This window comes from Ferroacidibacillus organovorans, from assembly GCF_001642725.1.
GTDB lineage: Bacteria > Bacillota > Bacilli > Alicyclobacillales > SLC66 > Ferroacidibacillus > Ferroacidibacillus organovorans.
The window spans coordinates 1-41,736 of the sequence record NZ_LSUQ01000022.1 but is presented as its reverse complement, the minus strand read 5'-3'; the positions used below and the strand labels follow the sequence as shown (position 1 = coordinate 41,736).

At 51.0% G+C, this 41,736-nt stretch carries 37 protein-coding genes and 4 pseudogenes; 15 read left to right on the top strand and 26 right to left on the bottom strand.

Annotated features, from left to right (window positions below):
• Positions 1-286 precede the first annotated feature (286 nt).
• Complete coding sequence (locus AYW79_RS08665) at positions 287-808, bottom strand: DUF5317 family protein (protein ID WP_067564573.1); 522 nt, start codon at positions 806-808, stop codon at positions 287-289.
• A 765-nt stretch (positions 809-1,573) separates the two neighbouring features.
• On the opposite strand from AYW79_RS08665, the gene tkt reads away from it, so the two are divergent.
• A complete protein-coding gene (gene tkt, locus AYW79_RS08660) occupies positions 1,574-3,592 on the top strand; it encodes a transketolase (RefSeq protein WP_067564571.1) in 2,019 nt (672 codons plus the stop codon).
• Positions 3,589-4,680: a transaldolase gene (tal, locus tag AYW79_RS08655; RefSeq protein WP_067564569.1), complete on the top strand. Its 1,092-nt coding sequence runs from the start codon at positions 3,589-3,591 to the stop codon at positions 4,678-4,680. Before tkt ends, tal begins: the two co-directional genes overlap by 4 nt.
• Positions 4,681-4,775: 95 nt before the next feature.
• On the opposite strand, the gene AYW79_RS08650 is transcribed toward tal, so the two are convergent.
• Complete coding sequence (locus AYW79_RS08650) at positions 4,776-6,179, bottom strand: purine-cytosine permease family protein (protein WP_067564567.1); 1,404 nt, start codon at positions 6,177-6,179, stop codon at positions 4,776-4,778.
• A gap of 273 nt (positions 6,180-6,452) precedes the next feature.
• On the opposite strand from AYW79_RS08650, the gene AYW79_RS08645 reads away from it, so the two are divergent.
• Both AYW79_RS08645 and AYW79_RS15230 read left to right on the top strand, forming a co-directional pair.
• Positions 6,453-7,283 carry an FTR1 family iron permease gene (locus AYW79_RS08645; RefSeq protein ID WP_067564565.1) on the top strand — a complete coding sequence of 277 codons (831 nt, stop codon included), beginning with the start codon at positions 6,453-6,455 and terminating at the stop codon, positions 7,281-7,283.
• A gap of 26 nt (positions 7,284-7,309) precedes the next feature.
• Entirely contained in the window at positions 7,310-7,540 is a 231-nt protein-coding gene (locus tag AYW79_RS15230; RefSeq protein ID WP_335339620.1) for a DUF1540 domain-containing protein, read from the top strand.
• A gap of 59 nt (positions 7,541-7,599) precedes the next feature.
• On the opposite strand, the gene pstA is transcribed toward AYW79_RS15230, so the two are convergent.
• From pstA to AYW79_RS08615, 6 genes are all read right to left on the bottom strand, one after another.
• Entirely contained in the window at positions 7,600-8,451 is an 852-nt protein-coding gene (pstA, locus tag AYW79_RS08640) for a phosphate ABC transporter permease PstA (RefSeq protein WP_231877787.1), read from the bottom strand.
• 42 nt (positions 8,452-8,493) lie between these two features.
• A complete protein-coding gene (gene pstC, locus AYW79_RS08635) occupies positions 8,494-9,483 on the bottom strand; it encodes a phosphate ABC transporter permease subunit PstC (RefSeq protein ID WP_067564563.1) in 990 nt (329 codons plus the stop codon).
• A gap of 11 nt (positions 9,484-9,494) precedes the next feature.
• The gene (pstS, locus tag AYW79_RS08630) at positions 9,495-10,619 is read right to left on the bottom strand and encodes a phosphate ABC transporter substrate-binding protein PstS (RefSeq protein ID WP_067564560.1); all 1,125 of its coding nucleotides are present in this window, start codon (positions 10,617-10,619) and stop codon (positions 9,495-9,497) included.
• A 171-nt stretch (positions 10,620-10,790) separates the two neighbouring features.
• Positions 10,791-11,588, bottom strand: coding sequence for a phosphate ABC transporter ATP-binding protein (locus tag AYW79_RS08625; protein WP_067564580.1), 798 nt, complete (start codon positions 11,586-11,588; stop codon positions 10,791-10,793).
• Positions 11,589-11,726: 138 nt separating this feature from the next.
• On the bottom strand, positions 11,727-12,449 hold the full coding sequence (locus AYW79_RS08620; RefSeq protein ID WP_067564558.1) for a response regulator transcription factor: 723 nt from the start codon (positions 12,447-12,449) through the stop codon (positions 11,727-11,729).
• 214 nt (positions 12,450-12,663) lie between these two features.
• Positions 12,664-13,383 (bottom strand): SpoVR family protein, encoded by a 720-nt coding sequence (locus AYW79_RS08615; RefSeq protein WP_067564556.1) that lies wholly within the window; start codon positions 13,381-13,383, stop codon positions 12,664-12,666.
• 154 nt (positions 13,384-13,537) lie between these two features.
• Between AYW79_RS08615 and AYW79_RS08610 the strand changes: the two genes are divergently transcribed.
• Positions 13,538-14,587 carry a LacI family DNA-binding transcriptional regulator gene (locus AYW79_RS08610; protein ID WP_067564553.1) on the top strand — a complete coding sequence of 350 codons (1,050 nt, stop codon included), beginning with the start codon at positions 13,538-13,540 and terminating at the stop codon, positions 14,585-14,587.
• On the opposite strand, the gene AYW79_RS08605 is transcribed toward AYW79_RS08610, so the two are convergent.
• The 7 genes from AYW79_RS08605 to AYW79_RS08575 form a co-directional block, all read right to left on the bottom strand.
• On the bottom strand, positions 14,541-16,022 hold the full coding sequence (locus tag AYW79_RS08605) for a gluconokinase (protein ID WP_067952868.1): 1,482 nt from the start codon (positions 16,020-16,022) through the stop codon (positions 14,541-14,543). The genes AYW79_RS08610 and AYW79_RS08605 overlap by 47 nt on opposite strands.
• 87 nt (positions 16,023-16,109) lie before the next feature.
• Positions 16,110-17,399: an MFS transporter gene (locus AYW79_RS08600; RefSeq protein ID WP_067564550.1), complete on the bottom strand. Its 1,290-nt coding sequence runs from the start codon at positions 17,397-17,399 to the stop codon at positions 16,110-16,112.
• 153 nt (positions 17,400-17,552) lie between these two features.
• On the bottom strand, positions 17,553-18,647 hold the full coding sequence (locus AYW79_RS08595) for a polyprenyl synthetase family protein (RefSeq protein ID WP_067564548.1): 1,095 nt from the start codon (positions 18,645-18,647) through the stop codon (positions 17,553-17,555).
• A gap of 21 nt (positions 18,648-18,668) precedes the next feature.
• Positions 18,669-20,987, bottom strand: coding sequence for a diguanylate cyclase (locus AYW79_RS08590; protein ID WP_067564545.1), 2,319 nt, complete (start codon positions 20,985-20,987; stop codon positions 18,669-18,671).
• Positions 20,974-22,479, bottom strand: a complete 1,506-nt coding sequence (locus AYW79_RS08585) for a prenyltransferase/squalene oxidase repeat-containing protein (RefSeq protein WP_067564543.1) — start codon at positions 22,477-22,479, stop codon at positions 20,974-20,976. Before AYW79_RS08585 ends, AYW79_RS08590 begins: the two co-directional genes overlap by 14 nt.
• Positions 22,472-23,383: a terpene synthase family protein gene (locus AYW79_RS08580; RefSeq protein WP_067564541.1), complete on the bottom strand. Its 912-nt coding sequence runs from the start codon at positions 23,381-23,383 to the stop codon at positions 22,472-22,474. The genes AYW79_RS08585 and AYW79_RS08580 overlap by 8 nt, the downstream gene beginning before the upstream one ends.
• A gap of 44 nt (positions 23,384-23,427) precedes the next feature.
• Complete coding sequence (locus AYW79_RS08575; protein WP_067564539.1) at positions 23,428-24,948, bottom strand: recombinase family protein; 1,521 nt, start codon at positions 24,946-24,948, stop codon at positions 23,428-23,430.
• Between the two features lie 239 nt (positions 24,949-25,187).
• On the opposite strand from AYW79_RS08575, the gene AYW79_RS08570 reads away from it, so the two are divergent.
• Both AYW79_RS08570 and AYW79_RS08565 read left to right on the top strand, forming a co-directional pair.
• A complete protein-coding gene (locus tag AYW79_RS08570; RefSeq protein ID WP_067564537.1) occupies positions 25,188-25,418 on the top strand; it encodes a hypothetical protein in 231 nt (76 codons plus the stop codon).
• A gap of 71 nt (positions 25,419-25,489) precedes the next feature.
• Positions 25,490-25,981, top strand: a complete 492-nt coding sequence (locus tag AYW79_RS08565) for a DinB family protein (protein ID WP_067952865.1) — start codon at positions 25,490-25,492, stop codon at positions 25,979-25,981.
• Positions 25,982-26,112: 131 nt separating this feature from the next.
• Here the strand turns inward: AYW79_RS08565 and AYW79_RS08560 are convergent.
• Positions 26,113-26,784: pseudogene (locus tag AYW79_RS08560) on the bottom strand (SpoVR family protein); the annotation flags it as partial.
• 102 nt (positions 26,785-26,886) lie between these two features.
• Between AYW79_RS08560 and AYW79_RS08555 the strand changes: the two are divergent.
• The 6 genes from AYW79_RS08555 to AYW79_RS08535 all read left to right on the top strand — a co-directional run bounded on the left by AYW79_RS08555 (position 26,887) and on the right by AYW79_RS08535 (position 31,648).
• Positions 26,887-27,996: a carbohydrate kinase gene (locus AYW79_RS08555; protein WP_067564532.1), complete on the top strand. Its 1,110-nt coding sequence runs from the start codon at positions 26,887-26,889 to the stop codon at positions 27,994-27,996.
• A gap of 24 nt (positions 27,997-28,020) precedes the next feature.
• Entirely contained in the window at positions 28,021-28,950 is a 930-nt protein-coding gene (locus AYW79_RS08550) for a pseudouridine-5'-phosphate glycosidase (RefSeq protein WP_067564529.1), read from the top strand.
• Between the two features lie 65 nt (positions 28,951-29,015).
• Positions 29,016-29,444 (top strand): GNAT family N-acetyltransferase, encoded by a 429-nt coding sequence (locus AYW79_RS08545; RefSeq protein ID WP_067952863.1) that lies wholly within the window; start codon positions 29,016-29,018, stop codon positions 29,442-29,444.
• A gap of 193 nt (positions 29,445-29,637) precedes the next feature.
• Positions 29,638-29,937 (top strand): hypothetical protein, encoded by a 300-nt coding sequence (locus AYW79_RS15545; protein ID WP_156493894.1) that lies wholly within the window; start codon positions 29,638-29,640, stop codon positions 29,935-29,937.
• Between the two features lie 72 nt (positions 29,938-30,009).
• A complete protein-coding gene (locus AYW79_RS08540) occupies positions 30,010-30,492 on the top strand; it encodes a phosphotransferase family protein (protein WP_231877789.1) in 483 nt (160 codons plus the stop codon).
• A gap of 205 nt (positions 30,493-30,697) precedes the next feature.
• Complete coding sequence (locus AYW79_RS08535) at positions 30,698-31,648, top strand: ornithine cyclodeaminase family protein (protein ID WP_067564525.1); 951 nt, start codon at positions 30,698-30,700, stop codon at positions 31,646-31,648.
• 286 nt (positions 31,649-31,934) lie between these two features.
• Here the strand turns inward: AYW79_RS08535 and AYW79_RS15540 are convergent, their stop codons facing one another.
• Complete coding sequence (locus AYW79_RS15540) at positions 31,935-32,075, bottom strand: hypothetical protein (RefSeq protein WP_156481799.1); 141 nt, start codon at positions 32,073-32,075, stop codon at positions 31,935-31,937.
• A gap of 128 nt (positions 32,076-32,203) precedes the next feature.
• Between AYW79_RS15540 and AYW79_RS08530 the strand changes: the two genes are divergently transcribed.
• The gene (locus tag AYW79_RS08530) at positions 32,204-33,718 is read left to right on the top strand and encodes a recombinase family protein (RefSeq protein ID WP_143216243.1); all 1,515 of its coding nucleotides are present in this window, start codon (positions 32,204-32,206) and stop codon (positions 33,716-33,718) included.
• A gap of 17 nt (positions 33,719-33,735) precedes the next feature.
• On the opposite strand, the pseudogene AYW79_RS08525 reads toward AYW79_RS08530, so the two are convergent.
• The 4 genes and pseudogenes from AYW79_RS08525 to AYW79_RS08515 all read right to left on the bottom strand — a co-directional run.
• Positions 33,736-33,924, bottom strand: a pseudogene (locus tag AYW79_RS08525) (SpoVR family protein); the annotation flags it as partial.
• Positions 33,921-34,079 (bottom strand): annotated as a pseudogene (locus tag AYW79_RS16080) (sporulation protein YhbH); the annotation flags it as partial. The pseudogenes AYW79_RS16080 and AYW79_RS08525, both read right to left, overlap by 4 nt.
• Positions 34,040-34,240 (bottom strand): hypothetical protein, encoded by a 201-nt coding sequence (locus tag AYW79_RS15535; RefSeq protein WP_067564518.1) that lies wholly within the window; start codon positions 34,238-34,240, stop codon positions 34,040-34,042. The gene AYW79_RS15535 and the pseudogene AYW79_RS16080, both read right to left, overlap by 40 nt.
• A gap of 126 nt (positions 34,241-34,366) precedes the next feature.
• Complete coding sequence (locus AYW79_RS08515) at positions 34,367-36,286, bottom strand: APC family permease (protein WP_067564516.1); 1,920 nt, start codon at positions 36,284-36,286, stop codon at positions 34,367-34,369.
• Positions 36,287-36,395: 109 nt separating this feature from the next.
• Between AYW79_RS08515 and AYW79_RS08510 the strand changes: the two genes are divergently transcribed.
• Positions 36,396-37,961, top strand: a complete 1,566-nt coding sequence (locus AYW79_RS08510) for a recombinase family protein (protein ID WP_067564514.1) — start codon at positions 36,396-36,398, stop codon at positions 37,959-37,961.
• A gap of 10 nt (positions 37,962-37,971) precedes the next feature.
• Here the strand turns inward: AYW79_RS08510 and AYW79_RS08505 are convergent.
• The 5 genes and pseudogenes from AYW79_RS08505 to AYW79_RS08485 all read right to left on the bottom strand — a co-directional run.
• Positions 37,972-38,376: pseudogene (locus AYW79_RS08505) on the bottom strand (DUF444 family protein); the annotation flags it as partial.
• A complete protein-coding gene (locus AYW79_RS08500) occupies positions 38,345-39,868 on the bottom strand; it encodes a recombinase family protein (protein ID WP_179123160.1) in 1,524 nt (507 codons plus the stop codon). The gene AYW79_RS08500 and the pseudogene AYW79_RS08505, both read right to left, overlap by 32 nt.
• Positions 39,869-39,919: 51 nt before the next feature.
• Positions 39,920-40,123: a hypothetical protein gene (locus AYW79_RS08495; protein ID WP_067564508.1), complete on the bottom strand. Its 204-nt coding sequence runs from the start codon at positions 40,121-40,123 to the stop codon at positions 39,920-39,922.
• A gap of 88 nt (positions 40,124-40,211) precedes the next feature.
• Complete coding sequence (locus AYW79_RS08490) at positions 40,212-41,117, bottom strand: acetamidase/formamidase family protein (protein ID WP_067564506.1); 906 nt, start codon at positions 41,115-41,117, stop codon at positions 40,212-40,214.
• Between the two features lie 33 nt (positions 41,118-41,150).
• Positions 41,151-41,736, bottom strand: a 586-nt coding sequence (locus AYW79_RS08485) for a sirohydrochlorin chelatase (protein ID WP_067564503.1), incomplete at its 5' end; no start/stop codon positions are given.

Below are 41,736 nucleotides of genomic sequence, written 5' to 3'. Positions count from 1 at the left end.
CGGTAGGTCTGTCGCCAACCCCCGTTCGGGACTTGCACCCTATAGATTCCGCCCATGCCGGGCGTACATAATAAAGATACTTATTAGCCCACCAATCGTAAGGACTGTACCATTATTATTTAGAGTCGGACTAATCCGTAAAAGAATTGTTATGGCAAAAAAAACAGCAGTCCAATACATTTCATTTATATCAGTTGTATTTTTCAAACCTTCATAAATAAAATATGATGATGCGATTACATTTATTCCCAATATAATAGCACGAAAATTAAATTTCATTTAATTTTCACAACCTCTTATTCTCTTGAAATAGCGGTTTACCCATGACTCTTTGCAATAGCATACCGATTGACAATGCAATCATAAAGTCACCAACGCTGTAGATTGCTTTGTAAGGAAAGCTCATGTAGAAAATATCTGCAAGAAAAGGAAAAACAGTCTTTGCAGTTAAGAACTGATGCCATTGAGAGTGGTTGTTCAATAAACCAACTGTCAATCTATCCATACCAGAGACATGAACCCCTGGCATTGCACCTCTATTCAGCCATATTTCAAGAGAATTCATCGCTACTCCAATCAACGCAAACCGGAGCTCCACGATCTTGTAATTCAAATAGAGGAACAACAGAGCCACAGCATATGAAAGATCGACCAGTACAACCTTCAACACGGGAAGAACAAAAGATATAAGCTGCAATCCAATTGCGACAAGTAACAACCGTTTCCACACGAAATTCGGGAGGATCAATTCTCTACCACCCCGAAGAAATGCAATAATCACTGCGAGTCCTACGACAATCAGTTGCAATGGCGCACCCCTTAAAACAAAACACCCCGCGTTCATGTGAGGTGTTTTGAACTTACATCAAACTAATACTACTTCCGCTGAGGCCACCAAAACGAGGGCGACAACTGTTGCTGCCGCGATCAATTTCTTTTTCATGGTGGAAAACTCTCCTTCCTTCTGGGGCAAAACCTGAAAATGTACTGCACCCCACAAAGAAGGATGGATGCGCTATAAGCTCCGCGACCGCCCAAGCGCCCATGTTACAGACGGTGCATCAACGAACCTCAGCGTCACTGCAATGATAGATTACTATACTCATTGAAGAAATACCATATATTTCAGATCACAATTCGACAAATATGATGGAAAACTTACGGAAATTTATATGAATCGACACCGAAAACACACCACGATCGCCAATCCCCCCTACCCTCTCACTTTAATCCCCCATTCATTCCACGGCCCCAGCTTCCAAAGCGGGCTACAGAGGTGCACGCATCGCGAACCATCCACCACCTCTCGCGCAGCAGGATTCTCCCCGCCTCGCGATACCGCGCCATTTGGTGCATAATAGAAGATGTTCAAAAATGGGATCAGAACGCTTCGACGCATTGTGACGTAAGCGTCAAACCTGCTCTGTCATGTACCCAAGCGCATACGCTTCGCGTGCATGTTTGACTGGCTTTCTGCACTGCTTGAATCTTAACCTGACTCCTTTTCGAACACTCTTGAATCGAAAAAACGCTTCGCCATCCTAGTCCCTTTCACGAAAGGCGGTCACCCTTTATGTCAGCATCGAACATTGATGCGCTTTCCATAAACACCATACGAACCCTCTCCATCGACAGCGTGGAAAAAGCAAACAGCGGGCATCCCGGACTCCCCATGGGCTCCGCACCGATGGCCTACGTACTCTGGTCGCAGTTTCTCAAGCATAATCCCGCAGACGCGGCGTGGCCCAATCGCGATCGCTTTGTGCTCTCCGCGGGTCACGGTTCCATGCTCCTCTATAGCTTGCTCCATCTGTTTGGCTACGGACTCACACGCGAGGATCTGATGCAGTTCCGGCAATGGGGCAGCAAGACGCCTGGCCACCCGGAATTCGGTCACACACGCGGCGTTGAAACGACGACCGGGCCGCTTGGTCAAGGCATCACAAACGCCGTCGGATTTGCGATGGCTGAGCGCTTTCTCGCAGCGCGCTACAATCGCCCCGACCACGAGATCATCGATCACATGACCTACACGCTTGTCGGCGACGGTGACCTCATGGAAGGCATCTCTTACGAAGCCATGTCGTTCGCCGGGCACCAGAAACTCGGAAAACTGGTCGTTTTATACGATTCAAATGACATTTCCCTCGACGGCCCAACCGACATGGCGTTCACCGAAAACATAAAACTCCGCGCCGAAGCCGCCGGCTGGCACTACCTTCGCGTCGAAAACGGCGATGACGATCTCGACGCTATCGCGCGCGCCATCGCGGCCGCCAAAAGCGACCCCCGCCCCTCCCTACTCGAAATTCGCACAACGATCGGGTACGGCAGTCCCGGACGCCAGGGCACATCCAAGGCGCACGGCTCCCCGCTCGGCGCCGAAGAGACCGCCCTCGCCAAAACGTTCTATCAGTGGAACGAATCCGAGACACACTTTGTTCCGTCCGAAGTGACCGCGCATTTCCAGTCCATCGCAACGCGCGGCGCAGAGGCGCAAGCTGCGTGGGAAGCGCGCATGTCCGCCTACGAGAAGGTACATCCCGAACTCGCCGCCGAGCTTAGGCTCGCCTTGTCAGGCGAACTCCCCGCCAACTGGGACGCCGATCTGCCCACGTACACAGTGGACAAAAGCGGCTTTGCGACACGCCAAATTTCCGGCGCCGCACTCAACGCTATCGCAAAGCGCGTTCCCACGCTGTTTGGCGGTTCAGCAGATCTCGCCGGATCGAACGAGACGACAATGAAGACTGAGTCGGTCTACAGCGCCGCGAACCCTGCCGGACGAAACGTCTGGTTTGGCGTGCGCGAGCATGCGATGGGCGCGATGCTAAACGGCCTCGCACTGCACGGCGGAGTCCATCCCTACGGCGGCACCTTCCTCGTGTTCTCCGACTATTTGCGTCCGTCCATCCGACTCGCCGCATTGATGAAGCTGCCCGTCATCTACGTCTTTACGCACGACAGCATCGGCGTTGGCGAGGACGGTCCGACGCACCAGCCCATCGAGCAGATCGCAGCGCTCAGGCTCATTCCAAACCTCTTGCTCATCCGTCCCGCAGACGCCAACGAAACGGTCGCCGCTTGGCACTACGCCATGGCGCACCGCGACCGTCCGGTCGCGCTCGCGCTCACACGGCAAAAGCTCCCAGTCTATACAGACTCTGATCAACTCGCGCGCCAAGGCGTCGCGCGCGGCGCCTACACCTTGTCAAAAGAATCGGCTGCGCTAAACATTCTCCTCATCGCGAGCGGCTCAGAGGTCATCCTCGCAATGGATGCACAAAAAGCGCTTGAGGCAGAAGGCATCGGAGCGCGCGTCGTGAGCATTCCTTGCCCACAGCTCTTCCTTGAACAGACAGCCGCATACCAAGAAGAGGTGCTCCCATCCTCCATCCGCGCGCGCGTGGTTATCGAGATGGCTCACCCTGCCGGACTCGCTTCCTTTGCGAAGGACCACGGCGTCTCGATCGGCATTGACCACTTTGGCGCATCCGCTCCTGCCGCCGTACTCATGGAGAAGTTCGGCTTTACGGTGAGCCACGTCATTGCGGCTGCCAAAACATCCCTGCGGGAGGTGACCCACGCGTGACCACGTTACACGAATTGCACAAACACGGGCAGAGCGCCTGGCTTGATTACATTCGTTCCGACTTATTCAGCACAGGCGAGATGAGCGCGCTTCTCGAGCGCGGCGTTCGCGGGATGACTTCGAATCCCACCATTTTTGAACAGGCGATCGGTCACAGCGACCTCTACCGCGCCAAGATTAACGCCTTGGCAGCGCGCAAAAAGAGCGCGGAGGAAATTTACGACGCGCTCGTCTTTGATGACATCAACGCAGCGGCACAAAGCCTTCTTCCACTCTATGAAGCGACAGATGGCGAAGACGGCTATGTCAGCCTGGAAGTGCCTCCCGCATTCTGTGACAATCACGAGCAAACGGAGGCGGAAGCACATCGCCTCGTGAAACTGCTGAACCTGCCAAATCTCATGATCAAAGTTCCGGCTACGCCTGAGGGGCTCATCGCGTTTGAGAATTTGACGGCGGATGGTATCTCTGTCAACGTGACGTTGATGTTTACGCTCCGCGATTATGAGGACGTTGCACACGCGTACCTGCGCGGACTTTCGCGCAGGCTAAAAAGCGGTCAGACGCTACGCACCGTTTCATCTGTCGCCAGCGTGTTTGTCAGCCGCATCGACGCCGCCGTCGAGAGTCGCGTCGGCGATGCTCTCCCCGCCCTGCTCAAAGGGAGCGTCGCAATCGCGAACGCACAGCAGATCTATCAGTCATTCCAAGCCATCTTTGAGGGAGCACCGTTCGCAGAATTGCGCAACCATGGCGCACGCGCGCAGCGACCGCTCTTTGCGTCGACCGGCACGAAGAATAAAGCCTTCCGGGATGTCCTCTACGTCGAGACGCTGATTGGCCCACACACGGTGAATACGATGCCTCCGGCCACCCTGCACGCATTCCTTGAGCACGGTGTCGTCAAGCGAACCATAGACGCAGACAAAGCGCACACGCAGGAGATCCTCGACGCGTGCAAAACCGCTTCCATCGATCTGGATGAAATCGGCCGCGAGCTAAAGAAAAAGGGACTCGACGCGTTCGCCCAATCGTTTGACTCCCTTATGGAAACGATCGAAAAGGCGCGCGCCGCATCCCTCGCCTGACACAGGTGAACATCACTGCCAGTGACTCCGCCAAGCGGCAACAAAGCCCAGATCGCAGTGCGATCTGGGCTTTGTTGTATGGAAAGGAAATATACCTACGCGACCGATGCACCCGCTTTTGCGGTAGAGCGTCCAATCGTCGAAAAGAGTCCATAGAGGATCGCGGCTACCACAAAGCTGACGTAATACGATATATCACCAATGTGCGGATATTTCGCGGCGATAAAACCAACGTACATCGCCTGGTTGAAAAACGGGACAGAAGCGAGAAAACCAAGAATGAAAGACCAGAGTCCCGCGCCGAGCGCACGCTGTTTTGAGTAGAAAGAATCCACATTGTCGTCGCTACGCCGGTACAGCAGATAATCCATGAGGATCACCGCGACCCACGGGCTAACCCAGTACGAGAGCACATAGAGGAAGTTGCTGTAATTCGTGTAATATCCACTGCGACCGCCAATATAGGAGAGGATGCCGCCGAGAATACCAATAAAAAGTGTGACGATCCAGCGCTTTGGCGCGATCGCTTTCAGCCACTGTGTATCGATGGCGAGCAGCGACAGAGAACCCGAGTAGATGTTGAGTACGTTTGCCGTAATGGTTCCCAGGATGATGGCAAGCATCGTGATCACGACAAGCGCGTGAGGCATGAGCCCCGAGACCAAATCGGTTGGGACGGCGATGCTCTTCACGGAGGCAAGCGCCGCGCCGAGAAGTTCGAGCCAGATGCAAGGGATGGTGTTCCCGAGGAACGCCGCCCAAAACGCGCTCGACCCTTTGGTACCTTTTGGAAGATAGCGACTGTAATCCGAGGAGTACGTCATCCAGCCCATGATATAAGAGAGCGATGCGCCGATCGACAAGATAAACGAGCCGACCGTGCCACTGAACAATGGCGCTTTGACATTTTCTGCGATGTTAAGATTGATATGTCCGAAAGCATAGAACGTAACGATTAAGAAAACTGCGGCAAGAATGAGGGCGGATACTTTTTCAATCCAGTGAATCATGTTATGGCCATAGATGCTGACCGCCGCCTGCAGCACGATCATGATCAGGAGATTCGGTAGAAAGCCAATCGGAAGTAGCCACTGTAACGCGTAAACGCCTAGTACGGTATTCACCGCGTACCAGCCAACACCTGCGGCAAAGTTGATGATGGATGGAAGAAAATTCCCATAAAAACCAAACGCTCCGCGTGACTGAACCAACTGTGGAACACCCCACCGGTACCCAAACGTCGTTAAGAGTCCGACGACAACCGCTCCCAGAATGGTGCCGATCGCGATGGCCCAAAACGCTTGGGAGAGACTCATGCCGAATAATCCGACCGACAGAACCCCTACCGTGAGTGTCGCAAACTCCAGATTCGCGCTGAACCAAAGGGTAAACAGACTGCGCGGCTTTCCGTGACGCTCACTCTGCGAAATCGGTTCAATGCCATGCGGTTCGACATGGAGAACCTCGTCACCGTAATACTCTGACGTCATGTTCGACATAACAGCCTCCCCTTCGTGTGATTCCTCACCTCTCATCTTACGTAACTCTACGAGAGAGTCAAGCAAAAATACGAACAGAATCTTTAATTCAAGATTTAATGTTCGTCTTTTCATCTTTCACGAAATTGTTACAAGCAAAAGTTTGTTAGTCTATACTAACACCCGGCATTAGGTTATAGTGATAAAGAAGGGCGTAAAAAATACACGCAATGTACGGACGCAATCGGATCGAGGACGTGATCCACAGCCAAGACAAACCTAGGGGGCCGTCACGTGCTAGGATCATTCTTAATCTTTTTTCGCGAAGCATTCGAGGCTTCCATGATTTGTTCGATCATGTTCGCCTACCTGCGTCAAATCAATCGCCGCGATCGCTTTCGCGACGTGCTGATTGGGGTATTCGCGGCGGTCATCCTTTCCGCTGGCGTTGGCGTCGCCATTTTCCTCACGATCCACGATTACGCGGGGACGGCGCTGCAGACGAAAATCGAGAGCTTCACCTACCTCATCGCGGCATTGATTCTCACCTACATGACATTCTGGATGAAAAAACAAAGTCGTTTTCTCAAGCGAGACATCGAGCAAAAGATGTCTGCCGCCTTCCAACATGGCATGATGTGGTCACTCTCACTCATTGCGTTTATCACCGTGGGGCGTGAGGGCATTGAAACGGTCGTGTTTATGATTGCCATCGCATTTCAAACAAAACCCATTCTGCTCGTCATTGGGGCGACACTCGGCTTGATCGCAGGATTGTCGCTCAGCTATGTCATCTATGTTGCAGGACGCAAGATTAATATGCGTCACTTTTTCACTACCATGGGAACCCTCCTTATGCTGTTTGGCGCAGGACTTCTTTCAAACGCGATTGAAGATTGGCAGCAACTGGGCTGGATCTCGCTAGGCATTCGCCCGCTTTGGAACACGTCTTCCTTGATCAACGAAAACTCGACCTTTGGCGATATCCTGCATTCCTTTTTCGGTTATGCCGCCAGCCCGACCGCGCTTCAGGTTGTCACCTATCTCGTCTATTTAGCGGTGATGGTATACGCCTATCTGCGAAAAAAACCGACCAAGCCAAAACTCCAGATCACCTCATCCTGAACGGCGTGATTGGTAAATGTCGCAAAATGACGCATGAAGTTCCGGGACATGGCAACGCTACCAGTCAGGGGGTGGTTGCAGTGCCAAGCGCTGTCCGATGTATGGTCGAAGAGTGTGTTTACAATGAGAAACTTCATTGTAGTGCAGCGTCGATTCTCGTCAAAAAAATTGGCAATGAGATCGTGGGCACAGAGCGCGGAACGTGTTGCGACACCTTCTCGTATCAGTCCCCGGATCACAAGCCGGACCATTCCTGACAAAAACACATCCCCGAGAGAAATCCCTCGGGGATGTGTTCACTCTATCGCGCCAGATCCTACCCTTTTACTCTCGGTTGAAGAAATCGCGCAAGGAGATGAAGAATGACGACGAGAATAATCAGCAAAAGTGCCGCTGTATACGCCAATCGATGAGCCGACGAGTACGGTTCATTCAAATACGTCCACACGACGTACGTCAGATATCCGATTGGGTTCTTGGTCAAATGGAGGGTTGGGTTAAAATTCGACCAACCTGCCGTGTAAATGAGTGGGGCCGTCTCCCCGAGTCCGATGGAGATCGCCAAGAGGAGCCCCGTCACGATGCCAGGTGTGGCGGGACGCATCACCACGGTTCGCAGCGCCGAAAAGGGCGTGAGACCTAGCGCCAATGCTCCTTCGTAATAACTCTTTGGGACTTGTCGAATGCTCGCCTCTGTCGTCCGCACGATATAGGGGAGGGTCAGAATGGACAGACTAATGGAACCGGCCAGGACGGAGAATCCCCATCCAAACGCCTGCACCATCATCGTGTATCCAAAGTAGCCAATGACAATCGATGGGATGCCTGCAAGTACTTCTGCAACGAAGCGCAAGGTCCGCGCGATTCGATCAGGTGCAAACACCGCGAGATAAATGCCTCCCATGATGCCCACGGGCCCTGCGAACAGTGTGCTAAAAAAAATGAGATCAAGTGTTCCCAGAATGGCGTTTTGGAGACCGCCTGCAATTCCTGTCGTCTGCGTCGTAAAAAGGGAGAGAGAAATTCCACCAGCGCCTTGTCGCACGACCGTGATCAAGATGTCTAGCACGACAATCACGACGAGAAGCAGCGCGCCGAGGGACAGCATCCACGTCATGTTGGACGCGATTTTGCGAGAGTAACCGCGCATCGTCGTCGATCCGTGCATAGGCGTTCCTCCGTTTTGCCTTAAATTCAATGACACCGCGCGTCACATCTCCACATGCACATTTTGACGTCCCATGGATACGAGCAGTCGTGCAATCAGATTGGTAATGACAGTAATGACGAGAAGCGTAAGCGCAATGAAAGCAAGGGCGTGAACAGACATTCCCGTGAAATCTGTCAGTGCGCTATCGAGCAATGCCGCAATCGTTGACGCCATCGTCGAGATAGGGCTGTATAAATTGTAGGGGAGATAGTTTGCCGCGTCCCCACTCACCATGAGCACAGCCATCGTCTCGCCAAGCGCTCTGCCAAGGCCGAGCACAATCGCGCCAAAAATCCCTCGCTTTACCCACGGATACGCCACAAAGCGAACGGATTCAAAACTGGTGAGTCCGAGTGCGTGCGCGCCTTCGAGCGAGAGCGTCGGAACCTGCATCAGCAAATCCCTCGTTGTCGCAGTAATGATCGGAATGATCATCACCGCAAGAACGAGTCCACTTGTCAGCAGTCCAAAACCTGTGCCAACAGGTCCTGCCAAAAAGGGAACCGCATGCCCTAAGCGCGTCAAGAGTGGACCCAATTTAAATTCGATGAAGGGCGAGAGGGATTCTACGCCCCACAAACCGTAAACCACACTCGGAATCCCCGCCAGGAGTTCGACCATGGGCGAAAGGACACGCTGAATCGGCTTTGGCACCTTGTAGACCAAAGCGAAAGCGGTCATCAGCGCAAACGGCACGCCGATGAGCAGTGCGATGAGGGAGGAACCAAGCGTCCCCATGATAAACGGCAGAATGCCAAAGCTGGCGCCTGGAGCTGCTTGAACGCCGTTATGAACAATCGGATTGTTCGCATACATATTGCCCATGTTCCACGTGACGCCAGTGAAAAAAGAGGAACCTTGATAGCGGATGGCAGGTATTGCATCGCGAACCAATACGATGAGAATGAATAAAAGAATAAGGAAAGGACTACTGGCCATTACGCCAGTAGTCACCCGGAAGATAAGGGATAAAAATCGCTCCCGTTTCACTCGATGACCCCTTACCCGTGAATTTTAGCGATCTGTTTGCGGCTCAGAGGCGCAATCGAAGCTGGCAACGGCAAGAAGTGGACTTTGTCCATGAATACAGCCTTGTTACCGCCCTGCGGACTGATTGCCCACAGCAAGAGGTTCTTCACAGCGGTCGCCGTCGCCGGATTCGCCTGTTTCTCATTAATGATTGCATACTCATAGTTGATGATTGGATAGGAGTTTGCGCCTGGTGCGTAGATCAGCGAAGTTCTCTCGTCCGCCGGTGTCTTGCCGATCATCATATTTGCGGCCGCAGCGATCGTGCCCGGATTCGGAAGCAGGTAGCGACCTGCGCGGTTCTGCAGCGCCGCTTCGCCCAATCCCTCACTAAGCCCGTTGTTAAGCCAGCTGATTCCCACATACGCGATGCTACCTGGCGTCTTGCTCGCAAGTGCCACGACACCGTTATTGCCGTTTGCGCCGAGCGCACCTTTGATCGCCGGCCAGCTTACACTCGTGCCGTACTGAACGGAATTCGACCATGCAGCGTTTGTGTCCGTCATGAATTGTGTGAAGAGGAACGTGTCGCCGCTACCGTCTGTACGGTGAATCGGCACGATCATCCAGTGTGGAAGCTTTACACCCTTGTTGAGCGATTGAATCTGCGGCGCGTTCCAGTAGCGGATCTTGCCGAGATAGATTTGCGCGATGACGTTGCCAGTCAGGTGAAGGTGAACGCCTTTTTTGACGCCCGGAATGTTATACATAATCTGCTGCGCAGAGATGGCCATCGGAATGTTGAGCATCCCTGGGTGCTGTGATAGAAGTCGATTGCTCATATACGCGTCGGATGCGCCGATCTGCACGGTGCCATCGGAAGCTTGCGAGATCCCCACACCGCTTCCCGTTCCCGCCGTTGTCAGATCAACTTTAGAATTAACATGTTTATAAACAGGTACCCAGAGTTGAAAAAGTGGCCAAAGCAGTGTCGAACCGGTCTCTTGGAGATGTACCACAGGTCCACTCGCATGTTTTACGCTGTGCTTTACCACATTCGTTTTTGCAAATGCCTGCCCTACGCCACCCATCATCATGGCTCCAACGGTTAACGCACTCGCAATCGCGTATGCCTTGTGTTTCCAATTCTTTTTCAATTTGACAACCCCCGAAACGTGGATTCATAGTTTGCGTTCACGCAACTCTATGGTTTCATCCTACCTCGATCACGTAAAGCTACCATGTGATCCACGTAAAGGAATCGTTAACAAACGTTAGCGATTTGTGTAATTCACGCCAGCATCTGCAAGAATAGGCTCACACGCCGCTTATCCGATATGCTCTTCAACATACACTTTCGTCCGCTCATCTTTTGGCGCCGAAAAGAGTTCTGCCGTATCGCCCCACTCGACCAATTCACCAGACTCCATAAAAGCGGTGTGATGTGCCACGCGTTTCGCCTGTGCCAGGTTATGCGTCACAAGCACCAGTGTCATCCGTTCGGCGAGGCGTACAAACAGCGATTCAAGCAGGCGCGTCGATTTAGGGTCGAGTGCCGACGCAGGTTCATCGAGCAAGAGGATCTTTGGTTCAACGGCAAGCGCTCGCGCCAAGCAAAGACGCTGCTGTTGCCCACCTGACAAACTGGAAGGCGATTGATGGAGGCGATCCTTAATCTCATGCAACAGTCCCACTTCGCCGAGCATTTCTTCTGCGATCTCGTTGCGCCGTCTCTTTGAAATGCCAAACAGCTTGAGGGCGAGCGTCACATTGTCGAGAATCGACATGGGAAACGGATTAGGGCGCTGAAAGAGCATGCCGACAGACCTGCGAAACGTCTCAACATCTTTAAGGCTGCGCACATCCTGTCCAAGGATCTGCACGGTCCCTTCATGTCTGAATCCAGGCGTGGCATAACTCATTCTGTTGAGTGTCCGCAGCAGTGTTGTTTTTCCACAACCCGAAGGGCCAATCAATGCCGTAATCTGATTGGACGGGATTTTTAGCGTAACTTCATTTAGAACGCGCTTATTTCCATAAAATGCGGTGAGTCGATCCACATGGATGATCGATTCATGAGCATCGCGCACAACCTCCAGCGTTTGCGATCTTGCGGCTGTAGCCATCGTGCCCACGGAATACGTACGCACATCGCTCATGAGTGAAACATCGTTTCCCACGCAAGTTCCTCCTTAATGGGTTAAGTACTAAAACTATAACAATTGATTGTAAAGATGGCGTAAAGATTCTCCATAGAATTGCACCTATACCATACTTTTTTCATCTGAAGGGGTAATTTTGGCGAGACGGTACCCGCGATGATGCACCGTTTCAATCTCGTGCGACCGCGTAGTCACCGTGTCAAACTTTTGCCGAAGCAAAGAGATCTGCATCGCCAGCAAGTGGTGATGCACAATTTTCCCCCACGCTGCGTGCATCAACGCTTCGCGCAACACCACAGATCCCGGTTTTTGAAAAAGCGCTTTCAGCACTTGGACTTGCACAGGTGTGAGACCTATCTCGTAGCGATCGATGAAACATTCCCGCTCTTCGACGCGCAGTCTCATATTACCCAGTCGCAATTCACCACTCTGCACCGCAAAAGGCGGATTCACGCGATTGCGACACTGGCTCAAAGCTTGTATCCGCAATACCAACTCGCGGACATGCACAGGTTTCGTCACACAATCATCTGCACCGAGTTCGAGCGAAAGAATGCGTTCCATTGCGTCATCCATCTCGTTTAACATCAAAATCGGCACGTGAAGACGCGCCGTACGCACGCGTTTTAAAAGTTCGATGCCGTTCATGCTCGGCAAATTGCTATCGATCACGAGCACGTCAAAGCGCGTCCGATCAACCATCATACGCCCGAATGCGTCTTCGCCGTCGCTTGAAAATTCGGTTGAAAACCCTGCCTCATGAAGCGCAAAATTCAATTTAGTGTAGAATCTTTCATCTCGGTCTGCAAATAGAATTCGATTCATCGAAAGCTTCCTCCACAAAACACCCATGATTTAACATCATCATAGAGCGGCTGTGTTAATCCTTTACAGCGGTCTCTTGAAGACTTTGTAAAGATCAGCTTGAATCCATAAAAAAGGCGCCTTATCGACAAGGCGCCAAACCGTTTTGCAAAATGCAATCGACGAATTCCCGCTCACTCTTTTTTGAGGTGGTCAGGTCAAATTCAGGGCCACTTCAGAGAAACTTTCTTGTCGTTTTTCGTCCGTCATACGAAAAGACGACCGCTCTTCCTTCCAGGACGCTCTCTACGTGAACCGTTCGCCCCCACAGCTTATAGACGGATGGCAGCGTTTTTTCGGTGTACTTCACGTCCAACTCATTCCCTTCGTACGCGTGTACCAAATACAGTTCTCCCGTGAGTTGATAGTCACCGTCTACCACATGAAGAAGCGGATATCCGCCGTTTGTCCTCGATTTCCAAATCTTGTCGCGAACCTTTTCCCAGTCTGTCTCAACAATTCGCCACTCATTTCCGACCTTTTGATAGAGATAGAGATCGAGTTCCCTGACCAGTTCCTCCGTCAGATAGTTTCGAATAAAGGAGGTGTCTGATTCCATCTCCCTAACTTCAAACATTTTTTCGCGTCCTTGACCAGCGCGAGCGCCGAATCGTTTTTTCATCTCCTCTGTCGGATGATCATAGCGCTTCTCGATGTCTTCCCAAATCTTCAGTCCAATCAAGTAAGGATTCACCGATGTTTTTGAGGGAAGAACTACTCCCGAGTGTGTACGCGCAAAATCGAGTGACTCACCGTCTGTCAGTTCGAGTTCCCTCATGATCCTTAAGTGCCAATACGTCGCCCAGCCTTCGTTTCGTAAAGATGCTTTTTTGCGATCGATCCGATTTTCTTCTGATTCAAATTCACTTCGTGGTAAAATCAGATAGCGCAACACGAGAATAGGCACGTCTATCTCGAAATAACGGCGCAGCGATTTATTTTTCCCGTAGACGGTGGCGCGGGAGCGCCATGTTACCGTCTATCTTCGTCATATTTGATGAACATACTTTGATGAACATACATCGAATGGATTTTGGGGAGCGTACAAAATGACAGCGAAACGAATCACGATTCAGGACGTTGCCCGCGAAGCAAACGTATCTGTCACGACCATTTCCCGTTTTCTAAACGCGCGCTATGAGGCGATGAGCCAAGAGACAAAAAAGCGAATTGAGCAAGTGATTGAAGAACTGGATTATCACCCGAATGCACTCGCACAAGGATTAAAGGGAAATCGCAGTCGAATGATTGCAGTGATCGTCGTAAAGTTGAGCTATCCTTTTTGTGTGTCCCTCATTCGCTCCCTCTCCAATGCGCTTACCCCTGAGGGGTATAACGTCATCGTCTGTGAAACAGAGGGAGATCCAAAACGTGAAGCACATGTACTAAAAACGCTGCTCGGTCAACAAATCGATGCGATTGTGATTCAAACCAACGGGGACAATCTCACAGAACTGGAGACGATCTCAAAATCAGTGCCTGTCATTCTCGTTGATCGCAAATTCAAGCTCCCGCACGCCACAAATGTACTGACGGACAATTATGAGGCATCCATGAAAATGACGAACCATTTATACGCAGAAGGATATCAGAACGTATTTTATGTGACAGAAACCCCAAATGCCATTTCGACGCGCAGCGAGCGCCTGCAGGGTTATCTCGACAGTTCATCTCGCTATCATCGCACTCCTCACGTGGAGATCGTGAAACGCGGGGATGACGTCTCCATGCAATCGGTCGTTGAGCGTATAAAGGAAAACATTTCGAAAAGACCGATCGCACTCTATACAGCCAATGCGTTGATTTTCCATGAAATCTATCCTCACGTACAGCAAATCGATTGGCCGTCTCCAGAGAAACTGGGATTGGCCACATTCGATGAGCCCGATTGGATCAAACTGATCTCCCCTTCGCTCACGTGCGTTCGACAGCCGGTGCCTGAGATGGGAGCGTGGGTCGCAAACCTCCTCCTTCAGCAATTCAAGGATGGCTATGAACAACCCGATGAGGCGCATCTCAAGATCCTTCCGTCCGAGTTGATCAAAAGCGAATCTACGCGCTTGGATAGAGGAGACGGCACAGTCTCTGATACTCTTTAAATCGGAGACGCTGCACTTCTTCCATTTCTTCTTCGGGGTCCATCTTCTCAGACCGTTCACACCGCTTTAGTGACTGTGCGAATTCAGCCGTATCGGCTGCAAGAAGAATGGCGCCAATCGTTGATGCATCCTCAAGCGTTTGCCGCACAACAGGAACTCCGAATACATTCGCGCACAATTGACATATCCACAGTTCATCAAACAGTTTCCCCGAGAGATACACCTGCTCTGGGTTCCCCGTGCTCGCAGACAAGTTGTCAATCAACCACTTGGCGTTATAAATCATCCCCTCAATTGCCGCTCTCACCAAGTGAATCTTTTGATGTTTAAGATGAAGCCCAATAAACGACGCCTTTGCCTCCTCATCCCAGAGCGGCGCCCGCTCTCCCGCCGCATAAGGCAAGCAGTAGAGGCTTTGAAGCTCTACGTTTCCCGCGTCACGAATGAGGACGGCCAGCGTTTCATCTACATTTTCCGCGCGATCATCGCCGTATAACATGTTCATCAGCCATTCTAGGATCACACCTCCGCTATTGCTCGGAGCCCCGATGACAAAACGTTGATCATCTAATCGATAGCAGAATGGACGAAGGCTAGGATTGGTGACTTTTCTCTTTGCCCCTGAACGCACAGCCATACTTGTCCCGACCGTGAATACCATTTTTGACGAATCGGTCACACCAAGCGCCAAATTCGCAAGAACTCCATCTGTGCTGCCAATCGAAAACAGAGTGTCCGCAGTCAACCCTGCCAACTGCAGCCTCGTCTCACGACAACCAGCCTGTCGATACGACGTAGGAACGATGCGAGAGAGTTGTGCCGGGTTGACACCAATGCGAGTGAGCGCATGCTCGTGCCAACTGCGTTTCTCCACATCGTAGAGTCCGGTCGCCCCCGCCATCGATTCATCGATCATCCACTCGTCGAACCACGCATGCCAGATCCACTCTTTTACAGAAGCGATTCGATTGCCCATTTTCAATAATTGCGGTTGCGTTTCTCGTAGCCATACTAACTTTACAAATGGAGACATCGCGTGAATGGGCGTACCCGTCTCTTCATAAATTTTTTTCCCATTCAGCGACTCCCACAGCAATTCCGCCTGTTTTTTGGCGCGCGAATCCATCCAGGTCATCGCCTGTGTCAGCGGTTCCCCCTCTTCAGATACAATCATCAGACTGTGCATCGCAGCGCTGAATCCAACCCGATGCACCAAAAGACCATCCTTTCTCGCAGCGTGAAGCGCCAATTCGAACACCGAATTCAGCGCGTCACGGATCTCAAACGGATCTTGCACTGCGCGTCCATTCGGACCAATGTTCGTCGAGATTTTCCGCGCTGCTCGAAACCGCGTCACACCCGTTTGGTCCACCGTGAGTGTCTTGACCGAAGTTGTCCCTAAATCCAACCCGATAACACAAAATTTATCATCCATATCGCGTTTACACCTCAGGTTATTTCGCACAAATACGCCGGGACACCCCGGCGTATTTGTATTCCCATTTTTTCATTCAGCATTTTCTTAGACGTTTGCTTTGTAAGGTGACTGGATCGGCTCCAAATCACCGAGTAAAAAGAGGTAACAGAGGATTCCAATCAGCAGTACGATCCCCGCGATTAAAAATCCCAGTCCAAATGAGCCTGTACCGCCTGCAATATACCCTGTGATAATCGGCGCCAAAATCCCCATCAAGTTGTTAAAAAAGTTCATGATGCTTCCCACTAAACCAACCGTTCCTTTTGGCGCGATGAGCGCAGGAATGCTCCAGCCAATCGGCGCTGAAAACGCGAGACCACTCAGTGCAATGGTGATGAAGACGATTGCGATCTGCGGATTTTTCGTAAAACCTGCCCCAGCGACCGCGAGTCCCAAAACCATTCCGACAATAAGCAACGTTTTTCGCACGCGAGTGGGATTTTTTCCGCGCTTTATCAAAAAGTCAACCAACCACCCACCAATAACAATATCAGCAATGGTCGCAAAGATCCAAGGGACAATCGTGTACATGCCTGATTTTAGAACGGTCATATGCATCTCCGTTTCAAGGTACCCGGGCAACCATGTAAGCAACAAATAAAATGTATATCCATATGCCGCAAACCCGAGAGTCAATCCCCACACCTTACGACGTCCTAGAAGATATCCTAAATTTTTTCCAACGCCCCCCGGTGCTTCTCCGCTCTCTTGAGCCCCGCCTTCTACAATATAAGCACGTTCTGCATCGGTTAGCGTTTTGGACTCCGACGGGTCACGGTACCAAATCCAGTATGCAACCGCATACATAAGACTCAAAATAGCTGTCATGTAAAAGCCGCCGCGCCATCCCCATTGTGTGACAGACAGTGCCACCAGCGGCACCCCAATCACATTTGAAAGTTTGGCTGCCGCATCAAACGCCGAAGTCGCGAGACCTCTCTCACGAAGTGGGAACCAGTATCCCGTCGCTTTCGCCGCTCCTGGAAATGCAGGCGCCTCTGCCACACCCAATAAGACGCGGGATAAAATGATTAGACCCATTCCACCGACTGCCGCGGTCATAAATGTGGCGAGCGACCAGATGATTGTCCCTACCCGTACCAACCATTTGACACCAATCTTATCGAGTAAAGCGCCTACGGGAATTTGAAGGATAGCATACGACCACGCGAATGATGAGAGTACCCATCCAAACTGGGCACTGGACAAATGATACTCTTGCATCAGCGGTTTTGTAGCCACGGACAAATTGGTTCGGTCAAAATAGTTAATGACAATTCCAACACCGATGAGAAAAGCAATACCCCACCGAACATTTCCAATTCTTTGTTTCATGACGACCCTCCATTCATCATTTTGTTCAAATCAAGCATAACGATTTAGTATATCGTTATGCTAAATCGTTATGCTTATTCTAGCACGGTCAATTTAAAAATGACAACACTTATAAAAAATCTATGCGATACAAATCGATCCATGCCGACATCTTTATTTTACAAGCTCGTCATCAAGTTTAATGTAACCTTGTAATGTAGAAAGCTGTTTGTCGATAACGTAATTAACCCAAATGCGAATACGCGTCTTGATCGCTTCATTCCCTGCTATGTCATCAAGTGCTTGCATTGCAATTTTGAGATACTGATATCCGATTTCAAGGCTCTTCGATCGCGAATCACAGCGGTTCAGCAGTTCCGTGATGTTGATCAAATCGCGCTCACTGAGTTCTTCCTTCTCATAGTAGCGATGGAGGATCAGCCGATCGGCGTCCGTTTGACAATTCTCGTGCGCATGGATGATCGGATACGTTTTTTTTCGATGCTCTAGATCGAGGTTGGGCTTGTCCAGTCCTTGTTCTCGACTACCCCAAATTCCAACGACATCATCAAAAATTTGAAAAGCAAGGCCAACATTCTCTCCAAACAAGCGACAAAGTGCCAATTCCCGCTCATTAGCGTTTGAACAAAACGCGCCGAGATAAGCTGCCGCCTCAAATAAGGCCGCCGTTTTTCCGGTGATGACTTCTAAATACTGAGTCTGCGTTACATGATGCCTACTTTTGGTGAGCTCTAAATCGAGTTGTTGTCCATTGCATACTCTCCACATCGTGCGATTGACAGATTGAATCAACCACGAGAGTTGCGCAGGTTTATTCTCATTCTCAGGATCTGCAATCACCTCATAAACCATCGTTTGCAGCACACACCCCACATTAATCGCCTCATCCTCCCCCCATAAACTCCAAACGGAGGGACGTCCCCGGCGAATGGTGTCCCGATCTTGGATGTCATCGTAAATCAGCGAAAAACTATGGATAAACTCGATTGCCGCAGCCACTGAAAAAGAACGTTTATAATCATACGCAAAGAGCATACTCGTCAAAATACACATCATTGGTCTGCCGCGCTTGCCGATATTCCCAAACTCCAGTTCAGAAAAATCAATGTCACGCCACCCGAGATGGTACTCAATCACATTGCGAATTTTCCCGTCCAAACCCCTTTCAATCACAGATTTCATGTAGGAGTCCAACTCTTTCATGATTGCATCTTCGCTCATTTGTACTCTGGCCATTTTACGTTTCAAATTATGCCATCCTCGCATCCTTCAGTTTGCAATCACAGAGATTTCTTCTTGAATCATTTCGCGGAACTGTTCCCACACATCCTGATCGAACTGTTCATTGACCAAACCCTCAATCGTATGCAGCGCCTTATCATAAGACATCGCAGCCTTATAGGGTCGGTTGGACGTCATCGCATCAAACGCGTCACAAATCGCAACAATGCGCGCCTCAAGCGGAATTTCCCTCCCTTTGAGCTGGTGAGGGTACCCTTTTCCATTCATCCATTCATGATGATAGCGTACGATGGGAAGATATCCTTCATAGAGACGAAGTGGTTTTAAAATTTCTACGCCAATCGTCGGATGTTCTTTAATCATATCGTATTCTTCTTTAGTGAGTTTCGCGGCTTTTGTCAATACATAATCTGGTATTCCAATCTTGCCAACATCGTGAATGAGTGATCCTATCCGAATCGTCTCCACTTCTTGATCACTCAGGCCAAGGCGCCGCGCGAGTCGCTCAGCATACGCTGAAACACTCTTCGAGTGTTCGTACGTGCCTGGGTCTTTCGCCTTGAGCGCCGCGAGGAGCGTTTCCACCATCTGCGGATTCACAGCGTCAAGATCCCGCTGCATAACCTCCACAGAATCTGTCAGTGAGCGATATTCGCCAAGCGCTGTGAGATGTTCATCGCGAAACGCGCCTCCTTCACGCGTGGATTCTGCCGATCGCACAACATTTTTACCCGCATGCTTTGCATCGTACAGCGCAAGGTCGGCGGCGTGGAAAAGAGCGTGTGATGTCTCGCCCGATTGCGGCGCGGTAGCTACGCCCAAACTGATCGAAAGTGTCGCGAGTGCGTGATTTTTTGTTAAGTGCCTATAATTTTTCGCGCGCGCACGAATCGACTCCGCAACAGTCATCGCTTCTTGATGGGACATCCCTGGCAGAATAATGACAAACTCATCCCCCCCGAAGCGCGCCGCAATCCCCCGATCTTTAATAGCTGGCCGGATCATATCCGCGACAGAGCGCAGTGCTGTGTCGCCGATCGAGTGGCCGTACATATCATTAAACTGTTTAAATGAATCCACATCCAATACAATCAGCGACAAGGGGGTATGCTGCTCTACCACCTTTTTGATCTCATCATTCAGAAACTCATGCAAAAAACGATGATTGTAGAGACCAGTCACTGAATCCGTAACAGCCTGCATTCTCGATTGGGTGTACATCAGTGAATTCGTGATCGCCGCTGAGATTCTGAGCGTAAAGACGGACAATGCGTTTAGAACGGTTTTCCTCAACTCTTGGGCAGGCTTGTGCGTTTTCAGCAAATAAAGCGTCCCAATCTCTGTCTCTCCAGTAAACAATTGCGCGGATACGAGATAATACATGGTGTTTTCTTTTAACGTGAGGATACGCGCCAATTGAGGATTCATGTGGCACTCCACGAGTTCCACTGAAGACTCGCCGGAGATCCGCTTTTGAAAAATCGACGATAAGCGCGTGACATCTTGAAACAACTCGATAATGTACGCGACATCCTCCTCACGCATCACGGCTTCTGAACGCACATCGGAATAATAGGGACGGTCATAATTATCTTTAAGGTCGCGCGGCAAAAAGGACAGGCCGCTCTCTTTGGTGAGGATCAATCCGAATTCCGCGTCAATCAGTAACCGCGATTGCGCGACGGCCACTTGTAATACCGAATCGAGTTCAAGGTTTGCATTGAGAAGTGCCGTGCTCTCATTCAAATGGGCATGCGCCTGATCCAACTCCCGTTGCAAATCGAGTTCAACCTGCCGCGCTTTGTCCCCCACATACCCCACAAAAATACCTGTGGTCGCGACAAATCCCATTCTGAATAAAATGTTCGCTAAATCGTAGACCGGTCGCACCGGACCGCGCAAGAAAATCACCAGCGAGTAAAACAGGATCGACAACAAGGTGGAAATACCAGCCGCGCGTCCCCCGAAACGAATCGCAGAGAGAATTGCAATCAAGAAATAGACCACAAAAAAGTCAGAGTGAATCCCCCCCGTGATAAACACGACGGCAGACGCCATCATGATATCCCCGATGGTGATAATGGCTGGTTTCAAAAGCCACGCGCTCTTTTTCGCAATGATATAAAATTGAAAAATCACATTATAGACCGCAGCAAATCCGATGATTCCAAACATAAAAGCAGCCCACTGATACCCCAAAAAGGGAACAGTCACCGCCGCACAAACGATGCCGAGCCAGCGCACAAATACTATGCGTTTTTCCATGATGACGACTTTTTCAATCTCGCTAAGCTCGCCCCACTGTGTCGATTTCGTCAGGAGTTGAAACTCTTCATCCTTTTTCATGAGAGTACCTCCATCTCTGGTAGAGCGCGCGCGCGCTTAGAATCGTAGCGTCAATCACATAGGTTGGCGCATAGAGCCCCTTCCCAATCCAGAGTTCAGAGTGAGGTTTTTTTGCCCCCTCGCTACTTAAAAAAGAAAGTGCACGTGCAAGCCGCTTGTCCACATCCGCAGAATAAGGAAGCGCAAGCGTCAACGCCTGTACACAATACGCCGTTTCTTCCGCCGTACCCCTAAAAATCCCCCACGAACCATCAGGCCGTTGCGATTCAATTAAATAATCGACCGCCGTTTTTATCAGTGACTCAGTCAATCCTCGCAGCGCCAGAATCGCATGCGCTGTTGTATAGAATGGAGAGGCATGCCATTTATCTTTCCAATACGCATTTTCCTGTTGAGCCTCGCGCAAAAACGTGAGAATCTTATCCACATGAGGCGCCACTTCTTGCGGCTCATACGCACGCAGCGCGTCAAGGATGTGGATATTGGTTGAAATCGAAGGGTTGCGCTCATACGGAAAACATAAAAATCCGCGTTCCGCTTGATAAAAATCCAAAAACTGGAGTGACATTCGGCGTCCAGCGCGAGCTAGCACATTGACGGCGAGTGCACTGTCATCCGCGTCTGGCATTAGGCCATTGCGGGAAATCCCGACACCCTGCGGCCTGAATGACAGCTCAATCTCATGCAATCCTTTTTGCATTCCCTCAACCGTGATTCCAGCCAACTGTAGATTGAAGTACACCCACGCCGTTTCGAAAATTTCAAACGGTTGAACATTGCAGACACCGCCATCCTCAGACGTCTCTACAATCTGACGCAAATACGCCTCCAGTCGGGGGTCGTCCGTTTGCCCATAGACAAATGCCGAGGCGGATGGAGAGTTTCCGATCGATCCGTTGACCGAAACGAGTTGCGCCATGCGATCAATCTGTGCTGTTTTTCCGAGAAACTCGATGCTGTGGATAAGTGGAGACTCCGCTTCGTAGATCCACGACGCGGGAACTGCGCTCAACTTTCTTTTCCCCAGTTCTTCAACCCATCCGAAGGATTCAAAAGGCAGTCGATATCCATAGCCTTTTGCCTCTTCGAGTAGCGAAGGAAAAAGCAACTCAAAACCAATCGTTTCAGCGTCATCCGCGCGCAGACGACCACCGTTTCGCGCCACATAGTCAAGTGCGCGAGAGATGCGCTCGCTATCCGTTTCATCGTGCAACGTCGTCAGTGCATTAACGCTCGCGAGCGTAGAAATCAGCCGGTCATGCAACGTTTCATCGCGCGCGCCAAAACTTCCGTCCGCGTGTTGATGCGCGCGCAGCCAGGCGATCGTAGTCGGGAATTTCGGAGAACCATCCCGATTTTTTAAGCGCGCCACCCACGAAGTGTCATAAGCGATCGATCCCATCGCGCCGCCCTGCAATCGCTCGACCAAGTCACGCGCTCTGCGCTTCACATCCGTTTTTGAAGCATCGTCTTCACCCGCGTTTTCAAACATGGTGGATCTCCCCCGCATCAACGGTATGAAAATCATGCTCATCATAAAACGACAGCGAAAACTGAGTAACGTTTGACAGCGTTCTGATTGGCAGTACCGATTCATCAACCAATTCAAGAAACTGCGTGCGATAGCGCTCCAACTCTTCCCGTACAAATGCAGACGCCAACGCTTTCGCCGCGTCAGGCGCGTAGCCTTCTGACTCGTACGTATTCTCCATGATCACAAGCGCGTTTAGGTTCTTTTCCATTTTCTCTTTTTCGTATGTACGCATGTCGTTGGCAAGCCGAATGCTTTTCGCCGACAGCATCATCAGCTTTTTTAGGACTTCTAGATGCGTTAATGTTTCTTCATAAGAACCGAGAATCCACGTCGAAACGACATAGAGCGGAACGCCAATGCTGTACGATCCGTGTTCGAGATATTCATCATACGATGGGACTCGAACGGTTTCACGCGCTTCAAGAAGCATCCCACGGATCATTCGAAAATAGGCTTCTTCCCACACTTCTCGCAACGCGTGAAAAAGCGGCCTCTCTTTTAGCTGGTCATAAAGATCCTTCAACACGCGACCATACACGTCAGACGCATCCAGCCCCTGCGTGATGATCCATTCATAACTTTTCAGTCGAGCATCCAATTCTTCATCCGACAACAATTTACGATCAATCACGTCATCAATCGTAAAAATCCACACAGGAATAACAACCATCTTTTTTAGTAGCATCATCGGTAAAAAAAAGCCTTCCGTCGCGGTCGTCAGCGCCGTTGCCGGAAATCGGACAGCATCAAATTCAGGAAATGGCTGATAATACAGGTGCAGGTGCTCCAGTAGCTCATTCGTCACTCGATAAATCTCAGTTCGAATGTCGTCCGAGTAATTTTTAATTACCGAATTGGCCATCCCTAGATCCCTCACAAAAAACCGTCAACCTACAATAATCTTATTCATTCGACACCATACTCTAAAAATCCTCCAATGGATTGATCCATTGCATCAGAAACCATCGTCAGATCAGGACACAACACAATCTCAAGATCCTCACGTCCGTGAAGAATGACGCTGTGAATCCATGTGCGCAGTTTCGCTTTGATCCAGTCAGCCGGAAGCACGGTTAGCGCATCGCCGAGCGTAACCGCCCGTCCGCGCAGGCGTTCCTCCAGCTCCTTATCATGTGAAGATGAATCCGTCGTCGACATCTCCTTTGCGTACTCTGCGACACATCGCTTCAGCGCCACCTTTTCACGCGCAAGGGTATCCATCTCGATGAGTCCCGCCGTATACGCTTCTACCTGTCTGTCATAGCGCATTTTCGCGGCGTGCATCCTCTGATCCAATTTGGCGATCTGCTCCGCCCGCACACGCTGAACCAAAGCGGTGTGCCGCGCATGATTCACAGGCTCCACCACGCATTCAAGCGCCTCCACAAACCACCGCTCCACATCGTCTGCACGATACGGCTTACTCTGACAAAGCCCCTGATTTCGATACGCAGAACAGCGATAGACGCGCGTTCGCCGCGGATTTCCAGACCAACCGATCGACATCGCCGCGCCGCATTCTCCACAACGCAAATAGCCACCCAGCAGATGAGGGCTGGCTTGCGCGCGCGGCGGCATTCGCGGATGGCTCGCGATGCGCTGCTGCGCCTGATGCCACAGCGCCTGTTCAACAATCGCTGGGTGAGCGTCGCGCATCTCGACCCACGCGTCTTCTTCTTTAAGCACTCGACGCTTTTGACTCGAATCAACGCGATTCCACACAAGCGTTCCCGCATAGGCAGGATTACTCAGCATGATTTTGACACTCCGAATCGACCACGCCTTCCCATTGCGAGAAGGGATGTGTTCCTGATTCAATTTCTTTGCAATTTGAAAGTATCCCAAACCATCTTCGACAAACATGCGAAAGACGCGCTGAACAAGAAGCGCCTCCATTTCACAAATAACCAACTTTTTCGCGTCGAGCCGATAGCCGTATGGAGCTTGTGTCAACCATTTCCCCATTTTTGCTGCATGCAGCATGTTGTCAAAAACGCGCTCACGTATGCGCTCACGCTCAAACTCCGCGACAGCTCCGAGCACCTGCAGTGTCAAGCGACCGGAAGGCGTCGCTGTATCAAAGGATTCGCTTGTCGATACGAATGAAACGTCGTGGTTTTGAAACAGTTCGATCAGCGTCAACAAATCAAGCAAACGCCGACTCAATCGATCGAGTTTTGTCACCATGAGCCGCTCAACGCGCCCTGCCTTCACATGTCGCAACAAGCGTTCAAGCGCCGGACGCTCCATATTTTTCGCCGAATAGCCGTCATCAATATACTCTACAGCTTCTGTCGCCCAACCCATCGCGCGACAGTACGCGTGAAGCCTCGCCTTTTGCTCATCGAGCGACACGCCTTCTTTTGCCTGCTCATCCGTGGATACGCGACAGTAAATCGCAATCTTTTTCGCTGCATTTTCACGCATCGCCGATTCCGCTCACCTCACCAAGGCATTCGAATCACGTCTTCTCTATGCCTATGAGTGGGTGGCGCATTCTAGGTCCTGTCTCTGTTCAGCTACTCTCTACGGTAGATTTCAATCCCAAATTGGTCAATGTGGCGTTTCAGACGAAGGTGTGCAATATCACCATAGATCACAAAGCAAATTGCACAGGGCTGTCCCGCGATTCTCCACTCATATCCATGAACATGGGGTGAGGAAAGATGGCCGTTCGCGTCAGATTTTCGATTAAGATAGGCGATGTCGAACAATCGTTTACACAACTCGCTGAAATCCCGGATTTAACCGTGAGGACACATCTAGAGCAACAACTCACCACGTGGTGCAAATCTGTCCGCGAAGCGGCCTTGCGCACATGGATTGAACAAGAAACAAACGAAGACATCGCGCGCGCGGCACAGATTACATTCTTTGATGGGGAACCGGAAAAATAGGATGTTTTTGGCATGTCACGTGTGCTATCGTACAAACGTACGCCATGGATTCTTCAAAAGGAGTGTTCATCTTGGAATTCGACTGGAAATCTTGGTTTTTGGATGTGTGGGAAGAGAATCGGCGGCTCACGAATTTTGTTGCGCGCGACTTGGACGCCGCAGAAGCGATGGACAAGCAGCCCGTAAATGGCATGCGACCGTTTCGCGAGATGCTCTTTGAGATTTGGGGCATTGAAAACGCCTATCTGAGGGGTTTGGCGCTTGATCAATGGAAGTGGGAAGGGATCCCAGACGAGCTGCGGACTGCTCCAATCCAAGAAGCGCTCGCCTATGGACAACACGTTCGCGAACAAACGCGCAAGCTTTGGCCATCGATTTCTATGGAATCGCTTACAATCATGCGATCGGAGCCATTTTGGGGTGGACCTGACGGCACGGCGATGAGTTGGCTTACTTACGCTCTCGAGAATGAGATTCATCACCGCGGACAAGGCTATGTCTACCTCCGACTCTTGGGCAAAGAACCGCCAGCGTTTTTCGTTCGCACAGACGTGGCTGAATAAAAACTCCCTTGAAGTTTACGTAAACAAGGGGGCTCTTGCGTTGCCTCCTTGTTGGGGATTCTAGAATCCTTCGGAATCACTCGTGTCATTTGGATCTTTCGTACGCTATGAAAAAAACCATTTTTGCAATCCGAAGCCCAGCCTTCGTTCATGATTTTTGTCTCAATCTGCGGCCAAAAGTAGAGCATCTCCTCGCGAATCACCGTCAGCATGTCGCGCTGCCACTCCGCGAGAATCTTGCTGTGCGATTGCAAAAATAGCAACAAATCCTTTTGCGGTGCGTCTTTTGCGAACCCCTTTGCTTTGCGATTTTCCGCCTTCTTTTCATCCACCTTCGCACGATCGGATAAACGACCATCCAGCGCAAATAAATCATCATATTTTCCGACCCGAGGTGACTGCTCTTGCTCCTCGCGCAAATCCGGTTTCGTATGCGGATGACGAAATGCGCGCTCTGATGGGTCGATGTGTTCCTGTAGCGCGAGCGCCGCATCCAGAAATGCTTCCACCTCATCTTTTCCGTATTGCAGCTCATAGGTACGAAAGCGTTCCGCGCTCGCCGCCATACTTTCAACGACATTTCGCGAGGTGCGGTGAAACATCATGTTGTTTTTAAAAAAGTCACAGTGTGCGAGAACGTGGGCGCTCACCAATTTATTTTGCACGAGAGAATTGCTGTCGAGCAGAAATGCGTAGCACGGATTCGAATTAATCACCAGTTCATAGATGCGGCTCAATCCCAAATCATAGTCCATCTTCATACGGTGGTACGCTTTACCAAAACACCAGGTATATGAAAATTTCAGATTGATGTAAAATCACCGATGCGGCAATTTCTATCGTAGATTGACTGCTAACAAACAATTGTTTAACCTAATATAACATGTGTTATAAGGAGTGACGATGTGGCTGAGTCGGGTCGGAGCAAGAAACAGGAAGTTCTACATTGTATCCGTGAAAACCCGTTTATCTCCCAACGAGATTTGGCTGAACGAATGAATGCATCCAGACCTGCGGTAGCAGCTTATATCTCTGCGCTCATCAAAGAGGGGGAGATTCTCGGTCGGGCCTACGTTTTGCCACAGCGAGGGCGTATTTTGTGCATCGGCGGTGCGAATGTAGATCGAAAAATTCAAGCGTATGAACCAATCCAGCTAGGCACGTCGAACCCCTCTTTTGTTGTAGAGTCATTTGGTGGCGTTGCAAGAAATATTGCCGAAAATATGACACGCCTCGGATTACCCACGTCGCTTGTCACCATGGTCGGCAACGACAAAGAAGCCGAAATGATACTCGCGCACCTTGAGGGCCTTGGTACAGATGTCAGCCAGATCATCCGATCGACTGCACACCGCACAGGAACATACACTGCGGTGCTCGACGTCGACGGGAGTATGACTGTTGCGCTCGCCGATATGGAAATTTACGACGACTTAACCGTCGAGCAGTTGACACCGAGATCGCGGGTGCTGCAACAAGCTACGATTGCGATCGTCGACACGAACTTGCCGGCAGAAGCGCTTGCCTTTGTCATTACCGAGTCGGCAAGGGCTGGCACTTTACTGATTGTTGCTCCGGTATCAAGTCCCAAAGCCAAGCGCTTGCCAAGAGACCTTACCGGGATTCATACGCTGATCGCCAATCGAGATGAAATGGAGGCAATTTCAGGTATCCCTGTCGATAAAGAGGATAGCGTTCGCGCCGCATGTGTCGCACTGAAAGATAGGGGGTGTCGGACCGTTGTCGCAACTATGGGCAGGGATGGTGTGGCTTGGTTGGATGAGGCAGGCACCTTTGGCAAAATACCGGCAGAGAGCATCGACGTCGTCGATGTGACTGGTGCAGGTGACGCATTCGTGGCTGGCTTCTGCTTTGCGATGGTCAGCGATGCGAGTGTCAAACAGGCATGTCAATTTGCCGCTCGCTTGTCCAGCCTAACGTTGGTGACAAAAGAAACCGTATCTACAGAAATCGACCCACGCGAGGCTCAAGCCTGGTTGTCAGAAATTCTGTAGAACATCATAGGAGAGATGGAAGATATGAACCCGTCGTTAAACCAATGGTTGCATTTTTCGGATGAAGTAATGGAGGCAAAGAGAACTGAGAAGCCAATTGTCGCGCTTGAGTCGACCATTATTTCACATGGCATGCCTTATCCAACCAATGTACAAACGGCAAAGGAAGTCGAAGCCATTATTCGATACCATGGCGCGGTCCCGGCGACGATTGCAATTTTGAACGGAAAAATCCATATCGGACTTTCCGATGAGAACCTTGAATGGCTCGGATGCCCTGAAAATCGAGACAGTATCACAAAGGTCAGTCGCCGTGATTTGGCATTTGTTCTCGCACAAGGACAGAGTGGCGCGACCACGGTTGCTGCAACGATGATTTGCGCTCAGCTTGCGGGTATCCGCGTATTTGTCACGGGTGGTATTGGCGGTGTACATCGCGGCGCCGAACAAACGATGGACATCTCTGCGGACTTGAACGAGCTTGCGCAGACCAACGTGGCCGTTGTCTGTGCTGGCGCAAAATCGATCCTCGATATTGAACTTACACTCGAATACCTGGAGACATACGGCGTCCCAGTCATTGGCTACCAGACCACCGAGTTCCCTGCATTCTACAGTCGCACAAGTGGATTCCAGACAAACTTTTCGCTCGACAGCCCGGAGGCATTAGCTTCATTCCTACACACGAAGTGGAAACTCGGACTCCATGGCGGGGCTGTCATTGCGAATCCTGTCCCCGAGGAATTCGCAATGGATGCAAAAGAAATTGAAAAAGTCATTACAGAAGCGCTGGACGAAGCGCATCGGAAACACATCAGGGGCAAGGACGTAACCCCTTTTCTTCTCGATAAAATTAAAGAACTGACCGATGGTAAAAGCCTGGAGACAAATGTGGCACTGGTAAAGAACAATGCGCACGTAGGTGCGCTGTTGGCTGTAGAACTCGCTAAATAACATCGTTTGGATTTGATTCACGGGAGACAAACGAAGCTTGGTTGCTGAGGAAGGGAGGGTCGCTTGTGACGCTGGTTGAGTACAGAAGCCATATCACATCCATCGAGCAGATAAAACAATGGTTGTCATACGCGGTCGGCTCCGCCACGGATGAAAAGCTCAGCAATATTTTGGTGCAAGTGTACTCGCAAAGTGATACGAAACTATATGTATTCATCGATAATGACGACGCAGCGCTAGGCATCATTGGTTTCAAGAGAGAAGGATTTTCTGCTGAAATTCTTCACATTGCCGTCGATGAACACAAGCGTAACTGCGGAATTGGTCGAAGAATGATAGATAACCTCCTTATGCTTGAGAATCTCACGGAATTAACTGCCGAAACAGATCATGATGCGGTTGAATTTTATCGTAGATATGGATTTGAAATACGGTCCCTTGGTGAGAAATATCCCGGAGTTGAGCGGTTTCACTGCCGCTTGTCACTCTGCTAAAGGGCTTATTCTACTGATGAGGGGAAATCAAATGACTCGCTTGAGTGTCGATTTGAATGCGATATGCGATGGTTTTGAAATTGGAATTCCCCAAGGAACTCCACAACCCGTCACAGGCGGATTACTCCATCGAATGTGGTGTTTAGAGACAGACCACGGACGATTTGCAATAAAAGTACTGAATTCATAGATAATGTCTCGTCCTGATGCAAAGACCAATTATAGAATGTCAGAAAGAGTCGCACATCAGGCTAATATAAAGGGCATTCGTGCGGTTTCTGCAAGAACTGTAGATCGTCAACCATGGATTGAATTGCATGGTGAATATGTGATGGTGTTTGACTGGGTCGATGGTATCACGTTGCTTCCCGAAAATTGTACGTCTGAGCACGTTAAGCACATCGGAGAGATTTTGTTCCAGATACACAACCTCGATATTGTCATTGATGGTTCGGCGTTACCAACTTTCTCGGCAATTTCCTTCGATACGTAGAGGTATCACATCGAGAATGCTCGACGGGACGCATCGTGTTGGGGTCTTTCTTGTGAAAGTATCTTGCAAGATGTGACCAACTGGTCTCGAAAGTATCAGGATGCAGTAGACAATCTTCCCCAGAAATTTGTCATTAGTCATCGGGATTTAGATTCTAAAAATGTTATTTGGAATCACGAAGGCATTCCATATCTGATCGATTGGGAATCGGCAGGTTATATACATCCAACTGTAGAATTAGTCGAGGTGGCATTTAATTGGAGCAGAAGTCACGACGGGACCGTGAGTAAGGAACGTTTCCAGGGAGTGATTCAGGCTTATCTCGAAGCTGGCGGAACGTTGCACAATGAAGTATTAGATGCTGTGTACGGCAGTTTCGGAGGTATGTTAGGATGGCTCGAATACAACATGCGTCGCTCCTTAAACAGAGATCTATTCAACATGGATGACAGAGAGTTGGGGCGCAGAGAAGTCATACATACTTTGCAAGAGCTGGAAAAATTGATCCAAGCGGTGTCCGATTACGCCAATTGGATGGCAGAGGTGTATGGTTAGTTAATATCCCTTGAGGATTTATGCAATAGCACGTAGACACAATAAATTAAACCGTCCTATTCATGGGTCAATGGAATCCTTTGATGCTGTCATTCGCATCGATTTGTTTTAAATAATTGAAGATGGACGTTCCCTGGCACTCGCTGAGATCCTTTACGTCACAAAACGCACTGTAACAGATTGGAACAGTGAAGGGGTGTATTGCATGTACTCCATTCTTACGGATCACGATGTTGAATCGTTTGCCTCCATGAAGCGGATCGTGAACGCCATCGAACGTTGCTTTCAGGAGCAAATAAACGGAACCCTTGTATCACCGCCACGTTTCCGTGTGGAAGCGGAACAGGGCAACTTGGTTTTTACGGCAGGAGCCGCAACTGGACTCGAAAAGGTTACTGGATTTCGTGTCTACGATACGTACGAAAATGATGCAGAGGGTCATCAACAGCTCGTGTGCGTCTTTGACTCGGATACGGGTGTTTTTAAGGGAGTGGTCATCGGCAATCTCATCGGTGCCATTCGTACTGGCGCAATCGGTGGCGCAGCAATAAACGCCATGGCTCGAGTCGATGCAAAAAAAATCGCCGTGATGGGTACGGGACTACAAGCGCGGACACAATTGGAGGCAGCCGTGGCTGTACGAAACATTAAAAGTATTAAGGTTTATAGCCGCAAGCAAGAAAACCGAGAAGCATTTGCAGAGGGAATGCGCAAGAAGATCCATGCGAATATCGCAGTTGCCACTTCCCCAAGAGATTGCATCGAAGATGCCGATATCGTCATCTGTGCGACCAACAGTGGCACTCCTGTATTCGAATCCGACTGGCTCAAACCAGGAACACACATCAATACGGTTGGCCCAAAAACTAAAAATTGGCATGAGGTACCCCTCGATTTGGGCATTAAGAGTACGATCATCGCGACGGACTCGATCGAACAGCTTCACGCTTATAAAACACCCCATTTCTTGGTGGATACGAAATGTGAAAATCGCATTGTGCAACTGTCCGAAATCGTATGTGGAAAAGCATCCGGAAGAATGACAGAAACCGATATTACTCTATTCTGCTCTGTGGGCTTAGCAGGAACAGAGGTTGTTGTTGCCAACGAAATCATGAAAATTGCCTCCCGTACAAAGAAAGCAAGTGATTCATGAACGAGGATGATGAACCCGTGACAGACGCAGAGATTGCAGAATATAAACGGATTCGGCAAGAGATGAGAAATGGCGACTTCGTTCCCTTTGATGAGATCTTCGTGGAAAACTGAATATACAATCTACTCCTGAGCAAAGACGCACAAAAATTTATAGACAAACTAACTCCACACGCAAGGCAACGGATTCGAAATGCTTTGTTACACTTAGCTGAAGATTTGCAGTGCGTATATCGGGTGTTTACTCGTGCATACATACTCACTGTGGCCTGTCCTACATAAGAAGGCTAAGCGCCCTCTTGAAGATTTTGTACGCCCTCTACCCGTTCTCTTCCCCGTTTCGCGTTCGCTCTACGTATGGCCTCAACACACAGGCGTAAAATCAACCGTGCCGCATCCGGATTTAATTTGATCGGTTTTTCCTCCACAAGCACACCCCCTAATTAAGGCTATGCTCAAGCGGCACGTCCGTTTGCCAGCTTATCGAATCGTTATTTGTGGTTATAAACCTCCAACTGAATACGTATATCCTCTTGATTGTTTTTAAATATGAGTTGTGGAGCCGCATTTTGCAAAACAACGTAAATATCATAACGGTGAAGCAATCATTCATTGGCATCAAGTCACATCAATAAAGTCAATGGGGTGTGCTATGACTAAGATTGCCCTCTATATCCGCGTTTCCACGGAAGAACAAGCGATGCAGGGATTTTCAATCGATCACCAACGAGATCGACTTATTGCCTACTGTGCCTCACAGGGTTGGGAAGACTACCGATTTTATATTGATGACGGTTATACGGGCACGAAGCTTGATCGTCCTGCAATGACCAGACTTATCAAGCACACCCTAGAAGGAAAAATTGATCTTGTCGTCGTTTATAAACTCGACCGTCTTAGTCGAAGACAAAAGGATGTGTTGCATCTCCTCGAGGATGTCTTTGAAAAAAACAATGTCGCTTTCAAAAGTTCAACAGAGCCCTTTGACACCGCGACACCTTTGGGCAAGGCAACCATTGGAATCCTTGCGGTATTCGCACAGTTGGAGCGTGACATGATCATTGAGCGAACAACGTCAGGACGACGAATGAGGATTCGCCAGGGTCGATGGAGTGGAGGCAGGGTCGCTTTTGGTTACCGTTGGGATAAACAGAATCAAACGTTGGTGATCGTTCCTGAAAAAGCAGAACTCATTCGTAAAATAAACCAGATGTATCTCCAAGGTAAATCGCGACTCGAACTGGCTGATTGGCTCAATGCACGCAGTACTGATATCAAGGTCGATCACAACGGAATTAAATCCATCCTCGACCGGGTCATCTATACCGGGAGGTTACCCAACGGCCCTTCGGAGCCTGTGGAGGGTCAGCATGAGGCAATCATCCCTCTGGATCTATACACAATGGTTCAAAATGAAACGGCTCGTCGCCGCAACGGTCTGACATCGACAGGCGCATACTTGCTTTCCGGTTTGTGTCGTTGCGGCTTATGCGGGAGCTCTGTCATTCGCGTTCGCACAAAGAGACAAACACATACCTACGAATACTACGCCTGTAAGAATCAACATGTGCGCAAAAGAGATCGAAAAGGGCAAGAACACTGCCAATTAGGCTATTTCCCTCAAGAAAAACTCGAAGCTTGGATCATCGCTAAGGTGAGATCAACCGCCATTGACATGGAAGACCTGCGCACAGAAATTGAGCTCTCTACTGAAGAACAACGCCAATCATGCGTGGTGTTATCCGCGATTGAAGAAAAATTAACCCAGATTGATCATCGATTAAACCGATGGTACGACGCTTTTGAGGAAGGGTTCATTCAGCCATCTCATCTGAAAGAACGAATCGATGCATTAGAAGCCGAGAAACGCGCGTTATGGTTACAACGTGATACGTTGGAGGAGGCAGCGCCCGAGCCCGCACGTAAAGAGGACCTGTTCAATCTTATGCGTCTGATCGATCAGAGCTGGGACGATCTGGATTTTGACGCTCGCCAAGCAGTTTTACGGGCCGCCATCAAAACGATCCTTCTTCGTCCCAATCAAGATCTTGAGATCAACTGGAATGTCTAATTTTTTTCATACACATGGTGCTTTGTCTTACCAAACGACCAGTGTGAAAAGCGGGTCGGCATGCCTTGGTACGCGCCGAACGTGTATAACACGTCGGCGGGTACCAGTTCAAATCGCATGTCATAGAAGTCAAGTCCAAACCCTTGCGCCAGCTCCATCATGCGTTCAATCGACGACTCAAGTTCGCGAATCTCATCTGGTGTCACGGTACGATCCCTCCTTCTGCAGTGGAAAAGAAGGTGCGTAGCGCTTTGTAAACCTCCGCTTTATCCTTGATGACCGCACAGCGAAAGCGAGGCGAGCGAATGTTACGGTACGCGCTCATGAGCGTGGAGCTGCGGTTGTATTGATTGACCCATCCCGGCTCTCTGCCTGTCCATTGCTGGCAACACGCCGCACCGCTTCGCAAAACGTGCGATAGATTGGAGTCTCCACCACTCCATCAAACGATTTTGCGTTCCATTCGCAGCGAACGTGAATGGTTACGATCGCGTGATCAAGGTAGTACGTCGTAGACGGCATAAAAACACCTCCCTATCTTCTTAACGATATGGGAGGCTCGCTTGTCTCTATCTCAAAATAACGGCGCAGCCGATTATTTTCCCGTAAACGGTGGCGAGAGAGCGCCATGCTACCGTCTATCCTGTTTTAATCGTGTAAATGATAGGGAATCGTCGTTACCACGACATCCCGGTGCCGTAAAAGCCAAGCACGGATCACGAGTGACGTCTGGTTATGCAGAATGTTGTGCCACCACTTCTTAGGCACAAACTGGGCGATCATCACATGAACGTGATCCGGTTTCCCGTCTTCCATCGACTGCAGCCGCCCAATAAAGCGAGACAGTGGATAGAGAATCGAGCGATACTCACTTTTGACGGTGATCAATCGGCAGGGACACTCCCATTCATTCCACTTCTTTTCGATGCGCTCGATCGATTCATCGTCAAAGCCGATATAGAGCGCGATCACTTCGTTGTTGATGCTCTTTGCAAAAGAAAGGGCGTTAAGCACGACGCGATTGACGCCAGACACCAGCACGACCGTGATCACACGGTGTGATTCCGGGCGAATGCATGACATGTCAATCCGCAATTCGTTCGCGATCTGCGTATAGTGGCGGCGCACAGCGAGCGCGATAAACAGGAGAATCGGGAGAACAATGAAGATGATCCACGCACCGCTCGTAAACTTTGTCACGGAGACAACGACAGACACCAGCATGGTTACGATTGAGCCAATCAGGTTGATCGTCAGTTTTGTTTTCCAACGACCCTTCTTTTCGCGCAGCCAGTAGCGCACGAGTCCAATCTGTGCCACAGAGAAGGCGACGAAAACGCCGATCGAGTATAGAGGAATCAAATTATCGGTCTGTGCATTGAAAACGACAACGAGGATGGTGGAAAACGCAGCCAACACGATCATCCCATTGGAGTATCCGAGACGATCTCCGCGCAGCATGAGGGCGCGCGGGAGAAAGCTGTCTGCCGCGACGAGCGCAGCCAATTGCGGAAATCCGGTGAATGTCGAGTTTGCCGCGAGGATGAGCACGATAAACGTCAGCCAGATGATAATTTGATAGATCGGGCCAAAGCCGAAGTAGAGCGACAGGAGTTGTGACTCCATCGTCGTGTTTGGCATGACGTTGATCCCGTTCACATAAAGGTGATAAGAGAACCCAAGAAGTGTCACCCCTGTTATCACGCCGAGCGCGATGTACGCTTTGATTGCACCTTTGGTTTTCGGCTCGCGAAAAATCGGAACCGCGTTTGAGATCGTCTCAATCCCGGTCAGTGAGGAACACGCCGCGCTGAATGACTTTAATAAAAGCAGCGAGGTGAGCGCTTTAGGAAGCGTACCAAACGGCGGTGTCACGGGCTGAACAAAGCCGTGATGAAACTCTTGCACAAAGCCGGTTCCGATCAAGAAAATCATGGCGAACATAAAAAGGAACGTCGGCCACGCAAAAATCGTCGCCGACTCTGAGATACCACGCAGATTCACCACGAGGATTAGCAGAATGCATGCGACCGAAAGGATCGTTTCATGCGGAACAAGCGCCGGATAGGCGGACGCCATCGCCTGAATCCCTGCCGTAACCGAGACGGCGACCGTCAGGACATAATCGATCAAGAGGGAACTGGCCGCGATGAGCGAGATGATCGGGCGTTTGAAGTTGTCCTTGGAGATTGCATACGCGCCACCGCCGTTCGGATACGCGATGACTCCCATGATGTACGAGGTGACAAGAATGATCAATAGCAAGACGGTAGCCCCGGTGACAGGGAGAATCAGCCACTTGGCGTCAACGCCGAGGTGCGCATTGACGGTCAGTTCCGCAATGCCGGCCTCCGGGCCGTACGCGACTGAAGAGTAAAGATCCGCAGCGAGAATCGGTAGTGCAATCAGCCAAAAGAGTCGATTATGTTTTGAATGTAGCTCGCGGGTGCGCATGGGCGATCCGACGAGCACTCGTTTGAATGTATTAAAATTTAAGAATGCATAGAGAATGGCTACGACAGAAAGGGTAATCACTGCCGAATCGAGCCATGGACGAAACAACGCCATGTTATAAGAGGCCTCCATCATTTCTTACATCGACGGATCTTCTGCGAGTTCAATGTGACTCATTATACTCTAATGGATAGAAAGCGCAATGCACTAAGGAGGGCTTCATGTGACGATAAAAGAAACGACTGTGCATGAATCACAAGTCCATTCACCGCGTTTACGCGCCGCGCTCTATCTGCGTAAATCGCGCGCTGATCTCGAAGCCGAAGCGCGCGGAGACGGCGAAACGCTCGCCAAACATCATCGCGCGCTGTGCGAACTCGCCGGTCAACACGACGTGGAGATTAGACGCGCGTATCAAGAAATCGCCTCAGGTGAGCACATCCTCGAACGCCCGCAGATGCAACAGTTGCTGCACGATGTATCCAATGGACTCTACGACCTGGTGCTCTGTATGGATCTCGACCGTCTCGGACGCGGAAACCTGATCGACCAGGGTGTGATTCAAGAGACGTTTAAGCGCTCCGGCACGCGCATCGTGACGCCGCGCAAGATCTACGACCTGCGTGATGAGTTGGATGAGGAGTGGACGGAATTCGAATCCTTTCTCGCTCGCCGTGAATTGAAGTTAATCACGCGGCGCATGCAGCGCGGCCGCGAACAGAGTGTAAAAGCGGGGCGCTCGATCAGCAAGCGACCTCCCTACGGCTATCTGCGCACAGACGAACTGAAGCTAATCCCCGATCCGCAGACCGCGCCAGTCGTGAAGTGGATCTACGCGCTCGCAAGCAATTCCCTTGGTCCATCGGCAATCGCGGAACGCCTGCGCGCCATGGCGTTGCCGAGTCCATCGGGGAATGCTTTGTGGTCGCCTTCGACCGTGCGCTTTATCCTTTTGAACCCAGTCTATCGCGGTGCGCTTGTGTGGGGACGCGTGCGCAGCCACAAGGTGCGTGAGATGGAGCGTGCCCGCTATCATCGCGTTGTGATGGAACCAGATGCGTGGATCGTTCGCGAAGAAAATCACGAGCCCATCGTAGATTGCGCGACGTGGGAGCGTGTCAACAACGAATCCAAGCGCCCGCCAACCTGTGCCTCAGCCAACAATAAAAAAAAGATCCATCCCCTCGCCGGCCTCATCTTTTGCGCAACATGCAAGCGCGCCATGGTTCGACAACCTGTGAAAAATCGTCCGCACAATGCACTGCGCTGTGCCACAAAAGGTTGCCCGACGCGCAGCGCTCGCTATGAACTCGTCCTGCACGCTGTGCAGCGTGCGCTCTCGGATCAATTCCGCGGGGTAGCGATCACGCCAAACCCAGAACAGACAGAGTTCACTGCTGTCTCTGATTCCCTCGCGCACGTCATTGCGCGGACGCGCCAGGCACGGGAAGAACAATTGAAGCGAATCTGCGAGATGTATGAACAGGGAGTGTATACGCGCACGCAGTTTCAAGCGCGCTACGATGAAGTGGCAGAGCAACTGCGACAGGCTAATGAATCCCTTGAGGCGCTAAAGCAAGAGCGAAACGAAACGAACCACAAAACAAATCGCGCCAAATCAGCTCTTAACGCGCGCGCGAGGTGCGAGCCATCCCACCTTTTCCTCTCGTGTAAGGGGGATGATCTGCGCGCGTTGTTGATCAAAAGCGTGCGGAGAATTGAATATACACGCACACTGAACGACACTGGCGGAGAATGTCCACGCCTCAATGTCGAATTGCTCTTTTAGGGGATCTCAACCATGAGGAGTGGAGAGAGCGCACGCCGTTCAATTGATTGACCTCACCGTATCCGAAAATGTTGCACCGTCCCATCAGTTCGTCAACGAGGCGCACACACCGCTCGTTGTCAGAAGAGAGGTTGTCGCCGTCAGAAAAGTGCACAGGGTAGATGTTGTAGCGCGACGGCGGATAGCGATCATCAATCAGATTGAGTGCCGTCTGATACGCGGATGAACAGATGGTGCCTCCGCTCTCACCCTTTGTGAAAAATTCATCCTCTGTGACGACGAGCGCTTCCGTGTGATGAGCGATAAATTGGATGTCAACCTTCTCATAGCGCGTACGCAAAAAGCGCACCATCCAGAAGAAAAACGTTCGCGCCATATATTTCTCAAACGTTCCCATCGATCGGGGTGTCGTCAGATGAAGAAAACGTGTACTGGATCAGGAGGGTACGATCGTGCACGACGAGCGACGAGATCAGCATTTGCACCCAGTATCGTTTCATCGCAGGTTCATCCTGCGCCAGATCGACAAGCCGCGCATAGATCTCCTGCGCACGTTTGTGTCTGTGCAACCCCGCCTGCGTCAGGCGCTTGTAAAGCGCGTCACGCTCTGCCGTCAGGCGCGCGATGCGCCCCCGAATAGACGCGGCCTGACCTGCCAGGACATCATCGACTTGCGCCGCAATCCAAGCGTCCGTCAGACGCGTGAGTTGCCGATTGATGCGTTCGCGTTCGCGTTTCGCCTGCTCCTCCCCTTGCGCGCACGCGCTTTGCAAAGCGGGTGCAAGCACGTTGATGCTCACCTCGCGCAAGCGCTCAGACAAGCGCGTCAGCACATAGGACTCAAGATCATCCGCAGGGACACTTCCTTGCGCGCACGCCTGCCTCCCCGCTTGGTGGTACGTGCGGCAGACATAATAGCGATAGACCCGCTTTGCCGTGCGTTTGACCTGCGCGATCAAGGGTGCGCGGCAGCGCCCGCAAGAGAGGACTCCTGTCAGCAAATGCGTTGTGCGCGGCGCTTGGCTGCGCACACGGCCGCGGCGCATTTGTGCCATTTGCACAAGATCCGGCGTTACCAACGGTGGATGAGCGCAGTGTACCACTACCCACTCTGTCCGCACATTCGGCATTCGCCGCTCTTTCTTCTTGCCGGGCACCTCACTGTCGTAATCGCGAACGGTGCGATCCGTTCGCCGATTGTAAACCAAGTGTCCAGCGTACACCTCGTTGTCAAGAATTCTCGCAACCGCTGTCTGTGAGAAGCCATTCCCGGTCGACGTTGTCTCGCCGCGCGCATTCAGTTCCCGAGCGATTGCGGCGCACGATGACCCATCCAACGCATAGCGCTCAAAGATCGAACGGATGAGTCCCGCGCGCGCATCATCAGGCACCAGATGACCATCCCGCCCAACGTAGTAGCCGTCAGGAGGTGTCCCTCCCACCCAGCGACCTGATTTCGCCTTCTCTTTATTGCCAAGCCGCACGCGCACACCGATCTTCTCTGCCTCATACTCAGCGATGGCCGCGTGCATCGTGAACATGAAGTTCGAATTCTCCTTCGCCGAATCGTAGCTCTCCTCGTAAGAGAGCACGCGCAAGCCGCGCGCGCGCAAACGGTCAAGGACGTCGAGCGCCTCTTGCGTATTGCGCGCCAGACGTGAGATGCCCTTAAACAAGACAACATCCACTTCCGACCGCTCCGCCGCCTCCATCAGTCGCTTCATTGCAGGTCTCGTCCAAATGGAAACCTTTGTCGCCGAAACCCCCTCATCCTCAAAAACGAGATGCTCCAAAACCTCCCAGTCCTGCCCCCGACGTTTGGCAAACTCGCGCAGGAGCGAAACCTGATGGTCAACAGACTCGCCTTGTCGATCGGTCGAAACCCGCGCATAGATCGCACAGCGCATCCGCGTCTCCCTCCCGCCGTGTTCACATCCCCAACGTTTTGCAACCATTAACTACACGCGCAAATCCTCCTCAGCAGGCCACGTTTCGACGATTCGCTGTAAGCGTAACTCAAGCAACGCTTGAAGAGATGCCTCGCCGCTTTGCTCTTCCACACGAAAGCGCGCCCGAAACTGTTCCGCTCGCAGAAACCTCGCGCAGGCTTCCTCACTCCGCACCTCATCCTCCTTTTGCGTCAAGCGATTCTCGTTTACCATCACACTTCCCCCTCATATGAAAAAAGAGTAACGGCGAAAACCAACCGTTACCCTTTTACCCTATGAAAAGCACATGCTGATCTATGACCTACGCGTTCGCAAACGAAAACCCGAGTTGCTCTGCATACACGCGCGGCAATTCCATACGCGCCGTCTTTTTCGGGTCGACCACTTGACAGATCCGCAAACTCCCCGCAGCGCTCAGCAACAGCACCGCTTCCGCGCGTTCCATTCCACAGGAGCCTTCGAGAAAATCCACCATGTTTTTCGTCGCGCGTTCCGCCGCCTCATCGAGGCGCTCCTCTGACGCAATCGCGATCACATGCTCCGCATCAATCAGCATCGGCAGTTTCCACGTCTTGCCCTTGATCACATGCAGCCGAACGGTTACCTTCCCCGCGATCTCAATGCCGCAGACGGCCACCTCTCCATCAGCCATCGCCGCGTGAAGATCACCCATCGCGAGCAGTGCTCCCGGCACGTTTACCGGCAGCAAAAGCGTTGCGCCAGCGCGAATCTTTGTGCAGTCCATATTTCCACCGTGGTCGCCGGGCGTTCCACACGAGACGTCCGCGCCGGCAGGCGCGGTGCCGATGACCCCAATCATTGGAGAGAGCGGGATGCGCAGCGAAGATGAAAAATGCGCCACACCGTCGCGAATGGGCACCATGCGAATCACGTTCTCAGCGAGTTCGTCTCCGAGCACGCCGAGGTTTGGACCTGTGGTCATCACACCTTGCTCGGCTACGTCAATGGATAGGATCTCGACAGCCAGCGTGTCACCCGGATCAGCGCCTTCAATGAACAGCGGACCTGTCGCCGGGTTGATGCGCTCCCAGTCGAGCGTTCCAAATTCTTGCTCTTCGTGCGTGATCTGGTTTTGAAAACAGTCACACGTGTGAAAGACGACCGTCTCCCCGTTTGTGACGCGCGCAACAGGCGCATGATTCTGGCTCAGTGCATAGACAAGCTTGTCGCTTGCAATCTCAAACATTGGCCCACTCCTTCGAAACTCGTTTTGATTCATCTATTCTATCGCGTATTTCACAAAATTTGCGTGATAAGTAGCCTGCTGATAGAAATAATCTTCAACAAACGGATGCCCACCTAAAGGACTGGTACACGTGAGCATGCGTCCCTCCCGCTGTACGGCAATACACAGCTCGTGAATCTCGCGCAAGACATTGCCTGTGAAAAGGAGATAGGGGAGAACGATGATCGCTTTGCGAGCGAAGCACAATGCATCCTTGAATCTGAGACCCACTCCGACCACCGCGCACGGGAGCACAGGACGCGAAAGTCGGTCTGACAGCGCGCGCGCAACCTGCAATACGTCTGCCCATGCGGCCTGATCGCTGCTTCCGCGCACCACCAAAAGAACCGTCGCGTCACTGTGTGCAGGATGTTCACGCACTGCGTCCTGCACGCGTGAAATCGCCGCCTGTAGAATTCCTTCGGCGTTTCCCGCAGGTGGCCCGATGTAGAATGAAGCGTCACCGTAGCGCGTAACCAGCGGATGGAGTGAAGATGGAATGTCGTGTTTGACGTGTCCTGCCGCAAAGAGGAAAAACATAGAGAGATAGAGTTTGCGGCATCCCGCGTCCAGATACGCC

Coding starts and splice junctions, on each gene's coding strand:
- AYW79_RS08515 (WP_067564516.1), bottom strand. CDS start 36,286: ATGGCGTTGTTTCGTCCATGGCTCGATTCGGCAGTGATTACCCTTTCT.
- AYW79_RS08535 (WP_067564525.1), top strand. CDS start 30,698: ATGTACTCCATTCTTACGGATCACGATGTTGAATCGTTTGCCTCCATG.
- AYW79_RS08495 (WP_067564508.1), bottom strand. CDS start 40,123: ATGGTAAACGAGAATCGCTTGACGCAAAAGGAGGATGAGGTGCGGAGT.
- AYW79_RS08610 (WP_067564553.1), top strand. CDS start 13,538: ATGACAGCGAAACGAATCACGATTCAGGACGTTGCCCGCGAAGCAAAC.
- AYW79_RS08590 (WP_067564545.1), bottom strand. CDS start 20,987: ATGAAAAAGGATGAAGAGTTTCAACTCCTGACGAAATCGACACAGTGG.
- AYW79_RS15535 (WP_067564518.1), bottom strand. CDS start 34,240: ATGCCGTCTACGACGTACTACCTTGATCACGCGATCGTAACCATTCAC.
- AYW79_RS08625 (WP_067564580.1), bottom strand. CDS start 11,588: ATGGCTACAGCCGCAAGATCGCAAACGCTGGAGGTTGTGCGCGATGCT.
- AYW79_RS15545 (WP_156493894.1), top strand. CDS start 29,638: ATGTCTCGTCCTGATGCAAAGACCAATTATAGAATGTCAGAAAGAGTC.
- AYW79_RS08570 (WP_067564537.1), top strand. CDS start 25,188: ATGGCCGTTCGCGTCAGATTTTCGATTAAGATAGGCGATGTCGAACAA.
- AYW79_RS08605 (WP_067952868.1), bottom strand. CDS start 16,022: ATGGATGATAAATTTTGTGTTATCGGGTTGGATTTAGGGACAACTTCG.
- AYW79_RS08490 (WP_067564506.1), bottom strand. CDS start 41,117: ATGTTTGAGATTGCAAGCGACAAGCTTGTCTATGCACTGAGCCAGAAT.
- AYW79_RS08580 (WP_067564541.1), bottom strand. CDS start 23,383: ATGGCCAATTCGGTAATTAAAAATTACTCGGACGACATTCGAACTGAG.
- pstA (WP_231877787.1), bottom strand. CDS start 8,451: ATGCACGGATCGACGACGATGCGCGGTTACTCTCGCAAAATCGCGTCC.
- AYW79_RS08500 (WP_179123160.1), bottom strand. CDS start 39,868: ATGCGCTGTGCGATCTATGCGCGGGTTTCGACCGATCGACAAGGCGAG.
- AYW79_RS08585 (WP_067564543.1), bottom strand. CDS start 22,479: ATGTTTGAAAACGCGGGTGAAGACGATGCTTCAAAAACGGATGTGAAG.
- AYW79_RS08620 (WP_067564558.1), bottom strand. CDS start 12,449: ATGAATCGAATTCTATTTGCAGACCGAGATGAAAGATTCTACACTAAA.
- tkt (WP_067564571.1), top strand. CDS start 1,574: ATGTCAGCATCGAACATTGATGCGCTTTCCATAAACACCATACGAACC.
- AYW79_RS08550 (WP_067564529.1), top strand. CDS start 28,021: ATGAACCCGTCGTTAAACCAATGGTTGCATTTTTCGGATGAAGTAATG.
- AYW79_RS08575 (WP_067564539.1), bottom strand. CDS start 24,948: ATGCGTGAAAATGCAGCGAAAAAGATTGCGATTTACTGTCGCGTATCC.
- AYW79_RS08650 (WP_067564567.1), bottom strand. CDS start 6,179: ATGTCGAACATGACGTCAGAGTATTACGGTGACGAGGTTCTCCATGTC.
- AYW79_RS08600 (WP_067564550.1), bottom strand. CDS start 17,399: ATGAAACAAAGAATTGGAAATGTTCGGTGGGGTATTGCTTTTCTCATC.
- AYW79_RS15230 (WP_335339620.1), top strand. CDS start 7,310: ATGACGCATGAAGTTCCGGGACATGGCAACGCTACCAGTCAGGGGGTG.